The 56,479-nt window shown below is 65.9% G+C and carries 50 protein-coding genes and 1 tRNA gene (2 of these 51 only partly in view); 20 read left to right on the top strand and 31 right to left on the bottom strand.

Annotated features, from left to right (window positions below; all coding sequences use genetic code 11):
* The 3 genes from RBA41_RS20190 to RBA41_RS20180 form a co-directional block, all read left to right on the top strand.
* On the top strand, positions 1-314 hold the 3' end of the coding sequence (locus RBA41_RS20190) for a methylamine utilization protein (protein WP_306626049.1). The gene continues 334 nt to the left of window position 1, outside the view; 314 of the gene's 648 nt are visible here — the last part of the coding sequence; its start codon lies off the left edge, out of view; its stop codon occupies positions 312-314.
* Between the two features lies 1 nt (position 315).
* Positions 316-2,727 carry a putative bifunctional diguanylate cyclase/phosphodiesterase gene (locus tag RBA41_RS20185; RefSeq protein ID WP_306626048.1) on the top strand — a complete coding sequence of 804 codons (2,412 nt, stop codon included), beginning with the start codon at positions 316-318 and terminating at the stop codon, positions 2,725-2,727.
* Between the two features lie 98 nt (positions 2,728-2,825).
* A complete protein-coding gene (locus RBA41_RS20180) occupies positions 2,826-5,000 on the top strand; it encodes a prolyl oligopeptidase family serine peptidase (protein ID WP_374709574.1) in 2,175 nt (724 codons plus the stop codon).
* Positions 5,001-5,045: 45 nt separating this feature from the next.
* On the opposite strand, the gene RBA41_RS20175 is transcribed toward RBA41_RS20180, so the two are convergent.
* Positions 5,046-5,372: a hypothetical protein gene (locus RBA41_RS20175; RefSeq protein WP_306626046.1), complete on the bottom strand. Its 327-nt coding sequence runs from the start codon at positions 5,370-5,372 to the stop codon at positions 5,046-5,048.
* Positions 5,373-5,637: 265 nt separating this feature from the next.
* Here RBA41_RS20175 and RBA41_RS20170 point away from each other — a divergent pair, with 265 nt between their 5' ends.
* Positions 5,638-6,354 carry a hypothetical protein gene (locus tag RBA41_RS20170; RefSeq protein WP_306626045.1) on the top strand — a complete coding sequence of 239 codons (717 nt, stop codon included), beginning with the start codon at positions 5,638-5,640 and terminating at the stop codon, positions 6,352-6,354.
* Positions 6,355-6,472: 118 nt separating this feature from the next.
* On the top strand, positions 6,473-8,656 hold the full coding sequence (locus RBA41_RS20165) for a hypothetical protein (RefSeq protein WP_306626044.1): 2,184 nt from the start codon (positions 6,473-6,475) through the stop codon (positions 8,654-8,656).
* 35 nt (positions 8,657-8,691) lie between these two features.
* Here RBA41_RS20165 and RBA41_RS20160 read toward each other — a convergent pair whose 3' ends face one another.
* Complete coding sequence (locus tag RBA41_RS20160) at positions 8,692-9,267, bottom strand: helix-turn-helix domain-containing protein (protein ID WP_099882727.1); 576 nt, start codon at positions 9,265-9,267, stop codon at positions 8,692-8,694.
* A 214-nt stretch (positions 9,268-9,481) separates the two neighbouring features.
* Between RBA41_RS20160 and kbl the strand changes: the two genes are divergently transcribed.
* From kbl to RBA41_RS20140, 4 genes are read left to right on the top strand one after another with little or no spacing between them, the layout of a single operon-like run.
* Positions 9,482-10,702, top strand: a complete 1,221-nt coding sequence (gene kbl / locus RBA41_RS20155; protein WP_306626043.1) for a glycine C-acetyltransferase — start codon at positions 9,482-9,484, stop codon at positions 10,700-10,702.
* Between the two features lie 18 nt (positions 10,703-10,720).
* On the top strand, positions 10,721-11,683 hold the full coding sequence (locus RBA41_RS20150) for an NAD-dependent epimerase/dehydratase family protein (protein WP_306626042.1): 963 nt from the start codon (positions 10,721-10,723) through the stop codon (positions 11,681-11,683).
* A 49-nt stretch (positions 11,684-11,732) separates the two neighbouring features.
* Positions 11,733-13,130 (top strand): L-serine ammonia-lyase, encoded by a 1,398-nt coding sequence (locus RBA41_RS20145; RefSeq protein ID WP_306626041.1) that lies wholly within the window; start codon positions 11,733-11,735, stop codon positions 13,128-13,130.
* A 7-nt stretch (positions 13,131-13,137) separates the two neighbouring features.
* Complete coding sequence (locus RBA41_RS20140; RefSeq protein WP_306626040.1) at positions 13,138-13,791, top strand: SMI1/KNR4 family protein; 654 nt, start codon at positions 13,138-13,140, stop codon at positions 13,789-13,791.
* Between the two features lie 43 nt (positions 13,792-13,834).
* Here RBA41_RS20140 and RBA41_RS20135 read toward each other — a convergent pair whose 3' ends face one another.
* The gene (locus tag RBA41_RS20135; protein ID WP_306626039.1) at positions 13,835-14,080 is read right to left on the bottom strand and encodes a type II toxin-antitoxin system Phd/YefM family antitoxin; all 246 of its coding nucleotides are present in this window, start codon (positions 14,078-14,080) and stop codon (positions 13,835-13,837) included.
* 136 nt (positions 14,081-14,216) lie between these two features.
* A complete protein-coding gene (locus RBA41_RS20130; RefSeq protein ID WP_306626038.1) occupies positions 14,217-14,858 on the bottom strand; it encodes a TetR/AcrR family transcriptional regulator in 642 nt (213 codons plus the stop codon).
* An 80-nt stretch (positions 14,859-14,938) separates the two neighbouring features.
* On the opposite strand from RBA41_RS20130, the gene RBA41_RS20125 reads away from it, so the two are divergent.
* Both RBA41_RS20125 and RBA41_RS20120 read left to right on the top strand, forming a co-directional pair.
* Positions 14,939-15,772 (top strand): inositol monophosphatase family protein, encoded by an 834-nt coding sequence (locus tag RBA41_RS20125; RefSeq protein ID WP_306626037.1) that lies wholly within the window; start codon positions 14,939-14,941, stop codon positions 15,770-15,772.
* Positions 15,769-16,386 (top strand): NAD(P)-dependent oxidoreductase, encoded by a 618-nt coding sequence (locus tag RBA41_RS20120; RefSeq protein WP_306626036.1) that lies wholly within the window; start codon positions 15,769-15,771, stop codon positions 16,384-16,386. Before RBA41_RS20125 ends, RBA41_RS20120 begins: the two co-directional genes overlap by 4 nt.
* 65 nt (positions 16,387-16,451) lie before the next feature.
* Here the strand turns inward: RBA41_RS20120 and RBA41_RS20115 are convergent, their stop codons facing one another.
* The 4 genes from RBA41_RS20115 to RBA41_RS20100 form a co-directional block, all read right to left on the bottom strand.
* Positions 16,452-17,357 (bottom strand): hypothetical protein, encoded by a 906-nt coding sequence (locus tag RBA41_RS20115; RefSeq protein ID WP_306626035.1) that lies wholly within the window; start codon positions 17,355-17,357, stop codon positions 16,452-16,454.
* A gap of 48 nt (positions 17,358-17,405) precedes the next feature.
* Entirely contained in the window at positions 17,406-18,365 is a 960-nt protein-coding gene (locus RBA41_RS20110; protein WP_306626034.1) for a hypothetical protein, read from the bottom strand.
* 35 nt (positions 18,366-18,400) lie between these two features.
* Positions 18,401-19,102 carry a hypothetical protein gene (locus RBA41_RS20105; protein ID WP_306626033.1) on the bottom strand — a complete coding sequence of 234 codons (702 nt, stop codon included), beginning with the start codon at positions 19,100-19,102 and terminating at the stop codon, positions 18,401-18,403.
* A 335-nt stretch (positions 19,103-19,437) separates the two neighbouring features.
* Positions 19,438-19,662 carry a hypothetical protein gene (locus RBA41_RS20100; protein WP_306626032.1) on the bottom strand — a complete coding sequence of 75 codons (225 nt, stop codon included), beginning with the start codon at positions 19,660-19,662 and terminating at the stop codon, positions 19,438-19,440.
* Positions 19,663-19,943: 281 nt separating this feature from the next.
* Between RBA41_RS20100 and thrC the strand changes: the two genes are divergently transcribed.
* Genes thrC through moaD form a run of 3 tightly spaced genes read left to right on the top strand, consistent with a single transcriptional unit; the run spans position 19,944 to position 22,944 of the window.
* Entirely contained in the window at positions 19,944-21,419 is a 1,476-nt protein-coding gene (thrC, locus tag RBA41_RS20095; protein ID WP_306626030.1) for a threonine synthase, read from the top strand.
* Between the two features lie 37 nt (positions 21,420-21,456).
* A complete protein-coding gene (locus tag RBA41_RS20090) occupies positions 21,457-22,680 on the top strand; it encodes a molybdopterin molybdotransferase MoeA (protein ID WP_374709579.1) in 1,224 nt (407 codons plus the stop codon).
* Between the two features lie 6 nt (positions 22,681-22,686).
* Positions 22,687-22,944, top strand: coding sequence for a molybdopterin converting factor subunit 1 (moaD, locus tag RBA41_RS20085; protein WP_306626028.1), 258 nt, complete (start codon positions 22,687-22,689; stop codon positions 22,942-22,944).
* A 5-nt stretch (positions 22,945-22,949) separates the two neighbouring features.
* Here moaD and RBA41_RS20080 read toward each other — a convergent pair whose 3' ends face one another.
* From RBA41_RS20080 to dctP, 10 genes are read right to left on the bottom strand one after another with little or no spacing between them, the layout of a single operon-like run.
* The gene (locus tag RBA41_RS20080) at positions 22,950-23,846 is read right to left on the bottom strand and encodes an ACP S-malonyltransferase (protein ID WP_306626027.1); all 897 of its coding nucleotides are present in this window, start codon (positions 23,844-23,846) and stop codon (positions 22,950-22,952) included.
* Positions 23,843-24,715, bottom strand: a complete 873-nt coding sequence (mdcB, locus tag RBA41_RS20075; RefSeq protein WP_306626105.1) for a triphosphoribosyl-dephospho-CoA synthase MdcB — start codon at positions 24,713-24,715, stop codon at positions 23,843-23,845. The genes RBA41_RS20080 and mdcB overlap by 4 nt, the downstream gene beginning before the upstream one ends.
* On the bottom strand, positions 24,715-25,359 hold the full coding sequence (gene mdcG / locus RBA41_RS20070) for a malonate decarboxylase holo-[acyl-carrier-protein] synthase (RefSeq protein WP_306626026.1): 645 nt from the start codon (positions 25,357-25,359) through the stop codon (positions 24,715-24,717). The genes mdcB and mdcG overlap by 1 nt, the downstream gene beginning before the upstream one ends.
* Positions 25,343-26,059, bottom strand: coding sequence for a biotin-independent malonate decarboxylase subunit gamma (gene mdcE, locus RBA41_RS20065; protein WP_306626025.1), 717 nt, complete (start codon positions 26,057-26,059; stop codon positions 25,343-25,345). Before mdcE ends, mdcG begins: the two co-directional genes overlap by 17 nt.
* The gene (locus RBA41_RS20060; RefSeq protein ID WP_306626024.1) at positions 26,056-26,955 is read right to left on the bottom strand and encodes a biotin-independent malonate decarboxylase subunit beta; all 900 of its coding nucleotides are present in this window, start codon (positions 26,953-26,955) and stop codon (positions 26,056-26,058) included. The genes mdcE and RBA41_RS20060 overlap by 4 nt, the downstream gene beginning before the upstream one ends.
* Positions 26,952-27,266 (bottom strand): malonate decarboxylase acyl carrier protein, encoded by a 315-nt coding sequence (gene mdcC / locus RBA41_RS20055; protein WP_306626023.1) that lies wholly within the window; start codon positions 27,264-27,266, stop codon positions 26,952-26,954. Before mdcC ends, RBA41_RS20060 begins: the two co-directional genes overlap by 4 nt.
* Positions 27,267-27,281: 15 nt before the next feature.
* A complete protein-coding gene (mdcA, locus tag RBA41_RS20050; protein WP_306626022.1) occupies positions 27,282-28,949 on the bottom strand; it encodes a malonate decarboxylase subunit alpha in 1,668 nt (555 codons plus the stop codon).
* Positions 28,950-30,299 carry a TRAP transporter large permease gene (locus tag RBA41_RS20045; protein ID WP_306626021.1) on the bottom strand — a complete coding sequence of 450 codons (1,350 nt, stop codon included), beginning with the start codon at positions 30,297-30,299 and terminating at the stop codon, positions 28,950-28,952.
* Positions 30,296-30,862, bottom strand: a complete 567-nt coding sequence (locus RBA41_RS20040) for a TRAP transporter small permease (RefSeq protein ID WP_306626020.1) — start codon at positions 30,860-30,862, stop codon at positions 30,296-30,298. Before RBA41_RS20040 ends, RBA41_RS20045 begins: the two co-directional genes overlap by 4 nt.
* Positions 30,859-31,875, bottom strand: coding sequence for a TRAP transporter substrate-binding protein DctP (dctP, locus tag RBA41_RS20035; RefSeq protein WP_306626019.1), 1,017 nt, complete (start codon positions 31,873-31,875; stop codon positions 30,859-30,861). The genes RBA41_RS20040 and dctP overlap by 4 nt, the downstream gene beginning before the upstream one ends.
* Positions 31,876-32,062: 187 nt before the next feature.
* Between dctP and RBA41_RS20030 the strand changes: the two genes are divergently transcribed.
* Positions 32,063-32,734 carry a GntR family transcriptional regulator gene (locus RBA41_RS20030; protein ID WP_306626018.1) on the top strand — a complete coding sequence of 224 codons (672 nt, stop codon included), beginning with the start codon at positions 32,063-32,065 and terminating at the stop codon, positions 32,732-32,734.
* Positions 32,735-32,746: 12 nt separating this feature from the next.
* Here RBA41_RS20030 and RBA41_RS20025 read toward each other — a convergent pair whose 3' ends face one another.
* The 6 genes from RBA41_RS20025 to RBA41_RS20000 all read right to left on the bottom strand — a co-directional run bounded on the left by RBA41_RS20025 (position 32,747) and on the right by RBA41_RS20000 (position 43,067).
* Entirely contained in the window at positions 32,747-33,178 is a 432-nt protein-coding gene (locus tag RBA41_RS20025; protein ID WP_306626017.1) for a hypothetical protein, read from the bottom strand.
* 64 nt (positions 33,179-33,242) lie between these two features.
* On the bottom strand, positions 33,243-36,707 hold the full coding sequence (locus tag RBA41_RS20020; RefSeq protein WP_306626016.1) for a hypothetical protein: 3,465 nt from the start codon (positions 36,705-36,707) through the stop codon (positions 33,243-33,245).
* Between the two features lie 15 nt (positions 36,708-36,722).
* Positions 36,723-41,291 carry a hypothetical protein gene (locus RBA41_RS20015; RefSeq protein WP_306626015.1) on the bottom strand — a complete coding sequence of 1,523 codons (4,569 nt, stop codon included), beginning with the start codon at positions 41,289-41,291 and terminating at the stop codon, positions 36,723-36,725.
* A gap of 263 nt (positions 41,292-41,554) precedes the next feature.
* A complete protein-coding gene (locus tag RBA41_RS20010) occupies positions 41,555-42,484 on the bottom strand; it encodes an alpha/beta fold hydrolase (RefSeq protein WP_306626014.1) in 930 nt (309 codons plus the stop codon).
* Positions 42,481-42,684, bottom strand: coding sequence for a helix-turn-helix transcriptional regulator (locus RBA41_RS20005; RefSeq protein ID WP_306626013.1), 204 nt, complete (start codon positions 42,682-42,684; stop codon positions 42,481-42,483). Before RBA41_RS20005 ends, RBA41_RS20010 begins: the two co-directional genes overlap by 4 nt.
* Positions 42,681-43,067, bottom strand: coding sequence for a hypothetical protein (locus RBA41_RS20000; RefSeq protein ID WP_306626012.1), 387 nt, complete (start codon positions 43,065-43,067; stop codon positions 42,681-42,683). Before RBA41_RS20000 ends, RBA41_RS20005 begins: the two co-directional genes overlap by 4 nt.
* A 138-nt stretch (positions 43,068-43,205) precedes the next feature.
* Here RBA41_RS20000 and RBA41_RS19995 point away from each other — a divergent pair, with 138 nt between their 5' ends.
* Entirely contained in the window at positions 43,206-44,462 is a 1,257-nt protein-coding gene (locus tag RBA41_RS19995) for a TIGR03862 family flavoprotein (protein ID WP_306626011.1), read from the top strand.
* Here RBA41_RS19995 and RBA41_RS19990 read toward each other — a convergent pair.
* The 6 genes from RBA41_RS19990 to hpnC all read right to left on the bottom strand — a co-directional run bounded on the left by RBA41_RS19990 (position 44,449) and on the right by hpnC (position 49,555).
* Positions 44,449-45,255 (bottom strand): head GIN domain-containing protein, encoded by an 807-nt coding sequence (locus tag RBA41_RS19990; protein ID WP_306626010.1) that lies wholly within the window; start codon positions 45,253-45,255, stop codon positions 44,449-44,451. The genes RBA41_RS19995 and RBA41_RS19990 overlap by 14 nt on opposite strands.
* Before the next feature lie 21 nt (positions 45,256-45,276).
* Positions 45,277-46,134: a DUF1700 domain-containing protein gene (locus tag RBA41_RS19985; protein ID WP_306626009.1), complete on the bottom strand. Its 858-nt coding sequence runs from the start codon at positions 46,132-46,134 to the stop codon at positions 45,277-45,279.
* Positions 46,135-46,150: 16 nt separating this feature from the next.
* On the bottom strand, positions 46,151-46,288 hold the full coding sequence (locus tag RBA41_RS19980) for a hypothetical protein (RefSeq protein ID WP_306626008.1): 138 nt from the start codon (positions 46,286-46,288) through the stop codon (positions 46,151-46,153).
* 124 nt (positions 46,289-46,412) lie between these two features.
* Positions 46,413-47,738, bottom strand: a complete 1,326-nt coding sequence (gene hpnE / locus RBA41_RS19975) for a hydroxysqualene dehydroxylase HpnE (protein ID WP_306626104.1) — start codon at positions 47,736-47,738, stop codon at positions 46,413-46,415.
* Positions 47,739-47,745: 7 nt separating this feature from the next.
* Positions 47,746-48,579, bottom strand: coding sequence for a presqualene diphosphate synthase HpnD (gene hpnD / locus RBA41_RS19970; protein ID WP_306626007.1), 834 nt, complete (start codon positions 48,577-48,579; stop codon positions 47,746-47,748).
* 166 nt (positions 48,580-48,745) lie between these two features.
* Positions 48,746-49,555, bottom strand: coding sequence for a squalene synthase HpnC (gene hpnC, locus RBA41_RS19965; RefSeq protein WP_306626006.1), 810 nt, complete (start codon positions 49,553-49,555; stop codon positions 48,746-48,748).
* Between the two features lie 202 nt (positions 49,556-49,757).
* On the opposite strand from hpnC, the gene RBA41_RS19960 reads away from it, so the two are divergent.
* Both RBA41_RS19960 and RBA41_RS19955 read left to right on the top strand, forming a co-directional pair.
* Entirely contained in the window at positions 49,758-50,900 is a 1,143-nt protein-coding gene (locus RBA41_RS19960) for an efflux RND transporter periplasmic adaptor subunit (protein WP_374709578.1), read from the top strand.
* On the top strand, positions 50,897-53,998 hold the full coding sequence (locus RBA41_RS19955) for an efflux RND transporter permease subunit (protein WP_306626004.1): 3,102 nt from the start codon (positions 50,897-50,899) through the stop codon (positions 53,996-53,998). Before RBA41_RS19960 ends, RBA41_RS19955 begins: the two co-directional genes overlap by 4 nt.
* An 89-nt stretch (positions 53,999-54,087) precedes the next feature.
* Here RBA41_RS19955 and RBA41_RS19950 read toward each other — a convergent pair whose 3' ends face one another.
* Complete coding sequence (locus tag RBA41_RS19950) at positions 54,088-55,407, bottom strand: MATE family efflux transporter (RefSeq protein WP_306626003.1); 1,320 nt, start codon at positions 55,405-55,407, stop codon at positions 54,088-54,090.
* 274 nt (positions 55,408-55,681) lie between these two features.
* On the opposite strand from RBA41_RS19950, the gene RBA41_RS19945 reads away from it, so the two are divergent.
* Both RBA41_RS19945 and tig read left to right on the top strand, forming a co-directional pair.
* Positions 55,682-55,768: transfer RNA gene (locus RBA41_RS19945), tRNA-Leu, on the top strand.
* Positions 55,769-55,802: 34 nt separating this feature from the next.
* A protein-coding gene (tig, locus tag RBA41_RS19940; protein WP_306626002.1) for a trigger factor crosses the window boundary here: on the top strand, positions 55,803-56,479 show its 5' portion. 664 nt of this gene lie beyond the right edge of the window; only the first 677 of its 1,341 coding nucleotides appear in the window; its start codon is at positions 55,803-55,805; its stop codon lies off the right edge, out of view.

Here is a 56,479-nt window from a genome sequence, read left to right as displayed (position 1 = left end):
CCACGCCACAGGTGTTCGACAAGGCCGGCATCGTCGTCCTGGGCTGCAATATCCACGATCGCATGCTCGCTTACATCAAGGTAGTCGATACCCCGTTCTTCGCCAAGACCGACGCCGCCGGCGTGGCCCGCATCGAGGTGCCCGCGGCCGGTAAATACACGCTCTCGTCCTGGCATTTCAACATGGCCGGCGCCGCCGTCGAGCAAGCCGTCGCGGTCAAGGCGGGCGAGGGCGCCGCCGCCGCCAGCGTCAAGCTCACCATGAAGCCGCCCGCGCCGGATCCGGACTCGCCGGGCGCCGGTGCGCCTTACTAGCATGATGCTGCGTTTCAATAGCCTGGAAGGGCGCATCGTCACCCTGTTCCTGGTGCTGATCGTGGCGGTGCAGGCGATCGGCCTGGTGGTGATCGAGCAAGGCATCAATGCCAACGCGCGCTCGAGTATCGCCACCGAACTGGTCAACGGCGAAAAAGTCTTCCGCAAGCTGATGGAGCAGAACGCCCAGAAGCAGCGCTTCAGCGCCCAGGTGCTGGCGCGCGACACCGCGTTCGTGCAAGCCATCGGCAACGGCGACGAGGACGACCGCGCCACCATCGCCTCGGCGCTGGTCAACAGCGGGCGCCGCGCGCGCGCCGACATGACCATGCTGATCGATGGCGAGCGCCGCGTCACCGTCGAAAACGGCATCGTCAAGAACGGCTCGCTCGAAAAGCTGGTCCTCGGCCTGCTCGACCAGGCCGAACAGAACGATGGCGCCAGCGCGGTCGCCATTGTCGACCAGCGTCCGGTGCAGGTGGTGATCATGCCGGTCAAGGCGCCGGTCACCATCGCCTGGGTGGTGATGGGTTTCGTGCTCGACCGCCAACTGGTGCTCGACATGCGCCAGCTCTCGCAGCTGGAAGTGGCGATCTTCACGCGCCAGCCGGACGGGCCATGGACGCCGTTCGAGTCGACCCTGCCCGCCGCGGCCATGCCGGCCGTGGCGCGCGCGCTGCAGGCGCTGCCCGGGAACACGGCGCGCCCGTTCGATCTCGACGCCGGCGGCATCCGCTACAGCGCGCGCCTGCTGCCGCTCGGCATCGACGGCGGACGCCACGCCGACGTGGTGCTGGCGCGCTCGATCGACGACGCCACCGCCGAATATACCGGCCTGCAGCGCACCCTGATGATCCTCACCATCGTCGCCACCCTGGTCGCCTGCGGGGTGGCGGTGATCACCGCGATGCGCATCGCGCAGCCGCTGCGCCACCTGGCCGGCACCGCGCGGCGCATGGAGCTGGGCGACTACGACGGCCGCATCGACCTCGAACGCAAGGATGAAATCGGGGCCCTGGCCAAGGCCTTCGCCGGCATGCGCGACGGGATCGCCAAGCGCGAACAGGAAATCCGGCGCCTGGCGTACTGGGATTCGCTGACCGACCTGCCCAACCGCGCCCAGTTCGTGCTGCGGCTGGGCGAGGCGCTGGCCGAGGCGCGCCAGCGCGAGCAGGTGGTGTTCGTGCTGATGATGGACCTGGACCGCTTCAAGCACGTCAACGACGTCATGGGCCACGCCTTCGGCGATGTCTTGCTGCAAAAGGTGGCCGAGCGCCTGCGCGCGCTGCTCGCCGAAACCCAGCCGCAAGCCTGCCTGGCGCGCCTGGGCGGCGACGAATTCGTGGTGCTGCTGCCGGCGTCCTCGACCGACCATGCGCACAAGGTCGCCGCCGCCATCCTGCGCGCGCTCGAAGTGCCGCTCTCGCTGGAAGACCAGACGGTCGACATCGGCGCCGGCCTCGGCATGGCCGCCTTTCCGATCAACGGCGCCGATCCCGAGTCGCTGCTGTCGATGGCCGAAGTGGCGATGTACGCCGCCAAGCAGCGCAACGACGGCGCCGTGGCCTACGACGCGGCCATGGACAAGTCCAGCGCCAAGTCCCTCAGCCTGCTCACGGAACTGCGCAACGCCATCGAGCGCAACGAATTCCGCCTGCACGTGCAGCCCAAGATCAGGCTCGATACCGGCGAAGTGGTGGGCGTGGAGTCGCTGGTGCGCTGGGTCCATCCCGAACGCGGCAACGTGTTCCCGGACGAATTCATCCCGTTCGCCGAGCAGACCGGTTTTATCCGCGTGCTTACGCGCTGGGTGCTGGACCAGTCGGCCGCGCTGTGCAGCCAGCTGCAGCGGCAGGGAATCGATCTGAAAATCTCGGTCAACCTGTCCACCCGCGACCTGCTCGACCAGGACCTGCCGGCCAAGTTCAGGGACATCCTCACGCGCCACCAGCTCTCGGCCGGCTCGTTCTGCCTCGAGATCACCGAAAGCGCGATCATGGACGACCCGGTGCGCGCCCAGCAGACGCTCGAGCGCCTGCACGCCATGGGCGTCGATTTGTCGATCGACGACTTCGGCACCGGCTACTCGTCGCTCGCTTACCTCAAGCGCCTGCCGGTCGATGAACTCAAGATCGACAAGTCGTTCGTGCTGAACATGGAAAACGATATCGGCGACACCAAGATCGTGCGCTCGACCATCGACCTGGGTCACAACATGGGTTTACGCGTGGTGGCCGAGGGCATCGAAAGCGAAGCCGTGTGGCGCCTGCTGGCCGCGCTCGGCTGCGACCAGGGCCAGGGCTACTTCATGAGCCGCCCGATCGCCGCCGACAAGCTGGTGGGCTGGATCGCCGCCTGGTCCCCGCCGGCCAGAACCGCGCTGCCGTACCCGGATACGGTCGGTTCGGCCTGATTCGCACGCCGTGATGCGCGGCCGGCCATCGCCACGGCCCGGATTTCGCGCTATTATCTTCCCCGGCAAAGTTGCCCATCCCATCAAGAGACAGAACCATGCAAATGAGACATGCAGTCCTCGTCGCCAGCCTGCTCGCCGCATTCGGCGGACCAGCAGCGGCCCAGGTCCAGACCCAGGCTTGTGCACCCGGCGGCACGCCAACGACCTATCCGGTCACGAAAAAAGTCGAGCAGCAGGATATGTACCACGGCACCAGCATCGCCGACCCGTACCGCTGGCTCGAAGACGCCAACAGCGCCGAGACCAAGGAGTGGGTCGACGCCCAGAACAAGGTTACCCAGTCCTACCTCGGCCAGATCGGCGAGCGCAGCGCCATCAAGGAGCGCCTGACCAAGCTGTGGAACTACGAGCGCTACAGCGTGCCGTACAAGGAAAGCGGGCGCTATTTCTACAGCCGCAATAACGGCTTGCAGAACCAGTCGGTGCTGTTCACAATGAAGTCGCTGAGCGACGAGCCGCGCCTGCTGCTGGACCCGAACACCCTGGCCGCCGACGGCACCGTCGCCCTGGCCGGCACCGCGGTGAGCCCGGACGGCAAATACCTCGCCTACGGCACCGCCGCATCGGGCTCGGACTGGAACGAGTGGAAGGTGCGCGACATCGACACCGGCAAGGACCTGGACGACCACCTGAAGTGGGTCAAGTTCTCCGGGGCCTCGTGGACCAAGGATGGCAAGGGCTTCTTCTACAGCCGCTACGACGCGCCGGAAGAAGCGGCCAAGCTGGCCGGCATCAACTACTTCCAGAAGCTGTACTATCACAAGATCGGCACGCCGCAGAGCGAAGACACGCTGGTCTACGACCGTCCGGACGAAAAGGAATGGGGCTTCGGCGGCCAGGTCAGCAACGATGGCAAGTACCTCGTCATCACCGCGACCAAGGGCACCGCGCCGAAATACCGCATCTTCTACAAGGACCTGACCAAGCCCGGCTCGAAAGTGGTGCCGCTGGTCGATCAATTCGAGGCGTCCTACAACTTCATCGACAACGACGGCCCGGTGTTCTACTTCAGCACCGACAAGAAGGCAACCCGTTCGCGCGTGATCGCCATCGACACGCGCAAGCCTGCCGAGAAACACTGGAAAGAGATCATTCCCGAATCGGCGCAAACGCTGGTTGGCGCCTCGATGGTCAACAACCAGATCATCGCCGAGTACCTGGCCGATGCGCGCAGCATGGTCAAGGTGATGGACCGCAAGGGCAAGCTGGTACGCGAGATCGCGCTGCCCGGCATCGGCTCGGTATCGGGCTTTAACGGCAAGCGTGGCGACAGCGAGACCTTCTACTCGTTCACCGGCTTCACCAACCCGACCACCATCTACCGCCTCGACATGAAAACCGGCGTGAGCACGGTGTTCCGCAAGCCGAGCGTGGACTTCGACCCGAGCGGCTTCGAGACGCGCCAGCAGTTCTATACGAGCCGCGACGGCACCAAGGTGCCGATGTTCATCGTCTCCAAAAAGGGCATCAAGCTCGATGGCAGCAATCCGACTTACCTGTACGGCTACGGCGGCTTCAACGTCTCGCTGACCCCGACCTTCTCGCCGGCCAACCTGGCGTGGATGGAAATGGGCGGCGTGTACGTGGTAGCCAACCTGCGCGGCGGCGGCGAGTACGGCGAAGCGTGGCACGAAGCGGGCACCAAGCTGCACAAGCAGAACGTGTTCGACGACTTCATCGGCGCGGCCGAGTGGCTGGTGGCGAACAAGGTCACCTCGCCGGCGAAACTGGCCATCGGCGGCGGCAGCAACGGCGGCCTGCTGGTCGGTGCCGCGATGACGCAGCGTCCGGAACTGTTCGGCGCGGCGATTCCGCAGGTGGGCGTGCTCGATATGCTGCGCTTCCATAAATTCACGATCGGCTGGGCCTGGACCTCGGATTACGGCTCGTCCGAGAACGCCGATGAATTCAAGGCGCTGGTGAAGTATTCGCCCCTGCATAACCTGAAGGCGGGATCGTGCTATCCGGCGACCATGATCACCACGGCCGACCATGACGACCGCGTGGTGCCGGCGCACAGCTTCAAGTTCGCGGCGGCGGCGCAGGCAGCGCAGGCAGGCGCGGCGCCGATCCTGATCCGCATCGATGTGAAGGCCGGCCATGGCGCCGGCAAGCCGACCACCAAGATGATCGAGGAAGTGGCGGACCGCTGGGGCTTCCTCAGCCGGGCCTTGCGCATGAGCGAGCCGGCCAAGGTGGCGGCGCAGTAAACCGGTCGTCCCCTCGCCGTGCTGGTGGCGGCGCGGGGACCGGCTTCAGAAATCGCGCTTGATCGTGTTGCTCCTGAACGAGCCACTGAGTCCTTCCACGCTGACCAGGGCATACACCTCATCCTGGCCCCAGTCTTCGTTCAGCTGGCTGGCGGAAACGGTGTTCGACAGCGAAAAGCTCCCGTCCACCCCTACGCGTTCGATGCCGCTTCCGCCAATACTGAAGAGTGTGTCATCGAACCACTCATCGTCCCCGCGAATCCGGGCTCCTACTTTCTTGTTGACCGAATTGTAAAAGCCATCGCCGTTGACGACCACCAGGTAATTTCCTGGCTGGTTCTCGGCAGGGCTGATGTATAGCGTGACGTTCATGATGCTGCTCCTTGAGGTCGCCCGGGCGGGCTGAACTCCAGTATTCGTGATCGATAGAAAGCGTTTTAGAGAAAAAACAAGCGCGCCGGACGCTGTTTTTATGCCGGCTCAATGCGTGCAGGCGGACGGTCCGGCCGTAAATGAAATCAGGCAAGGTATCGCCATCCGCCACTCAGCGTTCCGCTCCGTGGTGCTTCCCGCCGCCTTTCCCCCATCCGCGCCAATCCGATGCACAGTGACCTCCACGCCACAGCAAAGGAACGTCATGCAGCTCGCCCACGCCCGACCCAACATCGCCCTCTACGTTGCCGCCTTCCTGGCCGGCGCCATGCTGCTGGCCGGTCCGATCCTGCAGCCCGCCGGTTACCACGCCTTCGCCGACGAGCGCTCGCTGTCCGGCCTTGCCAACGCCGCCGACGTGCTGTCGAACCTTGGTTTTCTGATCATCGGCCTGTTCGGCCTGCTGCACGTGCGCCCCGCGCGGCCGGCCCACGCCATGTTCTTCGCCGCGATCCTGCTGACCGGTGTCGGCTCGTCCTGGTACCACCTGGCCCCGGATGACACCCGCCTGATCTGGGACCGCCTGCCGATCGCGCTGGCCTGCGTGTCGCTGCTCGCCGCCGCGCTGGACGATGCCTTCCCCACGCGCTTCGCGCCGCTGCCCACCCTGGCCGCGCTGTGCGGCCTGGGTGCGGCCAGCGTGTTCTGGTGGTCGGCGACCGGCAACCTCGGTCCCTACCTGCTGATCCAGCTGGCCCCGCTGGTGCTGGTGCCGCTGCTGCAATGGCAGACCGGCGCCGCGCCCGCGCAGCGGCGGGCGTTCGGCATCGCGATCGGCCTGTACGTGCTCGCCAAGCTGTGCGAACTGGCCGACGGCGCCATCCTGGGCGCCATCCACGCCGTCAGCGGCCACACGCTCAAGCACCTGCTGGCCGCGCTGGCGGCGCTGGTACTGACCCGCATGATCGCGGCAAGGCGCTGATTTTCCACGCAAAATTGTAAAGCCCGGCGTCACTGTCGGGCTTTGACGCACGATAAGCGAGCTGTTCTACGGGCGGTTCACACTGGGCTGTGTACCCCACCCATGAGGAGCACCCATAATGAAAACCGACGATCCCGGACGCAAGCAAGCGTCAAAGCCGCCCGCGGCCAAGCGTCCGCCGCCGCCCATCGTGCCGGAAGAGCGCGCCAGGTTCCGCGCGCTGGTGATGAGCAATCCGAATTACTTCGGCAACATCCAGGCGAGCCCGTTTCCGCCCGTGCTCAACATCAAGCTCAACACCACCTACGAGCGCCTGGCCTGCGTCGGTTTCCAGCCGCAGTTCAACCGGCTCGACGCGGTGGTCTACATTTTCCAGCCGAACGGTTACGGCGGCGGCATCTGTTCGTCCGGCTCGCAGGAATACGTGCGCTTTTATCTGTCGCGCGACGACGGCGCAAGCTGGCAGGATGCCGGCCTGACCAGCTTTTCCGCGTTCGACATTCCCGAAGGGAGCACCGGGCGCCGCCGCCTGGAATACGCCGTCACCTTGCGCATCGATCCGGCCAAGCGCTTCTGCTTTCTCGACAATACATGGCTGGTGCGCGCCATTTTGGCGTGGAACGTGCCGCCGCCGCCGGACACGCCCAATTTCGTGCCGGTCTGGGGCAATATCCACAACACCCACATCCGGGTCGATCCGCTGCGCATCATCCTGATCGAGGATCTGCTCCAGCATGCCAGGCTGTCGCTGCCGCCGGTGCTCGCCGAAATGATCGACGCCAGACAGGAAGTGAAGATCAGCCCGCCGAAAGTCCTCGGTGCGCGCGAACTGCAAGCCTTGTACAAGGGCCGCGATGTCGAGCCGCACCGCTACGCGCTCGGCGAGCTGCACGACCTTGTCAGCCAGCCCGAACTGACCGATGTCCTGATGGCGCCGGGTTTCACGGGCGTGCTGACCGAGCTCGACGTCGATCTGGCCGACACCCTGTTCCCCGCGCAAAGCAGCACACGCTACGAGCAGCTCGAATGCATCGGCCTCAATCATGCGCAGGACACGCTGGTCGGCGTCCTGCGCATCAAGCTGCCGAACGGCTACTCGGTCGGCCCGTGCACGGCCGGCAGCAAGGAGTTCGTCACTTTCTGGGGCGACTTCAACGACAACGGCACGTTCGACACCTGTCTCGGCACCACCTCGGTCACCGTGCACGATATCGAGCGCATGCCGCGCGAGGGACTGGAATACTCGGTGTTCCTGCCGGTCGACCTGGACCGCTATCGCCGTACCTGCCAGGAAGGGCCGGTGCTGGTGCCGATCCGCGCCATCCTGTCGTGGCAGGTGGCCGCGCCGTGCGCCGATCCCGACTACATTCCCGTTTGGGGCAACCGGCTCGACACGCTGGTGCATGTCCGTGCGGGCAGGGGACCGGCGCCGACCGGCCACCCACCGATCATCGACACCATCGGCAGCATGGCGCTGAGAGACATCGACGGCGCCGGCTACGCCAGCGGCCCGGCGCAACTGGCCGGCTTTACGGCGGTGCAAAGCCCTTTTGGGGGCGAGGTCGTCATTACCGGGCATATCGCCAACCCGGCCGATATCAGCGGCGGCGCCGGCCCCTTGAAATACCGCGTCATCGTCAACGGCGGCAGCGGCGACCAGTTGCTTGCCAACACCTTCCCGCTGGCGCGCAGCCAGTTGCTCGATGGAGTATGGAGTTTCCTGCCGACGATCGCGCAGGCGGTCGACGCGGCCGGTTTCTATACCTATCAGGAAGACCGCACCGGCGCGCCCGGCAATGCCGAGATCTTTGTGCTGGGTAATGTACTCGCGCGCTGGGATACCGCCGGCAAGACCGGCGCCTGGCAGGTGCGGATGGAAGTCAAGGATGCCGCCAATGTGGTGTATGCGGGCAATCCCTCAATCGTGCGCCTGGACAATGCCGGCCCGCGAATTCCGGCCGGAAGTTTCAAAATAACAACAGGAGCAGGCAGCTATGCCGATTTCGTCATCGGCGACGTAATCGAAGGGACGTATCAGGTCAGCGGCCAGCATTTCAGCAGCCTGAGCCTGTCGGTGCAGCCCGCGCTGGGCGGCAACTTCATGGCGCCGCTGCCGCGTAGCTATCCGGCGGTGCCGACCACGGGCGAAGGCGGCGTGTGGCGCCTCGACACGAGCGGCATGCCCAGGTGCGGCTATGTGATCCGCCTGGGCGCGAGCGACCGCACCATCGTCGACAGCGGCTATGTGGGCTGGGGCGCGGAAGCGTTCGTGGGCCTGTGCCTGAAGCTGGCCACGGCGTAGACTGTAGAAAGGGATGGCTGGCCCTGACCACCATGTCAGCGGTGCACCACCACCAGCAAGGCCTTGGCTTCGGTCTTGCCGGCATTGCGGATCACGTGGTTCTGGTCGGCGGGATAACGCGCCGTGCCGCCCAGCTTGATTTTCTTCTTGTCGCTGCCCACTTCCAGCTCCATGGTGCCGTGCAGCACCGTCATATGCTCGCTGGTGCCCGGATCGTGGGCCTGCGAGGCCAGTTCGCCGCCCGGCGCCAGGGTCAGCTCATACCACTCGTACTTTCCAGCAAGATCCATCGGTCCCAGGATGCGCAGCACGTAGCCGGCGTGGGTGCCGGGCAGGGTCGGCGTTTCGTGGGCGTCGAGCACGCGGATGGTCTCGACCGGGCGCGTTTCGGCCGACAGCAGCTCGCCGATGGCCACGCCCAGGGCGTTGGCCAAACGCCACGTGATCGCAATCGTGGGGTTCGCCTTCTCCCTTTCGATTTGCGATAACATGGATTTCGACACGCCGGCGATCCGGGACAAGTCCTCCAGGGTCAGGCCGCGCGCCAGCCGCAAACGCTGCAGGGTGGCGCCTACTTCAGGTGGAGAATTGGTCGATACAGGTGGTTTCATCAGGTTTTCGCAACAGTGTTCAAACAAAAAATTTCCATACATATAAGCAAACCGAGGCTTGCCAAGTTCACTCGGCTTGGGTAGTATCCATTATATTGAATTTGTGTTCGACATAACGGAATTTCACGATGCGGTTGAAGTCGTGCGCTCCGGAGCACGGTACAGCATAGTTTAACAGTCGGTCAAGCCGGCAACCACATGACGAGGAATAATGATGAGCGAGCAAGCGAAGAGTGCGTTTTTCAGCGGCCTGCAACACAACCTGGACACGCTGCGCGAACAGGGGCTGTACAAGCCGGAACGCGTGCTGGCGTCGCGCCAGGGCGCCGAAGTGGTGGCCGACGATGGCCGCACCCTGATTAATATGTGCGCCAACAATTACCTCGGCCTGTCGGGCGACCTGCAAACGCAGCAGGCGTCGATCGACGCCACCGAAAAGTACGGCTACGGCCTGTCGTCGGTGCGCTTCATCTGCGGCACCCAGACCGTGCACAAGGAACTCGAAAAAGCCATTTCCGCTTTCCTGGGCACGGAAGACACGATCTTGTACGCGGCCGCTTTCGACGCCAACGGCGGCGTGTTCGAGCCGCTGTTCGACGAGAACGACGCCATCATCTCCGACGCGCTCAATCACGCCTCGATCATCGACGGCATCCGCCTGTGCAAGGCGGGCCGCTATCGCTACCAGCACAACGACATGGCCGACCTCGAGGTGCAATTGCAGGCCGCGGTTGCCGCCGGCAAGCGCCACAAGGTCATCGTCACCGACGGCGTGTTCTCGATGGACGGCACCATCGCCCAGCTGGACAAGATCTGCGACCTGGCCGACAAATACGGCGCGCTGGTGATGATCGACGAATGCCATGCCTCCGGCTTCATGGGCAAGACCGGGCGCGGCACGCACGAACACCACAACGTCATGGGGCGCATCGACATCATCACCGGCACCCTGGGCAAGGCGCTGGGCGGCGCGATGGGCGGTTTTACCGCCGCGCGCAAGGAAGTGATCGACACGCTGCGCCAGAAATCGCGTCCGTATCTGTTCTCGAACACGCTGGCGCCATCGATTGCCGGCGCCTCGCTGTCGGTGCTGGAGCGGATCTCGAAGTCGACCGAACTGCGCGACCGCCTGCACGAAAACACCGCCTACTTCCGCAAGGAGATCGAGCGCATCGGCTTCACCATCAAGCCGGGCACGCACCCGGTGGTGCCGGTGATGCTGTTCGAGGCGCCCGTGGCGCAGCGCTTCGCGGCGCGCATGTACGAACTGGGCGTGCTGCTGAGCGGCTTCTTCTACCCGGTGGTGCCGATGGGGCAGGCGCGGGTGAGGGTGCAGCTGTCGGCCGCGCACACGCGCGAACAGCTCGACACGGTATTGACAGCATTCGAACAGGCCGGGCGCGAGCTGGGCATTCTCAAGAATCAAGAACACTAATAAGACGGAATCAAGCACATGGAACGCATTCTCATTATCGGCGCGAACGGCCAGATTGGCAGTGAACTGGTCGGCGCGCTGGCGCAGCAGCATGGCGCCGGCAACGTCATTGCCTCGGACATCGGCGCCAACAACGTGTACAAGGCGGCGCGCTACACCCAGCTCGACGTGCTCGATAAGGCGCGCCTGACGGCCCTGGTGGCCGACGAAGGCATCACCCAGGTCTACCAGCTGGCCGCGCTGCTGTCGGCCACCGGCGAACAGGCCCCGCTCAAGGCGTGGACCCTGAACATGGACGGGTTGCTGAATATCCTGGAAGTGGCGCGCGAACGCGGCGAAGCGGGCAAGCCGCTGCGCGTGTTCTGGCCATCGTCGATCGCCGCCTTCGGCCCGAACACGCCGCCCCAGGCCACGCCGCAATACACGGTGATGGACCCGACCACCATCTACGGCATCAGTAAACTCGCCGGCGAGCGCCTGTGCGAGTACTACTTCACCAAATACGGCGTGGACGTGCGCAGCATCCGCTATCCCGGAATCATCAGCTACAAGTCGCCTCCGGGCGGCGGCACCACCGACTACGCCATCGCGATCTTCCACGCGGCCCTGCGCGGCGAACGCTACGAATGCTTCCTCGGCCCGGACACCACGCTGCCGATGATCTACATGCCCGACGCGATCCGTGCCACCATCGAATTGATGGATGCCCCATCTAGACAAATCGCAGTGCGTTCTGCCTATAATGTGGCCGGCGTGTCGTTCAATCCGGGCGAACTGGCGGCGGCGATCAAGCGCGCCTTGCCGGCGTTCGAGATCGGCTACAAGCCGGACAGCCGGCAGGCGATTGCCGCCAGCTGGCCGCAAAGCCTGGACGACAGCGTGGCCACGGCCGACTGGGGCTGGAAGGCGCAGGTTGGCCTCGACCAGCTGGTGGCCGACATGCTGGCCAATATCGATGTCAAGCTGACCCGCGCCGCTTGATTCGCTTCACCGACACACAACACATAAAAAATCATAAAAGGGACACCTGATGGACATGAGCGTATTCGACCTATTCAAAATCGGCATCGGGCCGTCGAGTTCCCACACCGTGGGGCCGATGGTGGCGGCGCGGCGCTTCCTGGTCGAATGCGGTCCGCTGGACCATGCGGTGGGCGTCGAGGCGGCGCTGTATGGCTCGCTGGCCCTGACGGGCGTGGGCCACGCGACCGACAAGGCGGTCATCCTCGGCCTGATGGGCGAAACGCCGCAGGGCGTGGACCCGGAGCGGGTCGAGGACATGCTGGCCGAAGCCGAACTCGATGGCGTGATCAAGCTGCTGGGCACCCACGAAGTGCCGTTTTCGGCCCGCACCGGCCTAATTTGGCACAAGAGCTCTTCGCTGCCGGAACACCCGAACGGCATGCGCTTCACGCTCAAGCTCGATGACGGCAGCGTGATCGAACGGATTTTCTACTCGGTCGGCGGCGGCTTCATTCACGCGGCCGGCGAATCGCAGGCGCGCCAGAGCAATGGCGAGAGCACCGCGCCGATTCCCTACAGCTTCGGCACCATGGACCAGTTGCTGGCGCACGGCCGCAGCAGCGGCCTGACGATCCCGCACATGCTGCGCGCGAACGAATGCGCGCGCATGGATGGCGCGGCGCTCGACGCCGGCATCGACAAGATCTGGCACGTGATGCGCGACTGTATCGCGCATGGCCTGGTGACCGGCGGGCAGCTGCCCGGTGGCCTGAACGTCAAGCGGCGCGCGGCCAACCTGTGGAAGCAGGCGCAGGATGCGCTCAATGGCGACAACCGCGCCAACGACCTGCCGCACGATGCGCTGCACCTGGTCAGTCTGTACGCGATGGCGGTCAACGAAGAAAACGCCGCCGGCGGACGCGTGGTGACGGCGCCGACCAACGGCGCGGCCGGCATCATTCCGGCGGTGCTGCGCTACTACGCCGAGGATTGCCGTCCGAGCGATCCGGTGCGCGGGGTGCGCGACTTCATGCTCACGTCGGCCGCCATCGGCATGCTGTGCAAGAAGAACGCCTCGATCTCGGGCGCCGAAATCGGCTGCCAGGGCGAAGTGGGCGTGGCCTGCGCCATGGCTGCGGCCGGACTGGTGGCGGCGCTGGGCGGCACCAACGAGCAGATCGAGAACGCGGCCGAAATCGGCATCGAACATCACCTGGGCATGACGTGCGACCCGATCGGCGGACTGGTACAGATTCCGTGCATCGAGCGTAACGGCATGGGCGCGATCAAGGCGATCACGGCGGCCTCGCTGGCTCTGCGCGGTGACGGCACGCACTTCGTCAGTCTGGACGACGTGATCGAAACCATGCGCCAGACCGGTGCCGACATGCAGGACAAGTACAAGGAAACCTCGCTCGGCGGGCTGGCGATCCACGTGGTGACGGTCAACCACGCGGCTTGCTAGAAAGCGCATGAGCGACTCCTTCGATGCGCTGGCCGCGTCGACCGGCATTGCCTTGCCGCCGGCCCTGCGCGCTCTGATCGAGTCGGGCCGGGCGAGCCGGGACGATCCCGACCAGATGGCTTTGCTGGCGATGTATGACTTTCACTGGCTGTCGGCCCAGCGCGCCGGCGAGGTGATCGGCGAGTGGCTCAATCCCGTCAAGCAGAAAGGCAATGTGTTTCTGCCGTTTGCCCGCTCCGGCGCGGGCGATGCGTACTGCCTGGTGCGCTTGTACAGCGGGGAGGAGGGCGTGTGCATGGTGTGGCACGATTCCGGGGCATCGCACCTGCATTTCAGCACTTTCGACCGCTTCGTCGCCGGACAGTACGTGGCCGCGTTCGCCAACCTGACCGAACTTGACGAGGAGGCCGGCGACGATCCGGAAGGGTATGTACGGGCCGACGTCGCCCGGGTGATCGATCTGCTCGAACCCGCGCTTCAGGATCTGCTGCGCGCCTGCCTGGCCAAGCCGCTGATGGAGCGGCCCTACAAGCTGGGCTACCGGGCGCGTCCGGAGATGGTGCTGTCGTGGATCAGCCAGGACGAGGAGGAGGCGCTGTGGGCCCAGGTCGGCAATGCCGACCCTGTTTCGTTCGACGTGGTGGCGCGCTGGGAAGAGTAGATCCATTCGAAGGGCATCTTGATGATCTTTTCCAGCAGCAGTTTCACCTGCCGTCTTCAAACATGGATTCGATCTCACTTTTTCCCATTGTGTCGAAATCCTGCGGGATGTTCACGTGCCCCGTCATAAAGCCCAGGCGCCTGACCGAAACGGTAGCCTGCGCATCGAGTGCCATGACTTTGACCATCGGTTTCCCGGCCATCGAAATAATAAAGGTTTCCCCCTTCGCAGCCTCTTCCACTAAAGTGGACAGATGTGTCTTTGCGTCATGAATGTTGACCGTTTTCATTCAACTCCTTCTTGCCGGTTCAGCCACTTTAGCGAAGTTACGCTAGCTTGCAAGCCGCCGAGGTCAAGGAATTTCGCTTGTAACAATTGGTATGGATGCGTTTGCCCGTTCGGTGACTGCGGACACGGCAGCAAATTCAAGCGCCGGCGTTACGCGACAGCGCGTTCAGGTAGCCAAGCACCGCTCCTTCGATCGGATCGGCCAGGGCAGGTGTCGCCTGCGTTTCCACGCGCCCGGCAGCATCGGTCAGGGCGCTGATGAGTGCCATCAGTTCGCTGGCGGTGCGCGTGGCCCGCGCCGCGCCAACACCCGGATAGTCGACGAGAAAGGTCGTCAGGGCCGCGTGCAGGGCCAGCGCGTGGGCCGAGCCTGGTATCAGCGGCGCCAGCCGGCCTTGCTCTACATCGAGCAGCTTTGCCAGCATGGGGCGCCGTAACTGGTAGTAAATTCCTGCCTCGATGAGCGCACGCAGCGCGCGGCCCTGATTTTCTCCCTGCAAGGCGTCGGCCGCGGCGCGCACCAAGGCAGCCGATTCCCGTTCGATCAGCGCGATCGTCACCGCATCCTTGGTCGGAAAATACTGGTACAGGGAACCGATGCTCACGCCGGCGCGGGCGGCGATGGCATTTGTTGTATATCCTTCAAGTCCGTGCAGCTCAAGAATGTGAGCTGCCCCTTCCAGGATGGCGCCGACGGTATGGGCGGAACGGGGCTGGGATGGCGTCTTCCTTGGCGCCAGCCGGCGCACGACCGCCTTCTTCGATTGCGAGTTGTTCATGCGACAGCATGCTCATATCATTTCCGGGTCAAGTCAAGCGCAATATCGAGCCGCCTGACGCAACCAAGGAAGAACCACGCATGAACCATCCCGAATCCATTTCTATCCCGACCGCCAGCGACCAGGCGCTGCTGCTGCAGACCGTCGCCGCGGTGCAGGCGGCCGGCCACGCGGTCAAGTCGCTGTTCGACCCTGCCGCGCGGCCGCAGGGCATGCAGGAAATCGCAGCGACGATCGCGGCCAACGACGTCGTATCGATGACGATCCTGCGCGAAGCCCTGTCGCGCGCCCGCCCCACCGCCCGCTGGGACGAGGACGAGGAGGGCCGCGGCGCCTTGCCGCCGGGCGAGTGGTGGGTGTGCGATCCGGTGGAAGGGGCCATCAACCATATTCACGGCTTGCCGGACTGGGGCGTCACGGCGACGCTGGTGCGCGACAACGCGCCCGTGCTATGCGCGGTCCATCTGCCGCTCAGCGGCGCCACCTATACCGCGCTGAGCGGGGGCGGTGCGTGGCTCAACGGGACGCGCCTGAATGCCTCGTCGAAATCCGATTTGCGCACGGCCATGGTGGGTACCGGCCAGGCTGCGCCGGACGAAGGGACCGCTGCCTACCTGCACATCGGACGGTCGGTCGCCGCGATGCTGGAAGCGGCGCTGGTGGTGCAGGTGTCGGTGCCGTCCACGCTGCAGCTGATCCGCGTCGCGGCGGGCCATCAGGATCTGTTCTGGCAAGCCAGCCAGGTGCGCTCCGGCCTGCTTGCCGGCGCCTTGCTGGTTGCCGAAGCGGGCGGCCGGGTAAGCGATCTGCACGGCGCGCCGTGGAACACGGACAGCGGTGGCTTCCTTGCCGGCGCACCTGCGCTGACAGCGCCGGCGCTGGCCGTCCTGGCGTCGCTGGAAGCTGCGGCATGAACCTGGCCATTTTCGGCGCGACGGGGGCCACCGGCCGCCACCTGGTCGAGCAGGCGTTGGACGCGGGCCACCAGGTCCGGGCGCTGGTGCGCCACGCGGACGGTTTGCCCGTCGCGCATCCGCGCCTGCGGATCGTTGTCGGCACCCTTGCGCAGCCGGCCATCGTCGGCAGCGTGGTGCAGGGCGCCGATGCCGTCATCAGCGTGTTCGGCGCGCGCAAGGGCGACGCGTCCGCCATTTGTACCGAGGGCGCGCGCAGCATCATGCAGGCGATGACCACGGCTGGCGCGCGGCGCCTTGTCGCATTGAGCGCGTACGGCGCCTCGGAAACGCGGCATGCCTCCCTGTTCATCCGCTTTATCCGCAAGCTCATCGCCGCGAAGATGCGCGACAAGGATGGCATGGAAGCGCTGGTGCGCGACAGTGGGCTCGACTGGACCCTGGTGCGTCCTCCCATACTGACGAATGGCGCACGAAGCGGCAGCTATCGCGCCGGGACGGCACTCAAACCCGGCGTCGCGGGCAGGCTGTCGCGTGCCGACCTTGCCGCCTTCATGCTGCGCGAGGCAGGCGAAGGCAACTACATCAGGCAGGCGCTTGTGGTGTCGCAGTAGCCAGGCACGTTCGCAAAAGAGCGGGGCGCCGCGCTTCCATGCGGCGCCGCTGTTCCAGCCAGCCGCTACCGGAACGGTGAGATCAGCACCGATGACGCTTCCGCTTCCTTGCGGGCGCGGCAGCGGTCGAGCATGGAGCGCACGCCGGTCAGGTCGGTGCCGGACATCCGGCCGTACAGATAGCGCAGTCGGGACCGGTTCTCTTCGCCCTGCAGTGCCTGGTTCATTTCATAGGTGATCGCGTACGCAGCCTGCGCGCGCTTGCTGCCAAAGGTTCCGTTCAAATAGGCTTGCGCAAGCCACGCCGCCGCGCTGGCCGATCCGGCGCTGGCCGCATCCTTGCCGTAGCGTTCGGCGATCGCCAGGAGTCCGGCGATGTCGTTGGCCGACGCCCCGCCGACCGCCTGCTGCACGGCGGCGACTGTCGGCGCGTTTTTCGATACCAATAACTTTGCGGCAGTCGACCCCGCATCGGCCGCCGGGATGAGAATGTTGATGGGGTTGGCAAGCAGCCCGGCGGGAAGCCGCCGGCACCCGGCCGCGCCAATGTAACGGATGTCGTCGATCGAAAACTCCATGCTGTCGAGATAGCGCGTCGTGTTCGCACACGGCCTTACCTGCTGAAACAGCGCCAGTGCGGCGCCTTCATCGCCGCGCTGGGACAGCCCGGCCAGCGCCAACACATCCATGTTTCGGGCAAGAGCGGTACGGATGGTTTTCCGCACCTGTTCATCGGACGATGGGCCGGGGGCCTCGCGCAAGGGCGGCAGGCAAACGTCGCCTGCCACCGCTTGCGTCGCGGCGACGGCGGAGCTGGCATGCGCCGTTGTCGTGCCGGCGGTCGCCGGTGCCGCCATGTTGCTGCGTGCCGGCACCGGCGCAGCAGGCTTGTCGCGGGCCATCCAGAAGGATGCCGATATCAGCCCCACCGCACCCACGATAGCGGCTGCGGTGATGGTTGCCGCCGACATCGGCCGTTCTGCATGCTGACATGGTTGCACCGGATGTTTCATCGCACATCACTCGCTATCTGAAGAATTCTGGCGCCTGCCACCCATTGCCACAGTCGGATGGCTTATTCCGAATCCACGGTAAATCTGTTCCATATTCCCTCCCTCGGGCCATCGGGAAAACTCTTTCAACAACTTTCCATCCCGATAGAAAGCGAAGGTCGGGAGCGTGATACTCGATACCTCCGGCCATTCGCTGCGACTATGGATGAGCGCATAGGGCAAGGACGGATGCGAGCGGTTCCAGGCAATAAACGCGTCATAATCAAAACTCAAGTCCTGAATGGCCAACAGTTTGATGCGGTTTTTTAATAACGGACGCAGCGCTGTGTCGCTTTCCATCGCCAATACGGCATCGGTCGCAAAGTGACAGTGCGGCGACGCGAGTATGACAAGAAATATCCCATCCGGCATATCGACGGGGCGGCGGATCAGGCGCCGTGCTTCTCCTACTTGCCACTCGGTACGTTGTTTCGCGGATGACGGCAAGGGGTCGATGGATATGATACGCCGTTCCTGCGCACGTTTGTGGTAGCGCGATAGAAAAGCATTTGCGCCTTGGAAATCGCGAACCGCAAGGTATGCCTGCAACATGTTTTCATAATCCGCGGATTTTGCTATTTTCAATGTCGCCATGCGGCGAAAAATCTTTTCCATCAGCGGCAGTTTATTTTTATCAACCGTATAAAACAGCGTGGAAAGGGTTGCCTGAAACACGGGAAGCAGATCCTCATCCGGAATCGATCCGCCGATCTCCTTGAAGCTGCTGGAAAAGATTGCATCGATCATCGCTGCCTTGCGTCGTTCCGGCATGTCACTCTGCGCAACCGATGCGGAGGCCTCGTAATATCTGTCAAGACGCGCCTGCGCATCCGATGTTGCTGAGGCGTAGGTAGAGATCAGTAAAAGCGCCGTACCCGCCAGGAGCTTGCAGCGTGTGGGGGTTGGCTTCATCGTGGCCTCATCCATGAAATTCTGTTTCCCGTGGGACTGACGTCGGCAGATCAACATTTTGCTTTGCATATACTGTTGGTCTGGTGTGCGCATCCGCCGCCGCCCAATGTGCACCGGTAATTCCAGTAGTCTCCATTGGGCATGGGCTTCGGTTGAGGTTCCTGTCCGACAGGGTCCGATGGCCCTCCGCCGCTGCCACGGCCACCGCCGCCGCCCCCACCGCCCCCACCGCCCCCACCGCCGCCCGGCAGGCCGCCGCCCCCGGGAAGCGGCTGATCACACGTGCCCCATGCGGGGTCGAGGAAGCCCTGGCATTCCCCGTTTGCACTCTCCCAGCGCTCTGGCCTGGCGCTCGTTCCCCCCTGGGTCTGAATGGTGCTGACCGAGCTTTCCGATCCGAACAGGCGCAGCACCCGGGCGATTTTGGCCGGCGACAGCTCGCGCTGCAGGTCGGCGTAACTGAAACCGGAAAGACCGTGCTGGTTGAAGGTGAGACTGGACACAAAGCGTTCTCTCGCCGTTGGCGACAGCAGGTGCAGCGCATTCGATTGCGGCGGTACCATCTTCATGTATTGAATTAAATCGGCGTGGGATTTAATTGGGGCAACTTGCACCGATAAGGCGTCCTGGGCCTGTATCTGTGCTTGTCTTTCTTTGGCTAATGCCGTTTCGGAATGCGTTTGCGCACTTGCATGTGCGCTCAGGCCCAGTGCCAGCATCAGGCCGGTAGCGTACAGTCGGTATCGTTCCATGTGAATATCTCCTTTAATCAATTGTTTGGGTTATAGAGGGATATGGCAGGGCGAAAAAGCGTTAGTGCGAATAAGTGACAAAGATTACTGTGCATTCTTATGTCATCAGCCGCTATCTGAATCTATTTGCATCCATCGTACTATCCGCTTTTTTCTTCGTCCATCGTCGATTCGCATCAACCGTGACGTATATGCCACAAATGGGCGTAAATATTATTGCTGTGATTGGTGCTAGGTGCTCAGGAGATATTGTTTGACGGTATTCCGGTTATATTCGTGGCGGCGGAATATATTGAACACCGAATCGAATGCCGCCGAATGTTTTAATGGCTGAATCATTTCAGATGCCGTTGCACAGATTTCCAAAAAACGAGCGGGCCGGCATTTGCCGCTTTCCGATATTTTTCCTGGGGAAATAGCTGAGCGCACCAGCCAGCGCCGCCATTGATTGATTTGCCACTGCGCAACGCGGCGGCATCGCGGGGGCCGATTGGGAAACCTTGTTGGCGCACATTGAAACGGTCGCCGTCGCGACCTTGCTGGACCAGCACGTCTGGCAAGCCGGCCTGCCGCGAGGCGAAGTCTGCCCCTCGGATTCATGCCGCAAGCGCCAGCTCAGCGGCTGGCGCGCGCGCAGTCCACCGAAGTGGCGCGGCCCGGCTTGTCGGCGGTCGTTGAATCACCGGTAACGTTCGCTCGTGCTTTGTCCGGGGGGCGGGCGACCGCGTGCATGTGTGGAAAATGTCGCGATTTGCGCAAGGACAGTTCGTAGCAACTATAATAAACATTCGATCGCACTGTTCTGCTCCCTGCTGTTAGCCAAAACGGACCTACCAACTCTATGCAATACGTGTCTACCCGCGCCGCCAAGGCCGCCGCTTCGCAAGCTCCCCAACAATTCTCCGACATCCTGCTGGGCGGCCTCGCGCCGGACGGCGGCCTGTATCTGCCGGCCGAGTATCCGCAGGTGAGCGGGGCCGAACTCGATGCCTGGCGCAAGCTGTCCTACGCCGACCTGGCCTTCGAGATACTGAAAAAATTCGCGACCGACATTCCCGAAGCGGACCTCAAAAAGCTGACCAAGAAGACCTACACGGCCGAGGTCTACCGCAACGTGCGCAAGGGCGAAAAAAGCGCCGACATCACGCCGCTGCGCATCCTGGAACAGAACGGCGACAAGACCTTGATCCTGCAAGCGCTGTCGAACGGCCCGACCCTGGCCTTCAAGGACATGGCGATGCAGTTGCTGGGCAATCTGTTCGAGTACACCCTGGCCAAGGATGGCGCCGAACTCAATATTTTTGGCGCGACCTCGGGCGACACCGGCAGCGCGGCCGAATACGCCATGCGCGGCAAGAAGGGCATCCGCGTGTTCATGCTCTCGCCGCACAAGAAAATGAGCGCCTTCCAGAGCGCGCAGATGTTCAGCCTGCAGGACCCGAACATTTTCAACATCGCCGTCGAAGGCGTGTTCGACGATTGCCAGGACCTGGTCAAGGCGGTGTCGAACGACCTGCCGTTCAAGGCGAAGCAAAAAATCGGCACCGTCAATTCGATCAACTGGGCGCGCGTGGTGGCGCAGGTGGTGTACTACTTCCGCGGCTACCTCGCGGCCACCACCGACAATGCGCAAAAGGTCTCGTTCACGGTTCCGTCGGGGAACTTCGGCAATATCTGCGCCGGCCACATCGCGCGCATGATGGGCCTGCCGATCGACCGCCTGGTGGCCGCCACCAACGAAAACGACGTGCTCGACGAATTCTTCCGCACCGGCGTGTACCGGGTGCGCAAGTCGGCCGAGACGTACCACACCAGCAGCCCGTCGATGGACATCTCCAAGGCGTCCAACTTCGAGCGCTTCATTTACGACCTGGTCGGGCGCGACGCCGAGCGCGTGCGCGCGCTGTTCCACAAGGTTGAAACCGAGGGCGGCTTCGACCTGTCGGGCAAACCGGGCAGCGATGGCGACGAATTCAAGCTGGTATCGAACTACGGCTTCTCGTCGGGTAAATCGACCCACAAGGACCGCCTCGACACCATCCGCGACGTGCAGGACGACTTCGACATCACCATCGACACCCACACCGCCGACGGCATCAAGGTCGCGCGCCAGTACATGGCACCGGGCGTGCCGATGATCGTGCTCGAAACCGCGCTGGCGGCCAAGTTCAACGAAACGATCCTCGACGCGCTGGGCGTGGACGCCGAACGCCCGCCCGGCTTCGAGGATATCGAATCGCTGCCGCAAAAGTTCGTCGTCATGCCGGCCGACGTGGCGCAGATGCAGGCTTATATCGCCGCCAACACGGGTTTGTAAGGGCATGGCGAACGAACCGCAACAGAGCCGCCCGCCCATGCTGTCGGTGCGCGAGGCGCTCGACTTCCTGCAAGGCGCGGCGCGTCCCGTGCTCGATACCGAAGTCGTGCCCACCCTGGGCGCCAACGGCCGCGTGCTGGCCACCGCCCAGGTCTCGACCATCGATGTGCCGTCCGCCGACAACACGCAGATGGACGGCTACGCCGTGCGCGCGGCCGACTGCGCAAGCGGCGCGGCCACGCTGACGGTCACCCAGCGCATCCCGGCCGGCACGGTGGGCAAGCCGCTCGCCCCCGGCAGCGCGGCGCGCATCTTCACCGGCGCCATGATTCCGCAAGGGGCCGACGCGGTGGTGATGCAGGAACAGTGCGAAGCGGGTGCGGACAACAGCGTCACGGTCAGGCACGCGCCCGAGGCGGGCGAATGGATACGCCGCGCCGGCGAAGACATCGAAGCCGGCGGCGCCATCCTGGCCGCCGGCACGCGCTTGCGCAGCCAGGAGCTGGGCCTGGCCGCCTCGGTCGGTCTTGCCAACCTGCCGGTGTTCCGCAGGCTGCGCGTGGCGGTGTTTTTCACCGGCGACGAATTGACCATGCCGGGCGAAGCGCCGGGCGGACAACTGGCGCCGGGCGCCATCTACAATTCCAACCGCTTTACCCTGCGCGCGCTGCTGGAAAACCTGGGCTGCGCGATCAGCGACTTCGGCATCGTGCCCGATACCCTGGAAGCGACCCGCGAGACCTTGCGCAGCGCCGCGCGCCAGAACGATCTGATCATCACCTCCGGCGGCGTCTCGGTCGGCGAGGAAGACCATATCAAGCCGGCGGTGGAAGCCGAAGGGCGCCTGAACATGTGGCAGATCGCCGTCAAGCCGGGTAAACCATTGGCTTTCGGCGAAGTCGATCGCGCCGGCGGTTCGGCCTTTTTCCTCGGCCTGCCGGGCAATCCGGTATCGAGCTTCGTCACCTTCCTGCTGTTCGTGCGCCCCTTCATCCTGCGCTTGCAGGGCGTGTGCGGCAAGGTGGAGCCGCGCGCGTACGCCATGCGCGCCGATTTCGACTGGCCCAGGGCGGACCGCCGCAACGAGTTCCTGCGCGTGCGCATCAACCACGCCGGCGGGCTCGATCTGTTTCCGAACCAGAGTTCGGGCGTGCTCACGTCCACCGTCTGGGGCGACGGCCTGCTCGACAACCCGGCCGGCCGGACCATCAAGGCGGGCGACATCGTGCGCTTCATTCCATTTAGCGACTTACAGCATTAGGCATCAATGAACATTACACTGCGTTTTTTCGCCAGCGTGCGTGAAGCACTCGGCACTTCCCAGGAAACGGTGGCCCTGCCGCCGGGCATCGACACGGTCGCCCAGGTGCGGCGCCACCTGATGGAACGCGGCGAGAAATGGGCGCTGGCCTTGTCGGAACAGCGCCCCCTGCGCACGGCCTTCAACCAGGTCATGTGCGGTCCCGACCAGGTGATCGAAGAGGGCGCCGAAGTGGCGTTTTTCCCGCCGGTGACCGGCGGCTGACGCTTCTATTCCTGCCGCGCGACCCAGGCGGCAACGCCCTCGATGCTGCGAAAGTCCGCCACCGAGCGGCATGCAATGTGCGGATGACGCGCCTGCATCATGCGCGCGAGCGCGGCGCCCGGCCCCAGTTCCAGCGCCACCGTGGCGCCGGCTTCGACCGCCGCATCCATGCAGTCGCTCCAGCGGATCGTCTGCACCAACTGGCGCGATAATGCATCTATGGCCTCCTCCCGGGTGCGCAGGGCCAGCGCGTTCACGCCGCCCAGCACCGGACAGGCCGGCGCGGCGAAGCGCAGCGCTGCCAGGGCCGCGTCGAACGCGCAGCGCGCTGGCGCCATCAGCGAGGTATGCGACGCCACCGCGACCGGCAGGCGCTGGAACTTTGCGCCTTCGGCCGACACTGACTCGCCCAGCGCCGCGAAATTGTCTTCCAGGCCCCCGGCAATGCAGGCATCGGCATCGTTGACGATTGCGATTTCGTATCCGTGGCGCGCGGCCAGTGCACCGGCCTTGCCGACCGCCAGAGCGCTGATGGCGGCCATCGCGTGGGGCCGACCCACGCGCGCCGCATGATCCATAGCCGTGGCCCGTACGCGGCTCAGGGCTATCGCGTCTGGCGGGGCAATCGCTCCCGCCACCGACCACGCTGCCACTTCGCCGATGCTATAACCGGCAGCGAGCATCGGCGCCGGAAGGTGCGCGCGCAGCGCTTCCCATACCGCCAGCGCGCAAGCGACAATCGATGGCTGGGCGACCGCGTTATCGAACAGCGTCGCCGCGTCAGGAGTGATTCCGGCCTGGTCGAGCAGGGCGGCGGCCTTCGGATCGGTGCGCGCCAGGTCGAACATGCCGGCGTGCTGGCCGCCCTGGCCCGGGCACATGATGAACAGGCCGCGCGTCATCGCTCGTGCTCCGCCGTCAGCGCATGCACGAAGCAGCTTGCCGCCAGCAGGTCGGCGGCGCCGCCGGGCGACAGATTGCGCTCGATGAACGCGCGGTGAATCGCCAGCGCGTGCGCCTCCCAGCCGTGCGATGCGGTGCCGCCGGCATGGCGGAACGCGCTGGCCTGGATGCGCACGAAGGCTGCGCCCTGCGGCCCGCCGCGGTGTACCACGTTGGTATCGCTGACATCCATCATCAGCGCGAACAGCGCGTCGATGCGCGCCTGCCTCGGTCCGCGTCCTTCGGCCAGCGTGCGCCGCAAGGCGCCCAGGCCCGTGCGAAAGACCGAGGGCAGGCCGTTGGCCGCTTCGTGGCGCGCGCCGCTGGTGCCGTGCAGGGCCGCCGCGCTCAAGCCGTGCGAGCGTTCGTCGACAGGTGCGGTGTGGTTTGCCAGCTCCTTGCCCCATCCCGTGCGCAGATGCGATTGCAACGCCGCCGCCGTCATCTCGCCGCCATGGGCGCAGGCGCGTCCGGCGGCGGCGCACAGCAGGCCGATGCTGAAGATCGCGCCGCGATGGGTGTTGATGCCGCCGGTGGCGCGCAGCATGCGCTGCTCGGCCTCGATGCCGAGCCGCTTGAGCGTGGCGAACGGTGCCTCGTTGCTGCCCGCCTGGAAGATCAGGCGGAAGTAATGACGCAGCGAGAACAGGCTGCGCATGAAGGTGGCCGCGTTCATGTCGGTGTGGCTGCCGTTGTCGACCAGCGAAACGAGCCCCGGTTTGGGATACAGCGCCAGTTCGGCGTACAGGCTGGCGATTGCAAGGCGTGCGGCGCGCCGCCCGGATCGGCGTACATCGACTATGCGCGTGGCGGGAGACAGCGTGTCCATCATCCGAGCAGGTCCCGCAGCGAGGCCGTCGTAGCCAGCCGCACCATGTTGGCATCCTTGACCAGCACCCGCGCATCGTTGCCCGCCGCGTCGCGCCACTCCTTCCACGCCACCGCCGCTCCGCCCGGGAAAACAATCTCGCCGTCGAGTGGAAGGCGCGTCGCGTACGCTTGCAGCAGCTGCACGCCGGCGTCGAGTTCTTGCAGGCTCTCGGGCTTGAACAACAGGTCGATGTCGGAAGTTTCAGTCAGATAGTTCAGGCCCGTCACCGCCTGCAGGGCCAGCGAGCCATAGGCGCGCAGCGTAATGGGACCGGCGTCGGCCAGCAGCGCCGCCAGTGGACCTGCCCACCGCGCCGGCGCCACTGCGGCTGCGGCGCGCAGCGGCAGCGCATTGTCAACGCGCGCCACGGCATTGGCGTCCACCAGTAATGCAATGCGCAGTTTGCGGCCCGTATCCGGGGGCAGCGCCAGGCCCAGGCACAGTGTGCCGGGTGCCGCATCCTGCGTGCGGCGCGTGACGATCAGGGGCCAGTCATGGCCGCGCCATTGTTCGAGCGCCTGCGCATGTTCCGGCGCGGCGCCAGCGAGCGCGCCGGCCCATCCGGTGCCGCTTAGCCAGGCCCGGTCATGACGCGAGGTCATCGGACCCTGCGACGATGGCCTCGATGACCGGCTGCGCGAGCTTGCGCCCGCCGCGTTCCAGTCCACGTGCGCTGCGCATGTCGGCGGCGCCGGCGTCGCCGAACGCCTTGGCCAGGGCGGCGGCCAGCTCGCCATCCCAGATCGCCTCGATGCCGCCCATGCGGGCATAGTTTTCCGGCCCCGGCGCGAAGACGGGATTCGATGCGGCCAGTTCGGTGAGCCGTTCTTCGGGCACCTTGGTGATGCGCGCCATTGCGGGCAGCCCCATGACGCGAATGGTGGCGTCGGGCAGCGCGTAGCAGGCGTCGGCCATCATGCCGCTGGTGATAAACCCGCCGGAGAGCGCCTGGTCGTACACCAGGCCGACAATCTTGTGGCCCGAACGGCGCGCCAGATCGACGCATTTGCCCAGGTGCGCCATGTAGCTGTTGATGCCCAACATTTCATCGCGATGGCGCAGGCGCTGGCCCTGCGTGTCGACCAGGATCAGGATCGGCCGCCGGGGATGCTCGCGCACCGTGCGCAGCACGAAGCTGGCCTGTGCCAGCGCGATTTCGACCCCGATCGGCGCATGGTCGGTGGTGCCGACCACCGCGATATCGGCGCCGGCGACGCGTGCGCTGCCGCTGAGAAAACTGTCGCTTTCCGTGATTGCATGGCCTTCGGGGAACAGCTGCGCGGCCAGTTCGTTCCAGTTCATTGTGCGCCTCCCAGTGTGTGGCCCGCCGCGAGGGCGGAAAAGGCGCCGGCCTCCATCATCGGCACGGCGGCCGGGTCGGGCAGACCCAGTTCGCGCCAGGCGTCGAGCGGATCGGCGCAGCCGCCGAAGCGCGCGATGCGCTGGCCGAGCAATGCCTGTTCGGCCTCCAGCGCGGCCAGGCTCAGTTCCACGCCGGCGCGCCGGCTGTGCGCGATGGCGTTGATCGCCGCGGCGCGGAACGCCTGCACCTCGTCGGGCACGATGGCGTGGCAGTCGCCCATCAGGTAGCGGTGCTTGCCGCCGGTGGTGCGCCACACCAGCGCGCGGTCGCGCGAATCGAATTCTTCCACGCCCGACGCGGTTTCGATCACCTCGGGTCCGGACATGGCCAGCCGGCCTTCCTCGGACATGACAACCGCATTCGCGCAGCGCGCCACGATGCCCATGCCGCCGAAGCAGCCGTTCGAGCCGCCCACCAGCGCGACCACCGGTATGCCGGCGGCGCGCGCGTCGAGCAGGGCGCGCATGACTTCCGAGACGGCGATCAGGCCTGCATTGGCTTCGTGCAGACGCACGCCGCCGCTTTCCAGCAGCAGCACCACAGCGCCGGCTTGCTCTTGCACCGCGCGGCGCAACAGGCCGGTGAGCTTGGCGCCGTGCACTTCGCCCACCGCGCCGCCCATGAAGCCACCTTCCTGCGCGGCGCACAGGACCGGCTGGCCATCGAGCAGCGCGCGGCCGACCGCCACGCCATCGTCGAAGGCGACCGGCGCGTTCAGCTGCCCCAGGTGCGGGCTGGCCACGCGCGCCGACGGCGGCAGGAATTCCCTGAAGCTGCCCTGGTCGAACAGGCGCGCAAGACGCTCGCGCGCGGTCAGTTCAAGATAGCTGTTCACGGTGCGTCTCCCAGCATGGTTTGCACCGCCTGATCGAGCCGCAGGCTGACCACGGCGGGCGTCGCGCCCATGTCGTTAATTGCGATGCGCGCATCCTTCAGTTGCCAGCGTTCGTGAAAGTCGCGCATGACCGCTTCCCACGTCGCGCCAAAGCCCACGGCGGCGGTGCTGATGTCGATCGTGCAGGCGCCACCGAGGGGCGCCGATTCGATCAGCACCTCCAGGTTGCCCGAGCCGACCACGCCGACCACCTGCGCCTGCGCCGGCAGCGCGCGGCTGCCTTGTTCGAAGCAATATGCGAGCGTTTCCATCGATGTCTCCTGTTTTTACCAGTTGCGAAAGCGCTTCGGCGGGTTGTACAAACCACCGGAGGCGCGCACCAGGTCTTTCATGTTCCTGGCGGCGAGCAGGTCGCGCGTGGCGAGCCGCTTGTCGACGCCGATATCTTCCGCGCGCTGGATAATACCGCGGTCGCGCAGGTTCTCCACCATGCGGCGGTCGCGCCCCATGCCCACCGGCGTGTAGCCGGCCACGCCGCGGATCGCCTGTTCGCGCTCCTCGTCGCTGCGGCACAGCAGCAGGTTGGCGATGCCTTCCTCGGTCAGGATGTGGGTGACGTCGTCGCCGTAGATCATTACCGGCGGCAGCGCCATGCCGGCCTGCTCGGCCAGGTCCCAGGCATCGAGCCGGTCGACGAAGGCCGGCTGCATATGCTCGCGGAAGGTCTCGACGATCTGCACCACCAGTTTCTGGCCGCGCGGGATGGTGTTGCGGCCCTCGCGCGCCTGCTGGCCGGCTTTCAGCCACGCCGGGCTGGCGTGACGCCGTCCGCGCGCGTCCGCCCCCATGTTGGGCGCCCCGCCGAAACCGGCGATGCGGCCCTGGGTCGCGGTTGATGAGTTGCCCTGCAAATCGATTTGCAGGGTCGAGCCGATGAACATGTCGCAGGCATAGTGCCCGGCGGCCTGGCACAGGGCGCGGTTGCTGCGCATGCTGCCGTCCGGCCCCGTGAAAAACACGTCGGGACGGGCGCGGATGTAGTCTTCCATGCCAAGTTCCGAGCCGAACGAATAGACCGATTCGACGAAGCCCGATTCGATCGCCGGAATCAGGGCCGGATGGGGATTGAGCGCCCAGTGGCGCGCGATCTTGCCCTTCAATCCAAGCGATTCGCCGTAGGTCGGCAGCAGCAGTTCGATGGCCGCCGTGTCGAAGCCGATGCCGTGGTTCAGGCGTTCGACCTGGTAGGGCGCGTAGATGCCCTTGATGGCCATCATCGCCATCAGCACCTGGATTTCCGAAATCTGGGCCGGGTCGCGCGTAAACAACGGTTCTATATAGTAGGGGCGCGGCGACTGCACCACGAAGTCGACCCAGTCGCCCGGAATGTCGACGCGCGGCAGGGTGTCCATGATGCGGTTCACCTGCACGATCACGATGCCGTTCTTGAAGGCCGTGGCCTCGGCAATGGGCGGCGTGTCTTCGGTATTCGGGCCGGTGTACAGGTTGCCGTGGCGGTCGGCCGCTTCGGCCGCGATCAGGCACACGCGCGGCGTCAGGTCGATGAAGTAGCGGCTGAACAGCTCAAGGTAGGTGTGGATCGCGCCGATTTTCAGTTTGCCGGCGGCGAGCAGCTTGGCCACGCGCGCCGCCTGCGGTCCGGAGAAAGAAAAATCGAGGCGGTCGGCGACGCCGCGCTCGAACACGTCGAGGTGCTGCGGCAGCGCCAGCACCGATTGCAGCATATGCAGTCCGTTCACGCGCGCGGGGTCGAGCTGGGCCAGCGCCTGGCCCAGAAAGTCGGCCTGCTTCTGGTTGTTCCCTTCGAGGCAGACGCGGTCGCCGCGCTCGATGACGGCGTACAGCAGGTCCGGCAGCAGCGCCGCCGGCAGCGCCTTGCCGTCGAGCGCACCGCCAAGCGAAGCGCCGGCGCGCGCCAGGCGTTCGGCGCGGTTGGTTTGCAGCGTGTTCCACTTCGCTGGCGATGCACTCATCTATTTTGCTCCCATCATCATGTCAGGCAGGCCGGTCGCGATCGAGGGGAAAATGCACAGCAGCACCACCGCAACGAACATCAGGCCGAGGAAGGGCATGACGCCCCAGATCACATCCTTGAGCGGAATATCGGGCGCGATGTTCTTGATCACGAAGATATTCAAGCCCACTGGCGGATGGATCAGCCCCATTTCCATCACCACGGTCATCACGACGCCAAACCAGATCAGATCGAAGCCGGCGTCCTTGAGCGGCGGCAGGATGATCGGCGCGGTCATCAGGATAATCGAGACCGGCGGCAAAAAGAAGCCCAGCACCACCACCATCAGCAAAATCACCGTCAGCAGCACCCAGCGCGACAGGTGCATGTCGACCACCCACTGCGCGGCCGACTGGCTGATATGCAGGTAGCTCATGACATAGGAATACAGCAGCGACATCCCGATGATCAGGAGCAGCATGGTCGATTCCTTGATGGTCGAGGCCAGGATCGGCGACAGGTCCTTCGGCCGCCACACATTGTAGACCACGGCGATCAGCACCAACGCCAGCAGCGCGCCCAGGCCGGCCGTTTCGGACGGCGTGGCGTAGCCGCCATACAGCGCCACCATCACCCCGATCAGCAGGATGATGAAGGGTAGCACGCGCGGCAGCATCTCGACTTTTTCGCGCAGGGTGAAGTGCTCGGTGTCGAGGTAAGGCGACTTGTCGCCGCCCGCCTCGTAGATGGCCTTGGCCATGGCGTACTCTTTGCGTGCGCGGAACACCGCGTAGCCGGCGAACAGGGCGACGAGCAGGATGCCGGGGCCGATCCCGGCCAGGAACAGGCGTCCGAGCGACTGTTCGGAGGCGACCGCGTACAGGATCATGGTGATCGACGGCGGCAGCAGGATGCCCAGCGTGCCGCCGGCGGCGATGATGCCGGCCGCGAAACCGGGCGAATAGCCGCGCTTGCGCATTTCGGGAATGCCGGCCGAGCCGATGGCCGAGCAGGTCGCGGGCGACGAGCCGGCCATCGCCGCGAACAGCGCGCACGCAAACACGTTGGCGATGCCGAGGCCACCGGGGATCTTGTGCAGCCAGGTGTGGATGGCCGAATACAAGTCCTTGCCGGCCGGTGACTTGCCGATCGCCGCGCCCTTGAGGATGAACAGGGGGATCGAGAGCAGGGTGATGGAGGCCATTTCCTCGTACACGTTCTGGGTCACCGTGTCGAGCGAGGACGCCGGCATGAAGAAGTACATGAACGTAATGGCCACCACCCCGAGGGCAAAGGCGATCGGCATGCCGGAGCACATGACGATCAGGGTGACGGCGCCGTACAGGGCGCCAAGGGTCAGGTCGGTCATGGCGCGCTCCGTTGGCCGGCTGGCTTGTTGGTGATGTGGGTCAGAACCTGGATCAGGATCTGCAGGGTCAAGATGGTCATCCCGAGCGACATCATGCCGTACGGGATCCACAGTGGCGGCGCGAAGGTCGACGAGGTGGTCTGGCCGTCGACCCAGGCTTCATGGAGCAGGGTCCATGATTTCCAGGCAAAGAAGGTGCAGAACAGGAACGACAGCAGGTCGATCACGAACAGGCGCACCGCGTTGAGCTTCGGCGGCAGCAGGGAAGACAGCGCCTCGATGCCGATATGGCCGCGGTACGACTGCACGTAGCCGGTGCAGAAGAAGGTCACGCCGACGAGCATGAACACTGCCGCTTCATCCTGCCAGTCGGTGGGCAGCTTGAAAAAATAGCGCGACACCACTGAATACGTCAGCACCAGCGCCGTGATGACGAGGGCCGCCATCGACAGCTTGAGCAGCATGCTGTTTAACCGGTCGAGCATGCGCGACACGGCTGCCAGGACCGGATGGTCCGGCACCGCCGGCCCTTTGGCCGGCGCCAGTTCGAAGCCGTGGCTCACAAGGTTTTCTCGGCCAGTGCCAGCAACCTGGCGCAGTTGGCGTTCTTCTCGCGGTAGTCGATCCACGCGGTGGTGCGCGCGATGGCTTGCCATTTCTTGACGATGGTGGCGTTCAGGTCGACCACCTTGGCGCCGGCTTTCTGGTACACCGCGGCGACGGCCGCATCGTCGGCCTGGGCCGAGTTGCGCGCGAAGCCTTCGAGCTCGCCGCCGACCGCCATCAGGATCGCCTGCTGTTCCTTGGTGAGGCGCTCGAAGATCGCCTTGGACATCAGCAGCGGCTCGAACATGAACCAGTACGCGCCGCCGCGGCCCGTGGTCAGCGATTTCGACACTTCCTCCAGGCGGAACGAGATCAGCGATGTGGACGAGGTCAGGGCCGCATCCATCGCGCCGGTCTGCATGGCGGCGTAGATTTCGTTCGACGGCAGCGTGACGACGGCGGCGCCGGCGGCCTTGAGGATCAGGTCCATCTCGCGCGAGCCGCCGCGCACCTTCATGCCGCGCACGTCTTCCGGCTCGACGATCGGCTTGCTGCGCGAGGCCACGCCGCCCGCCTGCCAGATCCAGCTCAGCACCACGATGCCTTTTTCGCCGAGGATGCGTGCCAGCTCCTTGCCCACCTCCGCTTTCTTCCAGCTGTAGCCCTGGTCGTAGGTGGTCACCAGGCCGGGCATCAGGCCGATGTTTACTTCCGGCACTTCGCCGCCGGCGTACGACAGCGGCACCAGCGACAGGTCGAGCGCTCCCTTGCGCATGGCCGAGAACTGCGAGTTCGTTTTCATCAGCGACGAACCGGGATAGACTGAGAACTTGAGCGTGCCCTTGCTGCGTTTTTCCACCTCGGCCGCAAACATCCGGCACAGGCGGTCGCGGAAGTCGCCTTCGTTGATGGTGCCGCCAGGGAACTGATGCGAGATTTTCAAGCTGGTCGTCTGGGCCCAGGCATTTTGCATCCAGAGTGGGCTCGTGGCGAGCGCGGCAAGAACGGTTCTGCGGGTCATTGCGGTCATACATCCTCCAAGATGATGGAAACTTCGCTAGGTAGCACTACTTCGAAAGACGACGGGACAGGCGCATGGCTTTGGCGTATGCAAGCGTCGTTTCTTGGTATACAGTAATATTTCTAAAAATACCTTGTCAAGTTCTATCGTGCTTTTATAATGAAATCTTGTATACAACCCGGTACAGTAAATACAAATGACAAGCCGTTCTGAAATACTCCGGGAAAAGATCGAAGAGTTGATTGCGGTCGGCGCACTCGCGCCCGGGCAGCATCTGGACGAGACCGAACTGGCTGCGCGCTTCGGCGTGTCGCGCACGCCGATCCGCGAAACCCTGATCCAGCTCGCGTCGATGGGATTGGTGGTGATCCGCCCGCGGCGTGGCGCGGTGGTGGCCGAACTCGGGCCGCACCAGCTGGTGGAGATGTTCGAAGTGATGTCGGAACTGGAGGCGACCTGCAGCCGGCTGGCGGCGCGCCGCATGACGCCGGCCGACCATGCCAGGCTGCTGGCCGCGCACCAGGCTTGCCGCGAAGCGCGCGACGCCAGCGATCCGGATGCCTACTACTACCAGAACGAAGCCTTCCACGAAGTCATTTACGCGGGCAGCCATAACCAGTTTTTGTTCGAGCAGACGCGCAACCTGTACCGCCGCCTGCGGCCCTACCGGCGCCTGCAGCTACGGGTGCGCGGCCGGGTCGGCGCCTCCTGGGACGAGCACGACGCCGTGGTGCAGGCGATCCTGGCCGGCGATGGCGAGAAGGCGGGGCAGCTCACCCGCGGCCACGTGATGATCCAGGGGCAGCGCTTCGCCGATCTGATGGCGTCCCTGCCGCAGCTGGCGGCGGGCGCGCTGGTGCGCTCCTGACGACGTGGCGCGTCAGGCCGGCAGCTCGTACCAGGCGTCGACGATATCGTCCACCAGTTCTTTGACGTGCAGGTTGCCGGGGAAGGAGTGGGCGTAGCTGGCCGCGCGCCGCACCGCGTTGGTGAATGGTGCGCGCCGGCCGACGCCCGACATCAGCGCCCGGCCTTCGGGCATGCCTAGATAAGCGATGATCTTGCGCGGGTCGAGTTGCGGGTCGTCCAGCTGCGCCAGCACCGTTTCGGCGTACGGGCGGGAGCTGACCCACTGTTCGGTCAGGGCACTGGCGTGCAGCCAGGCGGCATAGCGGTTCGCGTCACCCACGCCGAAACTGCCGATCGCGCGCGGGAAGTCGACGCGCGTGCCCCGCAGCAGTTCGCCGATGGCCTGGCGCGTCTCCGGCAGCATGGGCGCGAGCAGGCGCTCGTCGAAGGAGAACACCAGCAAGCACGTCGATGCCGCATCGGGTAGCGCCTGACGCGACCGGCCGTAGCAGCCGGCGCAGCGGCGTTCAACAGATATCGGGCACCTCCGTCAGCGGCGAGGTGCGCAGGAAGCGCTCGTAGCCGAGTTGGGCCGCCAGCGGATCGGGATAGGGAACCTCGCCGGGCAGCGTCTCGACCACCAGGCAACTGAGCGGCGCGTCCGGGCCCAGGGTCAGCAAGGACAGGCCGGCGCTGATTTCGGCGCTCGACCAGTCGGCCATGCCGTCGGCCGCCGCCCTGGCGCCACCCACGCCGGCGGTGCCGGGCTGCTGGCGCCGGGCCGGATCGAGGCGGCGCGTGCCCAGCAGGATATTGCGGCGGTCGGCGTCATCGGCCTGGTGCACGCGCGCATACAGCAGCGCCCACAAATCGGTGACCGGCGTGGCCGGGCGCAGCGAGCGGCCGTCGCGCACCGGCTCGGCAAAGGCCGCGCTCACAGTCAGCCGGCCCCTGCTGCGGGTCACCGCGCAGGCCAGCGGCGGCGGCGCGTGCTGGATTCCGCCCACCCGCAGCGCGCGGCCCGCGAAGCCTTGCGCCGTGCTCCAGATGCCGAAGTGCCCGACCCGGAATTCGTAGGTGAAAAAGCCGAACAGTTCAAGCGACCCTGGCGTCAGTCCCGGCGGCAGCGGCAGCAGGAAATGACGCGCGCTGGACGTCGGCATCAGCATTTGCAAGCTGCCCTGGCCGGCGCGGTCGTCGCCCTGGCCGGGCACGACGCGGCGAATCGGTTCCGGATCGACCGGCAGCGGCACGTCGGCGATGTCGGCGACGTCCTCGAATTCGTTGGTCAGCACCGGATCGGGCGCGCGGGCCAGCACCCGCGCATAGTAGCGGTCCTCGGGGTCCGCCGGCGCACGGTCGAATTCGAGCCAGACCGCCGTTTGCCGTTCCTCGCTGGCGGCATAGGCCGGATCGCGCCGGTAGGGCGACAGCGCCAGCCCGGCCGACACCAGCTTGGGCACCTGCGCCGGCGGCGTCGTCACCGGCAGCACGATCGACGCGGTCAGCGGCGCGTCTTGCTGGGCGGGCGCGATGCGCAGCACCGGCGTGATGCGGTAGCTCGGCGTGAGCGGGCGCGGGAACGCGCCGGCCGCCGGCTTGGGGTCGATGGCGTCGAGGAAGATCAGGGTCGAGCTGTCACGTTCGGCGTCCCCGGCCGCCTCGTGGCCGGCGCTGGTGCTGGCGGCGATGCGGCCGACCTCGACGCCGTCGCGCTCGACGCGCAGATAGTCCAGCCCATCCCAGCTCCAGTCGCGCCGCAGTTCGAGCACCACCGCCACCAGCCACAGGCGCGTCATGTCATTCGCGGTGGCGAAGGTGAGACTGGCGCCGTCCGGCCCGACCACCTGGCGCAGCAGTGCGCCGGCGCCGATCGTCAGGCGCCGGCCGGGGCGCGCGCGCAGGCTCCTGTCCTTGCGGTCGAGGTCGAGCGCGGCGGCCAGGCGCCCGAGCGGATCGTCGTCCAGTTCGTCGCCGTGGCCGGCCGCCCGCCGGGCCGCCATCATCGCCAGCGAGGCCGGTTCGGCCGGCTGGAGGAAGAAGCCCTCGATCAGCGAGCCGCCGCCCTGCACCAGCAGCTCGCGTTCGTCGCGGGCGGGGGCGCGCACGGCCACCAGGCGCGTTTCGCCGCGCCGCACATCCTCGCTCACATAATAATCAGCCCTGGCGGTGGCCAGCGGGGTCAGCCGCAGGCGCACAGTGCGCGAGGTGGGCAAGGCCAGCGGACCGGCCGGCGCGGCGGGCAGGTCGCGCGCATCGGCCACGTCGGTCCATGCAAACGCCAGCGTCAGCGGCCCGCTGGCGGGATAGGCGCGCGTGACGGCGTACAGCGGCAGGTAGCGGCTGGCGGCGCCCGGTTCCGGCGTGGCCACTTCAACCACGATTTCGAGCTGGTCGACATCGGGGTCGGGCAGGCCGGGCGCGCGTTCGGCCAGCATGGCCGGGGCGATGTCGGCCAGCAGGGCCGCCGCCGATCCGCCCGCCATCAGGCAGGCGGGGTAACCGAGCAAGGGGCGCGAGACGGTCAGGCTCAACGGCGGCGCGTTCGGATTGGCGTCGAGCGGCAGCTGGGGATCGATGGCAACGCCGGTCGGACGCACCGGACGCCGGAAGTCGATGCCGGCCACCGGCTGCGGCCCGCCGTTGCGCGGCTCGGCGGCCGGCGCCGGGCCGCCCCCGGTCAGGTCGTTGAAGCGCACCCGGAATTCGTAGCTGTGCCCGTAGCGCAGCAGGGTCGCCGGAGGCAAGCCCTGGACCACGGGCGCGGCCGCCGGCAGGCCGCGCAACTGCGCCACCAGGGCGTCGATGCCGATCAGCGAGGGCCCGGTCCAGGCGCTCATGTAGCTCGGCAGCCAGCTGCGGTTGCCGGCGTCGCCCATCAGCCGGTTGGGCGCGACTTCCACCCGCCAGTCGAGTTCGGCGTCGCCCAGGTTACTGGCGCCCAGCGTGACGGCGGTGCGCGCGCGCACCAGCGATTCCCACGCGGCCGTGCCGGCTTCGCGCACGTCGATGCGGTAGCCCATCACGCCCATGGGCGCGTCGGCATTGATGTCGAACTGGCGGTTGAACCAGGTGACGATCTGCTCGTCGTCCCAGCCGAGCTGGATGCCGCGGTCCTCGGGCGGGCGTTCGCCCTCGTCGTCGGCCAGCGGATCGGCCTGGGGCGGCTGGCGCGCATACACGGCCTTGGCGAAGCCGTCGTCGTACTCGATCGATTCGCGGAACAGATCATCCCACGCAACGCCCGGCAAGGGCGCGGCGGCGACCGGGAACAGCACCGGGGTGAACAGCGCGCGCGGCTCGGTGAGCGGCGCAATGCGCGCCGCGTAGGAGCGCAACGCGCCGGGCATGCCGGCCAGCGCGCTCCACGGGCTGGCGGGCCTGAGCGTGACGAACAGCCAGCCGCCGCCGGCGACGATGCCGGCGGGCGCAATCACGCTGAACGGGCGCACCAGGCCGATCGCTTCGGCCAGCAGCGGCTGGCGCAATACCTGCGCCAGCACTTTGCCCCACGACATGACCGGCGGCGCGACCTTGACCGAGGTGCCCGGCGCCACCGGCGCCTTGAGCGCGCACTGATAGCTGTCGTCGGTCAGCAGGAAAGGATTCTCGCCGCCATAGCCGGTGGCGCGCCGGTACGCCGGCGGGGCGTACTTGACGATGCGCGGCGCGCCGCTGCGCCCGTCGATGGGGCCGATGCTGGCGTCGATCCCGAACTGCGCGTTGAGGGCGGCGCAAATGGCCCCGGCACCCGGGGGCGCGGGCGAGACCTGGCCGACGATGGTGGCCGCGGCGCCGCTGGTGGGCAGTTGCGCCAGGTCGGCGACGAAACGCAGCTCGAAGTCGAAGTCGGTCGCGACGAACGGCGTCAGCCCGGGCGCGGGCGCGGCGGTGGGGTCGGTCTGCGGGGCGGCCAGCAGGCGCAGCGAGAGCGCGGTGCCGTCATAGCTTTGCAGGAAGGGAAACAGGATCAGGCGGATCGGCAGTGGCATGGCAGGCTCCTGTTTTCAGATGATATCGGGGGCGTCGCTCTCGAGCAGCGGGCCGCGCAACACTTCCACCTTGCGCGTCTCGACTTCGAGCTCGATGCTAAAGACGAGGAAAATGGAGACTTCGATGGCGAAGACCAGCTTGCCGATCTGGAAAACGGTCTCGTCCGGCAAGTCCTTTTGCACCATCACGCGCGCCAGTTTTCCTTCCAGCGACAGCTCGATCGTGACGATGGGCGGCAGCTCGGCGGACAGCTTGACGAGAAAGCCCACGCCATAACCGAGCACGCTGTCGCCGAACACGGCGAAGAAAGTGATGGCGAACAAGCCTTCGAGCTTGAACGGTCCGGCCTCGAGGTGGTAGGCGATGCCCACGCCGATCAGGAAGCTGAAGGTGGTGCCGCTTTCGGTCGAGAGCTTGAGGACGAACTCGATCTTGGCGACCACGTACAGGCCGGGCACCGACTTGATCGCGAACATCGGCGCGCCGCGCAATTCCAGGCTGGCCTCGGCGCCCGAGGGCGCGATGACCAGTTCGGCCTTCACCCCGGTATCGGCGAAGATGATGGTCGGCAGCGGTTCACCCGGAATGACCTCGAGGTCGTCGCCGGCGGCATCGACGAACGGCACGTCGAGGGACACGGTGAGTTTCCATTCATTGCTCATGCGCACTTCCAGCTCCACCGGAATGCCCAGGTCCTTCAGGATCGTCAACAGGTCCTCGACGATATCGAGCGGGCCGCCCAGAAGCAGCGCCGGCTCGACGAAACGGGCGATGCGGTTCGCTTGCGCCTCGATATCGAAGCCCACCGTCATCAGGTCGCCCATGCCGGTATGCGCCATGATCTTGGCCGCATCTTCCAGCGCGAAGCGCCAGGCGACCGGCGCGGCGGTGTCGAGCGTGTAGGTGACGGTCGCGTTCGAGTAGTCGAGATCGCTGCGCACGGTGCCGGCGCTGCGGATGGTGCGGCGTGCCACGCCGGCCGGGAAGCTGGGCGGCGCGTCGAGCACCCAGCTGCCGTCGGCGCGCGTCTCCAGCGCGAAGGCGGCGTCCGGGAAGGGGATGGCGTCGGCCTGGCGCGGAAAGGCGCCGGTGGACGTGGCCAGGATCAGCGGATCGGCGATGACGGGGCGCTGGCTCGACACGATCCGGTGCGGCGCGCCGGTCTCGATGCGCGGACGGCGGAAAAAGGCGCGCTGGGTCCCCATCGAGTGCAGCAGGCCGTAGTCGCGGCGCGGCGCGGCCTCGTTGAGGAGGTCTTCCGGGTCGGCGAAGCGGTAGGGGAACGGTACGGCGCCCGGCGCGCCCGCCGCGCCTTGCCGGATCACCGGCAGGCCGCGCTCGGCGGCGACGGCGGCCGGGGCGTCGACCGGATTGGCCGCTTCGAGCACCGACCAGTCGCCGCCGGCCGGAAAGGCCAGGCCGCCCCAGGCCGCCATGGCGAATTCGGGAGCGGCGATGCCGACCCCGACCCGATGCAGGCGCATGCGCTGGCGCCCGCCGCCGATCTGGATGCTGGCGTCGAGGGCGCCGCCCATCGGTCCGGCCGCCGCGACCAGGGCGGCATACACTGGAGCGGTCAGCGGCGGGATCGACAATTTGACGTAGCCGAGCTGGCGGCGTGCCGGTACCGGGGCGGCGGCGCCATCGAGGATCAGGTCGGTGTCGAAATAGACGGCCACGAACTCCATGCCGCCCGCGGGCACGGTGCTGCCGGTCTCGCGGATATTGCTCACGCGGGTGGCACGCCGCACCACGCCCGGATGGACCACGATGCCGCTGCCCGGCGCGGCCCGGTAGCGCCCTTCGCCCACGGCCACCCAGCCGCTGTCCTCGCGCGTGACGACGGCATTGCCCTTGCGTTCGAGCGTGATGATGCGCACCACCGGCACGAAATACGGCAGCAGGATGCTCTTGACCTGGATCACCTCGTGCGCGGCGCGCCCGTTGAGCACCTGGAATTCGGCCGCGGCGACCCCGGTTTCGGGGTCTTCCGGATTGGCCCAGGCGCTGAACAGGCTCTCGCCATGGCCGGACAGGTCGATGTGCGTCACCGGCACCAGCGCCGTGGGCTGGCCGAGGCCGAGATAGCCGTTGACGATCCCCGTCGCGCTGGTGCCGAGAATGCTGGCCGGCGGGCCGCCGCCGACCGGCTGGGCGACCGTGAGCTGGGCGATGAACCCCGGCAGCGCCGGCGTGGCGCCGGGCGCCAGTGCCGGGTCGACAGCGGTGAGGCGCAATTGATGCGCGCCTTGCAAGTCGGCGATGGCCGGGCGCACCTCGCCGACCTGGGCTCCGCGTCCCGCCGGCGAGGCTTGCTGCAGGCGGGCCTGGGCGACGATCCCGAACGGCAGCGTGAAGCGCGCCCGCGACGGCCGCGGATTGTCCTGGGCGAAGTTGTCGAGGATCGTGTCGTACGCCGCGAGCGGATTGATGCGCACCAGCTCGACGCTGGGCACGTCGATCGTGGTCGGCACGCCGCTGTTGGCGAAGCGCACTTCGTCGGGGAAGGGCTCGGGGCCAGGCACATTGCGCACCGGTTCCCATTGGACGGCCGGCAGCGTGAGCAGCACCAGCATGCGGCCGTCGAGCGACAGGTCGAGGCCCTGCACCGTGACCGGCTTGAGCGGCGCGCCGCCGAAGTTGTCCTGGTTTTCCCGGCGCGGCGGGCGCACCGCGACCCCGAAGCGGCTGGCGTTGGACGACACGTCGAGCAGCACGACCTTGCCCTGCGCCTCGAAATCGAACAGGTCGCCGTAGTTGACCGTGCTCGAGACGGCGGTCGCCGCGCTGCCGGTGGGTGCGCCCGGTCCGGTCAGCGGCGGGGATACGCTGACCGACTGCGGCAGCACGAAGCCGAGCGTTTCGCCGCGGGGGCCGAAGCGGAATTGACTAAGCAGGAACCCCTGGCCGCCGGCCGCGGCGAAGGGCGTGCCCAGCGGTGTATTGGCGGCATACGGATCGGGCAGCGAGGGCAGCAGGCCGCCCATGCCGTAGGCGGTCAGCGCCAGTGCCTCGACGATGCGTTCGCCCTCGAGCCGGCCCATCATGAAAAAGGCGCGCGGGCGCGTGGCGCGCATCACGGCATTGGTGAGCGCGAAGGCGATCGCCCGTTCCTGCGTGGGCGCAAGCGCCAGGCCGCTCACGCTCAGGCTGCGCTGGCCCAGGAGCGTGGTGGCGATCACGACCTGCGCCGCCGGCAGCGTCATGCCAACCCGGTTGCCGGCTACGTCCACCGGTTTGGGCAGGCGCACGTCGACCCTGGCCGTGAGCGTCACCGACGCCAGGCCGTCGGCACCGGTCACGAAGTGCACGGCGCTGCGGTCGATCCGCGCATACGCCAAGGTGGCGGGCGTGGACAAGGGCGCCAGCGGCGGGCGCAGCGCGCGTCCGGTGGCGCGCGCGGCCTGGCCGCTCACGGCCAGGCGCGTTTCGTCCAGCAAGATGAGTACCGGACCGAGCTCGACCGGCCGCGGCTCGCCATGCCAGGTGGCCGACAGGCCGCGCTCCAGTTCCAGCATCAGCGCGCCGGCGCCGCTGGCCTGGCCCAGGTTGGCGGGGTCGATTACCGCCGCCGGCAGCGCCAGGCCGGCCGCCGCGATGGGCGCCGCGCCGGACGGCGCGAACAGCGTCGAGGCGATGGCGTTGACGGTGATACTGGGGCGGTCCGGCGTCATCGGCACCACCAGCCGGTTCAGGTCGGGCCGGTAGCGGGCCGCGCCGGCGGCCGGTGCCAAGGTCAGCGTGGTGGCGCCCAGTCCCAGTCCGGCGTCGCCCACCACCGCGATGGTGGCGCCGGTAGGGCCGAGCCCGATGACCAGGCCGTCGGGCGTGCGGCGCCCGGTGGCGGCCAGCACGCTGCCGGGCACGGGCGCAGCGGCCGCGGACACATCGAAGTCGAGCGCCAGGTCGAACGCCACCCCCGGCGGCAACAGCACTTCATCGTCGCTGAGCGCGAGGTCGGCCGAAAAGCGCAGGCTGCCGCGCGCGATGCGCACCCCGGAGTACACGTTCGGCGGCGCCACGGCGAACAGGCTGGTTGCGAACCAGAAACTGCCCGCGCCCAGTTCGAGCGCCTGGCCGGCGCGCAAGACGGCGCCGCCGAGGGCCCATGGCGCCTGGATGATGGGCAGGCTCAGCACGGGAGGCCCCCCGCGGCTGCGCACGAAGCGCAGTTGCCGGACCGGGCGGAACAGGTCGAGCCAGAACGGCCGGCCCAGCCGGTCGGTGACGGGCCCGATGCGTTCCGCCGCCGCCATGCCCGCGCTCCAGGCCGGCGCGCCGCCCTCCATGCGCGTGCTCAGGAAAGGCAGGCGGCGCAGCGCCACCAGGGCGTCGCCCACGCGCAGCGGCTCGCCTTCGCCGGGGCCGGCAGCGCGTAGCACGGCGGCCAGCTCCTGCAGCGTTGCGCGGGATTCTTTGGACGCCATGGACGCATCGCCGAGCCATTCGCCGGAAGCAAGTTGGAGCAGCAACTCGGCCGACGCATTCTCGGTGCTCTGTGTGGACTGTGTGCTGTCGGGAGAAGACGAGCCTGGCTCGCTCAAGCCGAAAGGAAGTGTCGTGGGCGCAATCCTGGATGGCATGGCTGATGCTCCTCCGAAGACGATCTAAGCATGCTCCGCCACAAGACGGCGACGGAACCCGGTTGACATGGCCGCGCCCGTTTGTCAGAGGTGCAGCCCGAACCAAGTTAGCATTGGCCATTCACCGGTGCAAGCGCCATTGATGACGCCGCCGGTCGCGGGTCTGGGAAACCGACGGGAGAGCTTGATGGTACGGGTATTCGGGCACGTCAACCTAGCAGGGCGAAGGGCTGCGGCGTGTGGCGGCGCCGCAACCCATGTGCCTATAGCGCGTCGAGGAAGCTGCGGATGGCGGCGTTCACGCGTTCGGGCTGGTCGAACATGGCGAAGTGGCGCGCCGGCGATACCGTCACCACCTGCGCCTTGGGCGCGGTCGCGATCAGCGAGGCGTAGTAAGTCTTCTTGGTGTCTTCGGTCAGCTCGTGCTGGCTGGCGTCGGGCTCGAAATACGGCGCGATCAGCAGCACCGGCGCGCCAATCCCGGGCAACTGCGAACGCAGGTCCATGGCGAACGTTTCGGCCATGTATTGCAGCACCGCGCCGGGATCGCTGCGCGCACTGAGCTTGGCCAGTTCGTCGGCTCGCGCCATGTCCAGCACGCCGGTGCCGCGCATGTAATCCTGCTGCTGCGCGGCGAATGCGCGCTGGTCGGCCGGCGCCATGCGCCGCGCCAGCGACTGCGCCATCTGATCGCGCTGGTGCGGCGGCAGGTCTTCGGAACCCGGGAACACCGGCAAGCCATCGATGCTGACCACGCCGGCTATGCGCTCGGGCAACTGCGATGCCAGCGACAGCGCCAGCACGCCGCCCAGGCTGTGTCCGACCAGCACCGGCTTGACCAGCTTGCGCGTCTCGATCAGCTGCGCCAGCGCGCGCTGGGCCGCTTCCATCTGCTTGCCCGGCGCCGGCGCGCGGCCGTCGAAACCGGGCAGGGTGACGATATACACGGTGTAGTCGCCGAGAAAGTGGCGCGCGGTACTCTGCCACACCCAGGAACCGCTGGCCAGGCCGGGAATGAGGATCAGCGGACGGCCGCGCTTGCCGTGCCGTTCGACCTGCATGGCGCCGACTTCGAAGCGTTCGGCGGGAACGAGGGTGGCGGCGAAACGGTTGGCCGGCTGCGGCGCCGGTTCGGCGGCGAAGGCGGGCGCGCCGGCCGCCATCATCAGGGCTAAAACAATGCGAGCGATCATGCAATCTCCTGGTCGGGATGGAAAATGGTTTCAAGGGGTTGGGCGAACAGCCGGGCAATGGCGAATGCCAGCGGCAGGCTCGGGTCGTAGCGCCCCGTTTCGATGGCGTTGACGGTCTGGCGCGATACCTTGAGCAGGTCGGCCAGGTGGGCCTGGCTCCAGCCATGCTGCGCGCGCAGGCCGCGGATGGTGTTGTTCATTTAAAAGCGCACCCGCGCACCAGGCCCGTCACCAGCCAGCAGGCGCCCATCAGCGGCCAGACGGCGAACATCGACAGGCGCGGAAAGCCGGCCGTTTCCAGAAAGCCGTAGGTCAGCGTCAGGGCGGCCGTGAGCGCGGCGGCGATCGCCACATTCTCGAGCGTGCTTTGGCGGATGAATTCGTCCACCCGGCGCATGTGGCGCACGATGGCCCAGACAGCGAGCACGATGCCGATGACCGGACTGAGCAACACCAGCGTGCGCAGCGGGCCATCGGCCAGCGCCCGCCCGTAAACAATCGCCGCCGTCAGGATGAGCGCATAGATGCCGATGGCGCCGAACAGTTCGCGCAGGTAGCGCCGGCCAATGATCTTTTCATGCATGTTCGGTCTCCTCGTTAGTCAAGTATGCTTTACATGGTAGGGATGAACAATCGTCATGTCAAGCAAGCTTTACATCTATTTTCAGCCTGCCGAAGTCGACTACAATGCGGGTCGTCCAACCGCCGCACCGAGTCTGTCATGCCTGCTGAAAAACTTCCCCAAGCCCGCGTCGCCGTTATCGGCGGCGGCCCGGCCGGCCTGATGGCCGCCGAAGTCCTGAGCCAGGGCGGGGTGGCGGTCGACCTGTACGATGCGATGCCGTCGGTGGGGCGCAAGTTTCTGCTGGCGGGCAAGGGCGGCATGAATATCACGCATGCGGAGCCATCCGCCGATTTTCTCCAGCGCTACGGCGCGCGCAGCGGGCAAGTGGCGCCGTGGCTGGAGCGCTTCGACGCGCAAGCGGTGCGCGACTGGATTCACGGCCTCGGCGTCGACACGTTCGTGGGCACCTCCGGACGCGTGTTTCCCACCGATATGAAGGCCGCGCCGCTGCTGCGCGCCTGGCTGCACCGCCTGCGCGAGGCGGGCGTGCAGCTGCACATGCGCCACCGCTGGCTGGGCTGGAATGGCGCCGCGCTGCGTTTCGCCACACCCGAGGGCGAGCGCGAGGCCGTCGCCGACGCGGTCATCCTGGCGCTCGGCGGCGGCAGCTGGGCGCGCCTGGGTTCGGATGGCGCCTGGGTGCCGCTGCTGGAGGAGCGTGCGGTCGCGGTGGCGCCGCTGGTGCCGTCGAACTGCGGTTTCGACACCGGCTGGAGCGAGCATTTCAGCAGCCGCCACGCGGGCGCGCCGCTGACCACGGTGGCCATTACCGCTACCGATGCGCAGGGCCGCCTGCACAAGCGCCAGGGGCAGTTCGTGATCACCGCCACCGGTGTCGAGGGTAGCCTGATCTACGCCTTGTCGGCCGACCTGCGCGAGCAGATTGCCGCCGGCGGCAGCGCCACCATCTGGCTCGACCTGGTGCCCGATTTCAGCGCCGAACGGGTGCTGGACAACGTGGCGCGTCCGCGCGGCTCGCGCTCGATGTCGAGCCATCTGCAAAGCCGGCTCGGCATCAAGGGGGTGAAATCGGGATTGCTGCGCGAATGCCTGTCGGCGGACGAATTCGCCGACCCGGCGCGCCTGGCGGCGGCCCTGAAAATGCTGCCGCTGACCTTGAAACGGACGCGCCCGATCGACGAGGCGATCAGCAGCGCCGGCGGGGTGCGCTTTGACGCGCTCGACGGGCAGGCCATGCTGCGCGCGCTGCCGGGGGTGTTCGCCGCCGGCGAAATGGTGGACTGGGAAGCGCCCACCGGCGGTTACCTGCTCACCGCCTGCTTCGCCAGCGGCCGCGCCGCCGGCCATGGCGCGCTGGCCTGGCTGGCGCAGCGGCCGCTTACTCGAACGTAACGTCGCCCGAGCCGTTGCGCGTGACGTTGCGCTCGTCCGGATTGCCATGCACGTTCACGTCGCCGCTGCCGCGCAGGTTGACGGTGGCGCTTTTGCGGGCCTGGACAACCGCGCTGCCCGAACCCATCAGTTCGACGGTGACGGTATCGGCGCTCAGGTGCTCGGCGTCGAGGTCGCCCGAACCGGTCTGCGCCACCTTGAACTGCCTGGCCGCGCCCACCACCGTCATGCTGCCCGAGCCGACCACGCTGACGTCGACCTTGTCGCTGTTGCCGCCGTTGAGCTCGATGTCGCCGCTGCCTTGCAGGCCGGCTTCGACTGCGCGGTAGCGGCCATTGAACTTGACGTCGCCGGAACCATGCAGTTGCAGCGTGATCTTGTCGCCGCTGAAACCATTGATGGTGCTGTCGCCGCTGCCATGGATCCTGACGCTGTCGATGGACGGCAGCACCAGCACCACTTGCAGCGGCTGTTTATGGTGCAGCAGCATGCCCTTGGTTTCGATGTGCAGGGTATTGCCTTCGCTCACGGTTCCTATATTGCCCAGCAAGCGCTGTTCGCCGCGCACGGTCAGCGACGCTACCGCGCCCTGGCGCAGGGTCATGTCGATCGGGCCGCCGAGCACGACCGAGGTGACGTCGTTGCCCACATGGCGCGCTTCGCTGGCGACCACGCGGCCTTCCGGATTGGCCGGACGGGTCGTGCCCTGGGCCCGCAGCATGCCGTAGAACAGGGCGATCAGGACGAAAGCGAGGAGCAGCAGGCCGAAGCCGACTTTGATAAGGGATCGCATGAAATTTCTCCGGTTCCGCGTTTAGTTGCCCTTGAGCAGGGAAACATTCATTTCGGCGTAGCGGCGGATGCCGGTCAGCGTGTATTTCGTAATGACCAGGCACAGCAGGAAGATCACGATTCCGGCCAGTACGATGCCCAGGCCAAACACGGTCTGGGTGGCGCGCGAACCGGGTTCGAGGTTGGTGGTGATGCGCACGCCGACGCTGGCCGCTTCCTCGGCGCGGCGGATCACGCTGGGTTTTTTCGGGCCGTCCCGCGCGGCTTCCTCGCCCGCTTCACTGGTCGCGTCCGCCGAGTCGGCCGCCTCGCCGGCTTCGCGCACCGCGTCCACGGCATCCTTGGGGACATCGCCGGTCCGGTGTTCGCGGAAGAAGCGCACGCCGTCCTGGCTGATCGATACTTTCGCTTCCATCGTGTTGCGCTCGTCGCTGGACGCGTCGCTCAGGATCAGCTCGCGGAAAGGGCCATCGAGCACCAGTTCGTTGGCGCCCGCCAGGCCGCTGGCGGTAATGGCGATGCCGGCCACGTAAAAGGCCAGCCCGGCCGCGTACAGGAGGGCCAGCAGGGCCGCGTAGACCAGCGCCGGCACCACCATGAACAGGTTGAAGATGCCCAGGCCGACGACCGACACCAGAAGGCGCATCAGGTTGGCGGGATTTTTCTTTTGCTCGAAAGAATGCATGTGCACGCTGGCGCGCAGCTTCATGGCGATCGCGGTCGGCTCGTCGAGCCCGGCGGCCACCTCAGCCTCGGTGCGGCCGGCGGCCACGCCGTCGATGAAGCGCTGTTCGTAGTAAGCCAGCGTATTGGCCTGGGTGTCGGCGGAAATGCCCGCCATGGCGCGCCGCAGCGCGTCGAGATAGTCGAGTTTGCCCATGATGGTCGCCTTTGGATCAGGAATGGCTCAGCGCCACGCCCGAATGGAGAATCTGCGTGTCGCCGCCGAGCAGGTGCGGCATGACGATGACGGCGGTAGTCGCGGCAACAAAAACCAGTAATGCGAGTGCGCGAAGGCCGAGTGCGATGTTCATGTGCTGTCCGTGTAAAAATCCTGTTTCGATGGTGCTACTGTACGAAAACGGACAGTTCAGCTCCACCGGAATGCGACAGGCTGCACTTTCAGCGCCGCAAACGACCAAATCGGGGGACAGTCGTTCACTTTTTTGTGGCCTTGGCCGACAGGATCTCGCGCGCGGCAGCCACGCCGCTGCGCACGGCGGACTCGATTGTTGCCGGATAGTCACTGGCGGTGTAGTCGCCGGCCAGCGCCAGGGATGCCAGTCCGGTCGCGTTGGCGGGACGTGCCAGGCCCGGCGTGCAGGCAAAGGTGGCGCGTTTCTCGCTGATGACCTGGACCCATTCGGGGTGAAGCAGTTCCGTTCGTCCCAGCACGGCGGCCAGCTGGCCGGCGACGGCCTGGGCCAGCGCCTCGCGTCCCAGTTCCGAGGCCGCGCCCGAGGCGCTGATGACCACCGAGAACAGGCCGGCCTGCGCGGGGTCGAGCTGGCCGCGGTCGAACACGAACTGGCCCCAGTGGCCGCTGGCGGCATTGTCGCGCAGGGCGTAGAAGGGCAGGTCGAGCCGGGTGGCAGCCGCATATTGCAGGTAGCAGGTGGTGATCGGTTCGTACTCGAAATGCTGCAGGCTCGCCGCCAGTTCGGCCTCGCCGGCCTGTTCGAGCAGGCTGGCGGCCGCCGGCGGCGCGGTGGCGATGACGACGGCGTCGAAGCGTTCGCCTTCGCCAAGCAGCCAGCCGCCGCTACCGTCAGCGGGTGCCAGCGCGCCGACCTTGGCGCCCAGGCGCACGGCGCCGCCGGCGCGTTCCACATAGCTCGCCGCGGCCACCGGGAACAGGGCGCTCAGGTCGACGCGCGGCAGCAGCATGTCGGAACTGGCGCGGCTGGCGCCCAGGCTGTCGCGCAGCACGGCCAGGAAGACCTGGGCCGAGGCGCGTTCGGGCGCGGTGTTGAGCGCGGCCAGGCACAGCGGACGCCACATCAGTTCGATGAGGCGATCGGTCTGGTCGTAGCGTTCAAGCAGTTCGCTGACGCTGCAGTCGGTGTGCAGGCGCCAGTCCATCCAGCGCGCGGTCGAGGAAAAGCGCGCCAGGGCCATCTTGTCGGCAAAGGCCAGGCCATCGGCGCGCAGCAGGGCCAGCGCCAGGTGCAGCGGCGCCGGCAGGCGCGGGGCCACGAAGTCCATGCCGCCGCTTTCCTTCGGATAGCGCATCTGCAGCGGCAGGTGCAGCATGGCGGCGCGCAGGTCGATGCCGACCGCGCGCATCAGGCGCAGCGATTCCTTGTAGGCGCCCAGCAAAATGTGCTGGCCGTTGTCGAGCTGGCGGCCCTGCACGTCGACCGCGCGCGCCCGTCCGCCGAGCGTGCGCGCGGCCTCGAACAGGGTGACCTTGCAGCCGGCGCGGGCCAGTTCGACGGCCGCGCTGCAGCCGGCCCAGCCGGCGCCGATGACGGCGGCGCGCATCTCCACGTTAGCCACGGATGTAGGTCTTCCACGCCAGCCACAGTTTGCGCAACGGCGTGAGCGAGATACGCTGGGTGAGCACGTGGAAGTTGTCGCGTTCGATTTCGTCGAGCACGGTGCGGTAGATGGCCGCCATCATCAGGCCGGGACGCTGGGCGCGCCGGTCTTCCTTGGGCAGCAGGGCGAAGGCTTCGTCGTAGACCTTTTGCGCGCGTTCGGTCTGGAAGCGCATCAGGTTCTCGAACTTGTCGCTGTGGCGCGCGTTGAGCAGGTCGGCCGCGGTGACGCCGAACTGTTGCAGTTCGTTGACAGGCAGGTAAATGCGGCCCTTGCGCGCGTCTTCGCCCACGTCGCGGATGATATTGGTCAGCTGGAACGCCAGGCCCAGCTGCTCCGCATACTCCAGCGTCTTGGGATTGGTCACGCCGAAAATGCTCGCCGACAAAATGCCGACCACGCTGGCCACGTGCCAGCAGTAGCGTTTCATGGCCGGGTAATCGAGGTAGCGGGTCTGGTCCAGATCCATTTCCATGCCGTCGACGATGGCTTGCATGTGCGTTTCCTGCAGGTTGTAGACCGCCAGGTGCGGCTGCAAGGCTTGCGTCACCGGGTGGGTGGGCGCGCCGGCGTACATGCTGGAGAGCTCGTTGCGCCACCAGGCCAGCTTGATGCGCGCGATCGACTGGTCGGTGCATTCGTCCACCGTGTCGTCCACCTCGCGGCAGAAGGCGTACAGCGCGGTGATGGCGCGGCGCCGCTCCGGGGGCAGGAACAGGAAGCTGTAATAAAAGCTCGAGCCGCTCTGGACGGTCTTTTGTTGGCAGTATTCGTCAGGGGACATGGTCAAAAATGCAAGGGTGCGCGAAGCGAAGCCGCTATTCTATAGCCGATGAGTGCCAGTCGAGGGGGGCGGCGCGGGTTTTTTCGTCGTCAGGCAGCGCGACAGCGGGTCATTGCCGCGTTGGAGCCGCGTTGGAGCCGCGTTTGATGCCGGGTTACATGCCGGCTTACATGCGTATTGCGCGCCACACAATCACCAGCCAGTCCAGCGTTTTGATCTGCGGGCGCTGGCCGAAGACGTCGTAGCCGACCTTCTCGATTTCTTCCAGGATGCGCAAGCCGCCCTGGACCACCAGCCGCAATTCCCAGCCGATGCGGCCCGGCAAACGCAGCGCCAGCGGCGCGCCCGACATCATCAGCGCCCGCGCACGGGCCACCTCGAAGGCCATCAGGGCGCGCCAGTTGCCGTCGGTGCGCGACTGGTCGAGCTGGGCCGGGGCCACGCCGAAGCGCTGCAGATCCTCCATGGGCAGGTAGATGCGGTCTTTTTGGCGGTCGATGCCGACGTCTTGCAGGAAGTTGATTAGCTGCAGCGCCGAGCAGATGGCGTCCGAATCGCGCACGTTGGCCTCGTCCACGGCACCGTACAGCGACAGCATCAGGAAACCGACCGGATTGGCCGAGCGGCGGCAATAGTCGAGCAGCAGCTCGAAGCTGGGGTAGCGCGTGGTGCCGACATCCTGCTTGAAGGCCGACAGCAAGTCCTGGAACGGTTGCAGCGGCAATTTGTACTGCGCGATCACGCCGGCGAGGCGCTGGAACAACGGTTCGCTCTGATTTTCGCCGCGGCCGATGGCGTCCAGCGCGGCCTCGTAAGCGGTCAGCGCGGCCAGCCGCTCGGGTCCGGTCGCGTCGCCTTCGTCGGCGATGTCGTCAGCGGTGCGGGCGAATGCATATATGGCTTCCACGGCCGGCACCAGCCGCCGGGGCAGCAAAACAGAGGCGACGGGGAAGTTCTCGTAGTGATCGACGGGCATGAAGTATTAATGACGCGAAAGTCATTTGCAAATAAAACTTGCAGTATTATAATTACTAACCAGAAAGTCAGTTAGCTCTCAGGGTCGAACGAGTAGTAGCATCTCGACATCATCGTCGATCCCTCGGGGTCGCGACCACCGCATAGTAAAGGAAAACACCGTGTTCCCCGTGAAAAACCTGCGCCAAAGACCTTTGGCCCCGATGACCGTCCTCAGTGCCGCCGTGATGGCCGCGCTGCTGTCCGCCTGCTCCAAGCCCGCCGAAAAAACCGAGGACATCCGTCCCGTACGCGCCCTGGTGCTGACGTCGAGCAGCGTGGGCGTGAACGCCGAATTCGCCGGCGAGGTGCGGGCGCGGGTCGAGTCGCGCCTCGGATTCCGGGTTGGCGGCAAGATTACCGCACGCAAGGTCGATGCCGGCACGGTGGTCAAGAAGGGCCAGGTACTGATGCAGCTCGATCCGCAAGACTTGAAGTTGTCGCAGGCCCAGGCCAAGGCCAACCTGCGCGCGGCGGAAACCGGGCGCGACCTGGCCAAGGCGGAACTGAAGCGCTATCAGGAATTGCGCGTGAAGAATTTCGTCAGCCAGGCCGTGCTCGACGCCAAGGTGTCGGCGTTCAGCTCGGCGCAGTCCAGCGTCGACGCGGCCCAGGCGGCCTATTTCGGCCAGTCGAACCAGGCTGGCTACGCCACCCTGGTGTCGGATGTCGATGGCGTGGTCACGGCCGTGGACGCGGAAGTGGGGCAGGTGGTGTCCCCGGGCACCCCGGTGGTGCGCGTAGCCCAGATGGGCGAGAAGGAAATCGTCATCGGCTTGCCTGAAGATAAGGTCGAGCAATTGCGCAAGCTCACGGACGTGACCGTGCGCCTGTGGGCCAACAAGGATGTGGTCATTCCCGGCAAGGTGCGTGAAGTCTCGCCGGTGGCCGACCCCGCCACCCGCACCTACGCGGTCAAGGTAGCGATTCCCGACAGCGCGGCCGACGTCAAGCTGGGCATGACAGCCATGGTGCAGTTCGCCAGCACCATGGCCACGCCGCAGATCAAGGTGCCGCTGACGGCGCTGTATCACGAAAAGAACACCACCTCGGTGTGGGTGGTCGACAAGGGCGTGGCGCGCATGGTGCCGGTAGCCATTGCCGGCACGTCCGGCAACGAGGTGGTGCTGGCCAGCGGCGTGACGTCCGGCCAGACCGTGGTGACGGCGGGCGTGAACCTGCTCAAGCAGGGCCAGAAAGTGACGATCCTGCCGCCGGATACCTCGTCGAGCGACCCGCTGCCGGCTGCGAAACCCGCAGCGCAGGCAGCGGCACAGGCGGCAGCAAAGGTTGAGGTTGCCAAATGAAGGGGTTCAATCTTTCTCGCTGGGCGCTGGAGCATATTCCGCTGACGCGCTACCTGATGGTCGCGCTGCTGCTGGGCGGGGTGATCAGCTACATGAATCTGGGGCAGGATGAAGATCCGCCGTTTACGTTCCGCGTGATGGTGGTGCGCGCGATCTGGCCGGGCTCGACCGCGGTGCAGATGGCCGAGCAGGTCACCGACAAGCTGGAAAGGAAGCTGCAGGAAACGCCCTACATCGACAAGATCAAGAGTTATTCCAAGCCGGGCGAAGTGATCATCATTTTGCAGTTGCGCGAATCGACGCCCCCGCGCGAGACCGCCAACGCCTGGTACCAGGTGCGCAAGAAGATCGGCGACATCCGCGGCACCTTGCCGGCCGGGGTGATCGGACCGTTCTTCAACGATGAATTCGGCGACACCTACGGCTCGATCTTCGCGCTCTCGGCCGACGGCTTCAACTATGCCGAGGTCAAGGAATATGCCGACTTCGTGCGCCAGCAATTGCTGCAAGTGCCGCTGGTATCGAAAGTCGAGCAGTTCGGCGTGCAGACCGAAAAACTCAATATCGAGTTCTCGCACAAGAAATTTGCGCAGCTCGGCGTGCCGTTCGAAGTCATCGCCAACCAGATCGCCACGCAAAACTCGGTCGAGTCGACCGGCGTGCTGGTCACCGAAACGGACAACCTGCAAGTGCGCGTCACCGGCGCCCTGACCAGCGCCAAGGACCTCGAAAACCTGGAGCTGCGCGCCAACGGCACCACCTTCCGCCTGGGCGACTTCGCCACCATCAAGCGCGAATACCAGGATCCGCCGCTGGAAAAGATGCGTTTTAACGGCAAGGAAGTCATCGGCCTGGGCGTGTCGATGGAAAAGGGCGGCAATATCATTCAGATGGGCAAAGGGCTCGATGAAACCGTGGCCCGCATCAAGGCCAAGCTGCCGGTCGGCATCGAGCTCGAACGGGTATCGGACCAGCCGCGCGCGGTGACGGCCTCGGTGAGCGAATTCATCAAGGTGCTGATCGAAGCGGTCGTGATCGTGCTGGCGGTCAGTTTCCTGGCGCTGGGCCTGCATACCAAGCCGCTGCGCATCGATGCGCGGCCCGGCCTGGTGGTGGCGCTGACCATTCCGCTGGTGCTGGCCATTACCTTCCTGTTCATGCGCATGTTGGACATCGACCTGCACAAGATTTCGCTCGGCGCGCTGATCATCGCGCTCGGCTTGCTGGTCGATGACGCCATCATCGCCGTCGAAATGATGGTGCGCAAGATGGAGGAGGGCATGTCGCGCTTCGAGGCGGCCACCTTCGCCTACACCTCGACCGCGATGCCGATGCTGACCGGCACCCTGATCACGGCCGCCGGCTTCCTGCCGATCGGCCTGGCCAAGTCGGCCGCCGGCGAGTACACCTTTTCGATGTTCTCGGTCAATGCGCTGGCGCTGTTGATTTCGTGGCTGGTGGCGGTGGTGTTTACGCCGTACATCGGCTACCTGATCCTCAAGGTCAAGCCGCACGCGGCCGGCGAGGGCGAGCACGACCTGTTCAATACGCCCGGTTTCCAGCGTTTCCGCCGTGTCGTGACCTGGTGCGTGGAATGGCGCAAGACCACCATTGCGCTGAGCCTGGGCGTGTTCTTCCTCGGCGTGTACGGCTTCAACTTCATCGAGAAGCAATTCTTCCCCGATTCCAGCCGGCCCGAGCTGATGGTCGAGATGTGGACGCCGGAAGGCACCAGCTTCGGCGCCAACGAAGCGCTGGTGAAGAAGTTCGAGAAGCTGATGGCCAAGGAAACCGATGTCGAGAGCGTGACCAGCTATGTGGGCACCGGCAGCCCGCGTTTCTATCTGCCGCTGGACCAGCTCTTCCCGCAATCGAACGTGTCGCAAGTGGTGGTGCTGGCCAAGGGCCTGGAAACGCGCGAAGCGCTGCGCCTGAAGATTGTCGACATCTTCAAGAAAGACTTCCCGGAAGTGCGCGGCAGGGTCAAGCTGCTGCCGAACGGGCCGCCGGTGCCGTATCCGGTGCAGTTCCGCGTGGCCGGCCCGGAAATCGCCGTGGTGCGCGATTTTGCCGACAAGGTCAAGGACATCATGCGCGCCAATCCGAATGCGATCGGCGTCAATGACAACTGGAACGAATCGATCAAGGTGCTGCGCCTCGACCTGGACCAGGAAAAACTGCGCGCGCTGGGCGTGACCTCGCAAACGGTGATGCGCGCGGCCAATACCATTCTGTCGGGCACGACCATCGGCCAGTTCCGCGAGGACAACAAGCTGATCGACATCGTGGTACGCCAGCCGGTGGAAGAGCGCGCGACCATGGCGGTGCTCAACGACACCAACATCCCGACGGCGTCGGGCAAGTCGGTGACCATTTCGCAGATCGCGCGCGCCCATTTTGTGTGGGAACCGGGTGTGGTGTGGCGCGAAGGCCGTGAATGGGCCATCACGGCGCAGTCCGACGTGGTCGACGGCATCCAGGGGCCGACCGTGTCCGACCAGATCGGCCTGAAGCTGGCCGACCTGCGCGCGGCGCTGCCGCCGGGCTACACGATCTCGCTGGCCGGCGCCGCCGCCGACAGCGCGGCCGCGGAAGCGTCGATCGCGGCGAATGTGCCGCTGGTGCTGTTCATTGTGTTCACCCTGCTGATGCTGCAGCTGCACAGCTTCTCGCGTTCGCTGCTGGTGTTCCTGACCGGTCCGCTGGGCGTGGCTGGCGCCGCGATGGCGCTGCTGATCCTGGACCGGCCGTTCGGATTCGTCGCGAATCTGGGTGTGATTGCGCTGTTCGGCATGATCATCCGCAATTCCGTGATTCTGGTCGATCAGATCGAGCAGGATATCGCTGCCGGGGCCGAGCCGTGGAATGCGGTGATCGAGGCGGCGGTACGGCGCTGCCGGCCAATCGTGTTGACGGCCGCGGCGGCCGCGCTGGCGATGATTCCGCTGTCGCGTTCGGTGTTCTGGGGGCCGATGGCGGTTGCCATCATGGGTGGGTTGGTGGTGGCGACGGCATTGACCTTGCTGTTCCTGCCGGCACTGTATGCGGCGTGGTTCCGGGTGAAGAAGCCGGTGGAAGCCGTCGCGCTGCGTACCTGACGACAAAGTTTCCTAACCGGGGTCAGACCTCAGTTAGGAAACATCACGACAAAGTTTCCTAATCGGGGTCTGACCCCGGTTAGGAAACATTAAGCCGCCACATGCGCCCGTACCGCGTGCGCATGTTTTTCCCACACCCGGCTCTTCCACCTCGCATACATCGCCAGCCCGCGCACCCATTCGTCGCAGGTGAACGCGATCCACACTCCAATCAATCCCCAGCCCAGATGCAGGCCCAGCAGCCATGCCAGCGGCACCGCCACGCCCCACATCGAACACACGCCCATCAGCACCGGAAAGCGCGCGTCGCCCGTTGCCCGCAGTGAATTGATTACCACCAGATTGAATGTGCGCCCCGGTTCCAGCAGCAGGCTGATGCGCAGCAACACCGCGCCGCCGGCCACGACCGCCGGGTCCTTGCTGAAAAAGCCCAGCAGCCACGGCGCCAGCAGCACCACCATGCACGTCGTCGCCACCGTCACCGCCAGGCCCACGCGCAGGCTGCGCAGCAATTGCCGGTAGGCTTCATCGAACTCGCCGGCACCGATCATGTGACCGATCATGATCTCGGTGCTGATGCCGATCGAAATTCCCAGCATCATCATGATCATCGACAGCTGGATTGCGTACGAGAACGTGGCCAGCTGGACCACGCCCATCTGCCCGACAAAGTAGGTAATGACCATGAAACTGGCTTGCCAGCACAGATTCTCGCCCGCCGCCGGCAAGCCGATCTTGAGGATGCGCGAGAGCGTGTCGCGCGACAGCTTCAGGAACCACGACAGGCGCACGCCCAGCTTGAGCTGGCGCCGCACCAGCCAGGCCAGGGCCACGCAAGCCACGGCGCGGCTGATGACGGTCGACAGCGCCGCGCCGATCACGCCCATCTTGGGCGCGCCCAGCAGGCCGAAAATCAGCACCACATTCAAGATCAGATTGAGCACATTCATGCCGATGGCGACGTACATTGCTTCGCGCGTGTGGCCGTGTGCGCGCAGCACCGAGCCGAACGCGATATTGATCGATTCGAGGAACAGGGTGCCGCCCATCAGCGCCAGAAACGGCTGGGCGTAGGGCATCAGTTGCGGCGGCAGGTGCAGCAGGCCCAGCATGTCGGCCGAGAACGCCCAGATCGCCAGGCTGACCACCACCCCGAGCCAGAAATTGATGCCCACCGCCGTGGCCGCCACGCGTTCGGCGCCGGCCCGGTCGCCCGCGCCCAGGTAGTGGGTGAGCACGACCGCGCTGCCGATGCCGACGAAGGAAAACAGGATGATGCAAAAGCCGACGATCTGGTTGGCCACCGCCAGTCCGGCCACGGCCGAGTCGCCCAGGTGGCTGACCATGAAGGTATCGACAATCCCCGGCAGGATATGCGATAGCTGCTCGATGAAAATAGGCCACGTCATGGCGAATAAACTCGCCTGGCGCACTTTGTTAATGTGATTGGAAGACATGCAGAGGTATTTCTCTAAAGGACTGAAAACGTTTCCAAATTATACGCCGCCTGAGTCCGTTTCAAAAAACGCCCTATGTGGTCAGAAAATCCAGTAAAATACCGGGTTGAAGTTGTAGCCCCTAACAAAGGCAGTGCAGGGCGGCCGGTTTCACTGTCGGGCGCCCTTTGTTTTTTCAGATGGAAAGGTGCATTCTCTCGCCGATGATGGCGGTCAATGCGATCCCGCGAGGATGGCGAAATTGGTAGACGCACCAGGTTTAGGTCCTGACGCCAGCAATGGTGTGGGGGTTCGAGTCCCCCTCCTCGCACCACGAGTTTAATACTATTTTTTGGACGATTTTTACAATGGCAACTGCAGTCGAAACCCTGGGTAAACTCGAACGTCGCTTGACGATCTCTTTTCCGCTGACTGACGTCCGTACGGAAGTGGAAAAGCGCCTGAAACAGCAGGCCAAAACGGCCAAGGCACCTGGCTTCCGTCCAGGCAAAGTTCCACTGAAAATGGTCGCGCAGCAATATGGCTACCAGATCGAATCGGACGTGCTCAACGATAAAGTCGGCCGCGCGTTCAATGACGCCGCCAACGAGAACCAGCTGCGCGTTGCCGGTTTCCCAAAAATCGAACCAAAGGAAGATTCCGCTGAAGGCGTGCTGTCGTTCGACGCCACCTTCGAGGTCTATCCTGAAGTCGTCATCGGCGACCTGTCGGGCGTCGAGATCGAAACCGTGAAAGCCGACGTGTCGGACGCGGAAATCGAAAAGACCATCGAAATCCTGCGCAAGCAGCGCGTGCATTACCACACCAAGGGTGAAGCCGGCGAACACGGCGACGGCGGCGAGCCGGTCGCAGCCAATGGCGACCGCGTGACCGTCGACTTCGTCGGCGTGATCGATGGCGTTGAATTCCCAGGCGGCAAAGCTGAAGACTACGCATTCGTGCTCGGCGAAGGCCGCATGCTGCCGGAATTCGAAGCAGCCACCGTCGGCCTGAAGGTCGGCGAAGCAAAAACCTTCCCATTGGC

The sequence above is a fragment of the Massilia scottii genome, from assembly GCF_030846495.1.
Taxonomy (GTDB): domain Bacteria; phylum Pseudomonadota; class Gammaproteobacteria; order Burkholderiales; family Burkholderiaceae_D; genus Telluria_A; species Telluria_A violaceinigra.
Note: the sequence above shows the minus strand (reverse complement) of the source record. Positions and strands in the feature narration are given on the sequence as shown.

Excerpts from the sequence above, each read along its gene's own strand:
- RBA41_RS20185 (WP_306626048.1), top strand. The coding sequence starts at position 316 with ATGATGCTGCGTTTCAATAGCCTGGAAGGGCGCATCGTCACCCTGTTC.
- RBA41_RS20180 (WP_374709574.1), top strand. The coding sequence starts at position 2,826 with ATGCAAATGAGACATGCAGTCCTCGTCGCCAGCCTGCTCGCCGCATTC.
- RBA41_RS20175 (WP_306626046.1), bottom strand. The coding sequence starts at position 5,372 with ATGAACGTCACGCTATACATCAGCCCTGCCGAGAACCAGCCAGGAAAT.
- RBA41_RS20170 (WP_306626045.1), top strand. The coding sequence starts at position 5,638 with ATGCAGCTCGCCCACGCCCGACCCAACATCGCCCTCTACGTTGCCGCC.
- RBA41_RS20165 (WP_306626044.1), top strand. The coding sequence starts at position 6,473 with ATGAAAACCGACGATCCCGGACGCAAGCAAGCGTCAAAGCCGCCCGCG.
- RBA41_RS20160 (WP_099882727.1), bottom strand. The coding sequence starts at position 9,267 with ATGAAACCACCTGTATCGACCAATTCTCCACCTGAAGTAGGCGCCACC.
- kbl (WP_306626043.1), top strand. The coding sequence starts at position 9,482 with ATGAGCGAGCAAGCGAAGAGTGCGTTTTTCAGCGGCCTGCAACACAAC.
- RBA41_RS20150 (WP_306626042.1), top strand. The coding sequence starts at position 10,721 with ATGGAACGCATTCTCATTATCGGCGCGAACGGCCAGATTGGCAGTGAA.
- RBA41_RS20145 (WP_306626041.1), top strand. The coding sequence starts at position 11,733 with ATGGACATGAGCGTATTCGACCTATTCAAAATCGGCATCGGGCCGTCG.
- RBA41_RS20140 (WP_306626040.1), top strand. The coding sequence starts at position 13,138 with ATGAGCGACTCCTTCGATGCGCTGGCCGCGTCGACCGGCATTGCCTTG.
- RBA41_RS20135 (WP_306626039.1), bottom strand. The coding sequence starts at position 14,080 with ATGAAAACGGTCAACATTCATGACGCAAAGACACATCTGTCCACTTTA.
- RBA41_RS20130 (WP_306626038.1), bottom strand. The coding sequence starts at position 14,858 with ATGAACAACTCGCAATCGAAGAAGGCGGTCGTGCGCCGGCTGGCGCCA.
- RBA41_RS20125 (WP_306626037.1), top strand. The coding sequence starts at position 14,939 with ATGAACCATCCCGAATCCATTTCTATCCCGACCGCCAGCGACCAGGCG.
- RBA41_RS20120 (WP_306626036.1), top strand. The coding sequence starts at position 15,769 with ATGAACCTGGCCATTTTCGGCGCGACGGGGGCCACCGGCCGCCACCTG.
- RBA41_RS20115 (WP_306626035.1), bottom strand. The coding sequence starts at position 17,357 with ATGTCGGCGGCAACCATCACCGCAGCCGCTATCGTGGGTGCGGTGGGG.
- RBA41_RS20110 (WP_306626034.1), bottom strand. The coding sequence starts at position 18,365 with ATGGATGAGGCCACGATGAAGCCAACCCCCACACGCTGCAAGCTCCTG.
- RBA41_RS20105 (WP_306626033.1), bottom strand. The coding sequence starts at position 19,102 with ATGGAACGATACCGACTGTACGCTACCGGCCTGATGCTGGCACTGGGC.
- thrC (WP_306626030.1), top strand. The coding sequence starts at position 19,944 with ATGCAATACGTGTCTACCCGCGCCGCCAAGGCCGCCGCTTCGCAAGCT.
- RBA41_RS20090 (WP_374709579.1), top strand. The coding sequence starts at position 21,457 with ATGCTGTCGGTGCGCGAGGCGCTCGACTTCCTGCAAGGCGCGGCGCGT.
- moaD (WP_306626028.1), top strand. The coding sequence starts at position 22,687 with ATGAACATTACACTGCGTTTTTTCGCCAGCGTGCGTGAAGCACTCGGC.
- RBA41_RS20080 (WP_306626027.1), bottom strand. The coding sequence starts at position 23,846 with ATGACGCGCGGCCTGTTCATCATGTGCCCGGGCCAGGGCGGCCAGCAC.
- mdcB (WP_306626105.1), bottom strand. The coding sequence starts at position 24,715 with ATGGACACGCTGTCTCCCGCCACGCGCATAGTCGATGTACGCCGATCC.
- mdcG (WP_306626026.1), bottom strand. The coding sequence starts at position 25,359 with ATGACCTCGCGTCATGACCGGGCCTGGCTAAGCGGCACCGGATGGGCC.
- mdcE (WP_306626025.1), bottom strand. The coding sequence starts at position 26,059 with ATGAACTGGAACGAACTGGCCGCGCAGCTGTTCCCCGAAGGCCATGCA.
- mdcC (WP_306626023.1), bottom strand. The coding sequence starts at position 27,266 with ATGGAAACGCTCGCATATTGCTTCGAACAAGGCAGCCGCGCGCTGCCG.
- mdcA (WP_306626022.1), bottom strand. The coding sequence starts at position 28,949 with ATGAGTGCATCGCCAGCGAAGTGGAACACGCTGCAAACCAACCGCGCC.
- RBA41_RS20045 (WP_306626021.1), bottom strand. The coding sequence starts at position 30,299 with ATGACCGACCTGACCCTTGGCGCCCTGTACGGCGCCGTCACCCTGATC.
- dctP (WP_306626019.1), bottom strand. The coding sequence starts at position 31,875 with ATGACCGCAATGACCCGCAGAACCGTTCTTGCCGCGCTCGCCACGAGC.
- RBA41_RS20030 (WP_306626018.1), top strand. The coding sequence starts at position 32,063 with ATGACAAGCCGTTCTGAAATACTCCGGGAAAAGATCGAAGAGTTGATT.
- RBA41_RS20020 (WP_306626016.1), bottom strand. The coding sequence starts at position 36,707 with ATGCCACTGCCGATCCGCCTGATCCTGTTTCCCTTCCTGCAAAGCTAT.
- RBA41_RS20015 (WP_306626015.1), bottom strand. The coding sequence starts at position 41,291 with ATGCCATCCAGGATTGCGCCCACGACACTTCCTTTCGGCTTGAGCGAG.
- RBA41_RS20010 (WP_306626014.1), bottom strand. The coding sequence starts at position 42,484 with ATGATCGCTCGCATTGTTTTAGCCCTGATGATGGCGGCCGGCGCGCCC.
- RBA41_RS20005 (WP_306626013.1), bottom strand. The coding sequence starts at position 42,684 with ATGAACAACACCATCCGCGGCCTGCGCGCGCAGCATGGCTGGAGCCAG.
- RBA41_RS20000 (WP_306626012.1), bottom strand. The coding sequence starts at position 43,067 with ATGCATGAAAAGATCATTGGCCGGCGCTACCTGCGCGAACTGTTCGGC.
- RBA41_RS19995 (WP_306626011.1), top strand. The coding sequence starts at position 43,206 with ATGCCTGCTGAAAAACTTCCCCAAGCCCGCGTCGCCGTTATCGGCGGC.
- RBA41_RS19990 (WP_306626010.1), bottom strand. The coding sequence starts at position 45,255 with ATGCGATCCCTTATCAAAGTCGGCTTCGGCCTGCTGCTCCTCGCTTTC.
- RBA41_RS19985 (WP_306626009.1), bottom strand. The coding sequence starts at position 46,134 with ATGGGCAAACTCGACTATCTCGACGCGCTGCGGCGCGCCATGGCGGGC.
- RBA41_RS19980 (WP_306626008.1), bottom strand. The coding sequence starts at position 46,288 with ATGAACATCGCACTCGGCCTTCGCGCACTCGCATTACTGGTTTTTGTT.
- hpnE (WP_306626104.1), bottom strand. The coding sequence starts at position 47,738 with ATGCGCGCCGCCGTCATCGGCGCCGGCTGGGCCGGCTGCAGCGCGGCC.
- hpnD (WP_306626007.1), bottom strand. The coding sequence starts at position 48,579 with ATGTCCCCTGACGAATACTGCCAACAAAAGACCGTCCAGAGCGGCTCG.
- hpnC (WP_306626006.1), bottom strand. The coding sequence starts at position 49,555 with ATGCCCGTCGATCACTACGAGAACTTCCCCGTCGCCTCTGTTTTGCTG.
- RBA41_RS19960 (WP_374709578.1), top strand. The coding sequence starts at position 49,758 with ATGACCGTCCTCAGTGCCGCCGTGATGGCCGCGCTGCTGTCCGCCTGC.
- RBA41_RS19955 (WP_306626004.1), top strand. The coding sequence starts at position 50,897 with ATGAAGGGGTTCAATCTTTCTCGCTGGGCGCTGGAGCATATTCCGCTG.
- RBA41_RS19950 (WP_306626003.1), bottom strand. The coding sequence starts at position 55,407 with ATGACGTGGCCTATTTTCATCGAGCAGCTATCGCATATCCTGCCGGGG.